This is a genomic window from Thalassolituus hydrocarboniclasticus (genome assembly GCF_025345565.1).
GTDB classification, from domain to species: Bacteria; Pseudomonadota; Gammaproteobacteria; order Pseudomonadales; family Oceanobacteraceae; genus Venatoribacter; species Venatoribacter hydrocarboniclasticus.
The window spans coordinates 635,172-692,072 of sequence record NZ_CP054475.1 but is presented as its reverse complement, the minus strand read 5'-3'; the positions used below and the strand labels follow the sequence as shown (position 1 = coordinate 692,072).

The following is a 56,901-nucleotide window of genomic DNA, read 5'->3' as shown; positions in this document are numbered from 1 at the left end:
GCCGCCAGCATTCAACTGACTGCCGCAGCCAACAGCACCCCCTCCCGGCCGCAGCAGCTGTTCACGCCGGACTCAGGTCTGATCACCGTCAGCGCAACGTTCTCAGACTCCGGCAGCAGTCACACGCTGGAGTGGGATAGCGGTGTGATTCGCGGTGAAGTATCCGCCAACCGTTTTCAGTTCGATGCCGCGCAACTGAGCCCCGGCAGCTATGCCATTCAGGTTGAAGTGCTGGACGATAGTGCCGCACCACAATACCGCAGCGCTGCGTTAATACTGACGCTGGTTGAGCAACTGCCTGTTCTGAACGCCGGCACAGACAGTGACGGCGATGGCATTGATGACGCCAGTGAAGGGGCCGGCGACAGCGATGGCGATGGCATTCCCGACTTCGCCGACGCCACCAGCGCCAGCAATCTGCTGGCGATGTACCCATTACACAATGCTCCGGCGGCAGGCGCCTGGTTTGTTGAGACCGAACCCGGCCTGCATATTGCGCTGAATGTCTACGGCGCAGACAGCGGCGAATACAGCCCGCTGTTAGATCCGGCCCGCCCGGAGCTGACAGACAACGGCTATCAGTATGCTTCCGGGGTGTTTGATTTTGTCGTTTCCAACATGCCGCTGGCCGGAGAAGCCGTCAGCATCGTAATGCCTCAGCTGGCCCCTCTGCCGGAACGTGCCAGCTATCGCAAATACCTCAACGGCCGCTGGTACAACTACAGCGAAGACAGCAACAACCGCCTGCAATCGGCGCCGGGCGAAGCGGGTTTGTGTCCCCCTCCGGGAGATAGCCGTTATCAGGACGGTTTAAACGCAGGACACCATTGCGTGCAGCTGACCATCGAAGACGGCGGCCCGAATGATGCCGACGGTGAAATCAATGGCCGGATTGTTGATCCGGGCGGCATCACCACCAGCCGCACCAGCGTCCATACCCGCGCGGCAGCAGGCTCACTGGCCTGGCCATGGGCCGTTTTGCTGAGTTTTATCGGCCTGCTTCGTCACCGCAAAGCACAGGCAAGCGCAGTGCTGGCACTGCTTCTGGTCAGTGGCGTCAGCAGTGCAGACTCGCGGGCTGTACCGGCCAAGATTGCCGATAACCTTTACCTGAGCCTGAGTGGTGGTATCGCTCACTCCCCTATGCGCCGTCAGGATATCCGCCAGCAACTGGCGCAGTACAACGATGATGTACAACTCGAAAGTTCAGATGCGACGCAATCCGCAGGCAGTATTGGTCTTGGCTATCGCTTTAATGAACGCCTGTCGGCCGGGTTGTCCTATACCGATCTTGGCCAGGTCGATCTGCAACTGAGCAGCCGCGATGCGATTCGCCGCTTAACCGCAGTGCATCCGGAGGGTGGCCATGGCATCGCTCTGTCAGGCGCGTGGGATTACCCTCTGTCCGGGCTTCTGTATGTGCGCGCCAGACTGGGACTGTTCCACTGGCAGGCCAGTTACCGCAGCATTACAGCACCGGGCGACCGCACCGAAAACCTGTCCGACTCAGGCACAGACGTCTACTGGGGAATAGGAACAAAGTATCAGCTGCGTCCGGACTTCGGCTTAACCACCGAAGTGCAGCGTTTTGAATTCGATAACCAGCCACGCCACTATGCCGGCATCGGAATTGAGTGGCACTTTATGGCACCGGCCGGCCACTGACGATTCCTGCAGGCGTCTCCGTATGGTCAGTTTTCCTGACCATACGGTCATATTTTTCCTTGCTCAGATGAGCGCAGTTCACGCCGATAATGACACCTTCTCAAGTGCCAGACGGCGCAGTTTGCGCTAGAATGCCGCCCTTCTGATTTTAACCCCCTTTTCTACCACCCTGTGTGAGGAAGCTCTGATGTTTAGCCGTGATATGAACATAGCGGATTTTGACCCGGAACTGTGGTCAGCGATGAAAGCCGAAGATGCCCGTCAGGAGCATCACATTGAGCTGATCGCCTCCGAAAACTACACCAGCCCACGGGTAATGGAAGCTCAGGGCTCCCAGCTGACCAACAAGTACGCCGAAGGTTATCCGGGCAAGCGTTACTACGGTGGTTGTGAGCACGTTGACGTGATCGAACAGCTGGCCATCGACCGCGCCAAAGAACTGTTCGGTGCAGGCTACGCCAACGTACAGCCACACTCCGGTTCTCAGGCCAACGCGGCGGTTTACTTCGCCCTGTGTCAGCCTGGCGATACCATTCTGGGTATGAGCCTGGCACACGGTGGCCACCTGACTCACGGTGCATCGGTATCTTTCTCGGGCCGCGTTTATAACGCTGTTCAGTACGGTCTGAACCCGGAAACCGGCGAAATCGATTACGCCGAAGTTGAGCGTCTGGCGCGTGAACACAAGCCAAAAATGATCGTTGCCGGCTTCTCTGCTTACAGCCGTGTGGTTGACTGGGCGCGTTTCCGCACCATCGCCGACGAAGTGGGCGCTTACCTGTTCGTTGATATGGCCCACGTTGCCGGTCTGATCGCCGCTGGCGTTTACCCGTCTCCGGTTGGTATTGCTGACGTGGTAACCACCACGACTCACAAAACCCTGCGCGGTCCGCGTGGTGGTCTGATTCTGGCCAACGAAGACGAAGAGCTGAACAAGAAGCTGAACTTCGCGGTATTCCCTGAATCCCAGGGCGGCCCGCTGATGCACGTTATCGCGGCCAAAGCGGTGTGCTTCAAAGAAGCGATGTCTGACGAGTACAAAGCCTACCAGGCTCAGGTAGTGAAGAACGCTCAGGCCATGGCCAAAACCTTTATCGAACGCGGTATTAACGTGGTATCCGGTGGCACTGATGACCACCTGTTCCTGGTGGATCTGATCGGTAAAGAGTACACAGGTAAAGACGCTGACGCCGCTCTGGGTCGCGCCAACATCACTGTGAACAAAAACTCTGTACCTAACGACCCACGCTCTCCGTTCGTAACCTCTGGTCTGCGTATCGGTTCTCCGGCCATCACCAGCCGCGGCTTCAAAGAAGCTCAGGCAACTGAGCTGGCTGGCTGGATCTGTGATGTACTGAACGGTCTGGAAAACGGCAACTCCGACGCCGTTGAAGCCGAAGTAAAAGCCAAGGTTGTTGCCCTGTGCGAACAGTTCCCGGTTTACAAATAAGCCCCGACTGATACTTCCGCTGTAAAAAAACCGCCCGGTGCCTGCACCCGGCGGTTTTTTTATGCTGCCGTTATGACTCTCCAGCCCTGAGCATGGGGTGCCATATGTGACTTTTATAAAACAAAACGGCCCTTTATCGACAGCAAAAACGGCACTGCTGACAGCCTGGCCTAAGCTTAAAGCACGAACTCAGATGACGAGATACCCAAGCCATGCCACTACCGGCCCTGATTCCCTGCCTGTTGCTGCTGTTGCTGTGTGGCAATCCGGCACAGGCCCGTCCGTTAACTCTGGCAATGCCCTATTTTCCGCCCTATTCCTACCTCAATGCTGAGGGCCAGCCCGATGGAACCGGAGTAATACGCCTGCAACAGCTGCTGACCATTGCCGGGATTGAATACCGTATCGTGCCCGTCCCAAATTATGGTCGCGCTCTGGCAGAACTGGAGGCTGGCGATGTTGACGGCTTCTTTATCGCCAGCCCCAATAACAAGCGCAGCGAGTACGCACACTTTTTCGGGCCATTGATGCTCAACCGCTGGAGCTGGTTCTACTTTGTCGGGAAAAAGCCCGTGCTGTGCCAAAGCCCGACAGTAACCATTATTAATACAAACACTCAGTACTGGCTGGAGCAGCAGGGCTGCGGTCCGCTGCATACTGTCCATCAGGCCGCTGACCTGATCAGCCTGCTTACTGACGGGCGCGTCAGCGCCGCCTTTGTTGCACGTAAGGTAATGCGGGAAGAAATACGCCGACAGGGGCTGCCGGCCACGCTGTTTACCGAGCAGCCTGAACTGGTGCAGCCTTTCGGCCTGTATATCGCCCATAGCGTGCTGCAGGAGCAACCGGCACTCGCCCGGAAAATCAATGATGCCCTGCTGCAGCTACCTCCGCTGGATAGCGATTAAGCACACAACACAGTCATCTCTCTGTCACAGCTTTGTCATAGGGTGCTACATAAGCAGGCAGCACCTTGCTGTATCCGTTATCCACAAAGAGATGCCATATCATGAGCAAGCACTGGACTCCGGTAACCGAACGGCATCTGGCCGCCATGCTTCGTCATGCCGAGCAACAGCTGGACCCCGCACTGCACCAGATCTGGCGACTGATCCGGTTGCCATTGCCGGAACTCTGGCAACAGCATCCCTGGGGCGATGAAGGCTGTGGCTTCTGGGTAGTGGCGGTATTTGGCAAAACCTGTGTCTATTTCAACGACATCAGTCAGGGCTTTAACTCCAGCATATTTATGAGCTGGGGCCATATCGAAGATTACCAGACCCGCACCGACGCTCTGGACGTTCATCTGGAGCGCCTGTTTCAGAGCCATCCCGATCTGACTTCCGCCGCTAACTGATAAAATTAACGCCCATGCTGAGTGCGGGGCGTTTGTGCCGCATCTCCGTCAAAACAGCCATTGGCTGATTTGAACCCGGGAGTAATCCAGACAGCTGTACCAGAAGATGGCGGAAATGACGCGGAAAAGAGCCGTTCAGCGCCTTTCGTTCACATCCCGGACAGCTCAGGGTTATTTTCTGCCATAACAGCCGATTATCCTGTCTGACCCGCACCAGCCCCCCCCACTGAATATTGACCGATTGCTACCTTCACCCCTCCCTCCCGCAGGCGTTTAATACGCTGACATTGACTAAGGCCTGCCGACAGGCCCGAACATCCGAACAACAATAAAAGTATCAAAGGAATCAGTTATGACTCATGCAAGCACTGCCGATGCTGGCACTGTCCGTCAGACTGCCGGAGCCAAGGCTAACATCCCGCCACGTCGTATGGACTTCGAATTCGCAGATGACACCAAGCGTTACTGGTACAAAGACAGCCCGTTTCTGACCACGTTCTGGTCCACCCTGTCGACCCTGTTCCCGGAAGGCGAAACCTTCTTCGTTGACTCTGTGCGCAACTATCGCAAAGACATCACCGACCCGCTGCTGAAAGCCCAGGTATCCGGCTTTATCGGTCAGGAAGCGATGCACAGCAAAGAACACAAAGCCTTTAACGATCTGGCCGAGAAACACGGCTTCCCGGCCAACAACCTCGACCGCGATCTGGGTATTCTGCTGCGCTTTGCGCGTAAAGCCCTGCCAAAGAAAATCCAGCTGGCCATTACCGTGGCGCTGGAGCACTACACCGCGATTCTGGCTGAACAGCTGCTGCGTGACCCATCGCACCAGTCCAATATTCAGGACCCGGAAGCCCTGAAGCTGTGGATGTGGCACGCGCTGGAAGAAAACGAACACAAAATCGTAGCCTACGATGTGTACAACCTGGTCGGTGGTGGCTATTTCACCCGCGTACTGACCATGCTGATTGTTACCTTCTTCTTCTTTACCGTGGTGGGCATCGGCCATATCCGTATGCTCTGGGCCGACCGCAAGCTGTTTGATATCTGGGGCAACCTGAAAGGTTTCTGGTACCTGTGGAGCCCGAAAGGCCTGTTCCCGAAACTGCTGCCGCAGTATCTGGACTTCTTTAAGCCCGGCTTCCACCCGAATGACCACGACACCGTGCAATTACTGGACGACTGGCGTGAGAAACTGCTGGGTAAAGACGGCATGCTCGCCGATCAGATCAAAAACCCGCAACGCGCTTAAGCCCCGCCTAAACCGTTGCACCACTGACAGCCGCCCTCAGCCGCGGCTGTCAGTGTATCCGGAAAGCGCCCGGCCTCTGGCGCCGCCAGCGCAAATCCTTTAGAATCCGCCCTCTTTAAGCTCACCTGAGTCGCTCTTTACCAGTTATGTATTGCCCGTTCTGTACTCACCCGGAAACCAAAGTTATTGATTCACGCCTGGTTGCCGATGGTGAGCAAATCCGACGCCGACGGGAATGCATCAGCTGTGGCGAACGCTTTACCACCTTCGAAAGTGCCGAACTGGTGATGCCACGCATCATCAAACAAGACGGCACCCGCGAACCCTTCAACGAAGACAAACTCCGTTCCGGTATTCACCGCGCGCTGGAAAAGCGCCCGGTCAGTGTCGAAGACGTTGAAGCCGCCATTGTCCGTATCAAACAAAAACTGCGCGCCACCGGCGAACGCGAAATCCCCAGCCGTATTCTGGGCGAATGCGTGATGGCCGAACTGCGTCAGCTCGATCAGGTGGCCTATGTGCGCTTTGCCTCGGTCTATCGCAGCTTCCAGGATCTGGATGAATTCCGCGCCGAAATCGAGCGCATTTCCTCACCGTTAAGCCCTCTCGCTGACAGTAAGGAAGAAGAAGCATGAACCACGAATTCTATATGGCCCGCGCTCTGCAGCTGGCCGAGCTCGGGCGTTACTCCACCAGCCCGAATCCGCGGGTCGGCTGTGTGATTGTGAATAACGGCGAAATCGTCGGCGAAGGCTGGCATCAGAAGGCCGGCGAGCCCCATGCCGAAGTGCATGCCCTGCGCATGGCCGGCGATAACGCCCGTGGCGCCACCGCTTACGTTACCCTCGAACCCTGCAGCCACCATGGCCGCACTCCGCCCTGTGCCGAAGGCCTGATCAAGGCCGGTGTTGCACGGGTGGTTGGCGCCTGTTCCGACCCTAACCCGCTGGTTGCCGGACGTGGCTACAACCTGCTGCGCGATGCCGGTATCGAGGTGATTACTCCCTGCCTTGAAGTTCAGGCCATCGACCTGAACAAAGGCTTTATGCAGCGTATGCGCAGCGGCATGCCCTGGGTTCGCGCCAAGTTAGCGCAGAGTCTGGATGGCCGTACCGCCATGGCCAGTGGTGAAAGCCAGTGGATCACAGGCGCGGCAGCCCGTGCCGATGTCCAGCGCCTGCGCGCGCAAAGCTGCGCGGTAATTACCGGCGCCGGTTCCGTATTAACCGATAACCCGTCGATGACCGTACGCCCGGCTGAGACCGGCATCGAACAGGAACAACGTCTGTGGCGCCAGCCATTACGGGTGATTATTGACGGACAGCAACGGCTGAGCGGCAACGAACAGATATTCTCCCTGCCCGGCGATATCCTGCTGGCGGTTGCCGATGCTGCGCGCTGCAAAGTAAGCCGCGATGAGTCGCTGGGCACACTCAGCATCTGGCAGGCACCGCTGACCGTGGCGAATAAAGTCGATCTGCCGGCGCTGCTGGCGGAACTGGGCGAGCGTGGCTGCAACGAAGTACTGCTGGAAAGCGGCGCCCAGCTGGCAGGGGCCTTTGCCGCCGCCGGACTGATCAACGAGCTGGTGCTGTATTGCGCACCGACTATCCTCGGGAGTGAGGCGCGACCGCTGCTATCCTTAGGGCTTGAGCGTATGGAGCAGCAGCTGCGCTGGCGCTGGCAGGATGTACGTATGGTCGGTAATGATTTGAGGATGACTCTGGCGTCCGACGTCTGATGCTTAACGTCCGACGTCTGACGTCCGGCGCAAGAAACGAGTAATTTATGTTCACAGGAATCATTGAAGCCATCGGCACCGTTGCTTCAGTTAAAAACACTCAGGGCGACCTGACGCTGCAGATCAACAGCGGCACACTCGACCTGGCCGATGTCAAACTCGGCGACAGCATTGCCACCAACGGCGTCTGTCTGACCGTGGTTGGTCTGCCCGGTAATGGCTTTATTGCCGATGTGTCGCGCGAATCACTGGCGCACACCCACATCGAACGCTGGAGCGCGGGCACCAAAGTGAATCTGGAAAAAGCCATGCTGCCGACCACGCGCATGGGTGGCCATCTGGTTACCGGCCATGTTGACGGCGTCGGCATCGTGAAAAAACGCAGCGCCGATGCACGCTCGATCCGCTTTACCATCGAAGCGCCAGCGGCATTGCGTAAATACATCGCTGCCAAAGGCTCGGTTACGGTTGATGGCGTCAGCCTCACCGCCAATGCATTAAGCGCCGACGGCTTTGAGCTGAATATCGTGCCGCACACCGCCCAGCAGACCACCTTAATCGGTCTGCAACCCGGCAGTGAGGTACACCTGGAAGTCGATATTATTGCGCGTTATCTGGAGCAGTTACTGCGTCCGGACAACAGCGCCGAACAGGCACCGGACACTGGCATCAGCCAGGCGTTTCTGGCGCAAAACGGATTCTGGAAATAACAGGCTGAACACATGGCACTGAATAAAATCGAAGACATTATCGCCGATATCCGCCAGGGCAAAATGGTCATCCTGATGGATGATGAAGACCGCGAAAACGAAGGCGACATTATTGTTGCCGCCGAAAAAGTAACGCCGGAAATCATCAACTTTATGGCCAGCGAAGCACGCGGCTTAATCTGCCTGACCTTAACCGGTGAGCGTTGTGATTACCTCGGCCTGCCGGCCATGGTTGCCGGTAACGGCGCGAAATTTTCCACGCCTTTTACCGTCTCTATTGAAGCGGCCGAAGGTGTGACCACCGGTATTTCCGCGGCTGACCGTGCGCACACTATCCGTGTCGCTGTCGATTCCTACAGCAAGCCGGAAGACATCGTGCAGCCTGGCCATATCTTCCCGCTGCGCGCCCGTCCCGGCGGTGTATTAAGCCGTGCCGGTCATACCGAAGCCGGTTGCGATCTGGCGCGCCTGGCGGGCCTGATTCCGGCGGCTGCCATCGTCGAAGTGATGAATGCCGACGGCACCATGGCGCGCCGTCCGGATCTGGAAGTGTTTGCCGCCAAACACAACCTGAAAATCGGCACCATCGCCGATCTGATTCACTACCGCATTGCCAACGAAAAAACCGTGGAAGTGATCAGCCGCGACAGCGTGCACACCGAATTCGGTGAATTCACCCTGCACACTTTCCGCGACACGATTCAGAACGAAACGCACCTGGCACTGACCATGGGCGATATCCGCGCTGATGAGCCCACCCTGATCCGCGTGCAGACCAACAATATGCTGCGCGACGTACTGGGTCTGCGCAAACCGGAATCCGACAGCTGGTCATCGACCCAGGCACTGAGCCGTATTGCCGAAGAAGGCAAAGGTGCGCTGGTGCTGTTGTCCGCCGGTCAGAGCGAATGCGTGAGCGACAGTCTGGATGATTTCTTCGGCCGTGCGCGTCCGCTGCGCAGCCCGAATAAAGACAGTTCCGGCGCCTTTTTAACCATTGGTACCGGCTCACAGATTCTGCGTGAACTGGGCGTGCAGAAAATGCGCCTGCTCAGCTCCGAAATGAAATACAGCGGCATTTCCGGCTTCGATCTGGAAATTGTCGAGTACATCCCTTTTAACGAATGAATGGATAAAGACCATGAAACACATTAATACCATTGAGGGGAACCTGACCCCGAACGACGGCAAATACGCCATCGTAGTTGGCCGCTGGAATGCCTTTGTTGTTGAAAGCCTGCTGGAAGGTGCGGTGGATTCGCTGCTGCGTCACGGCGTGGACGAAGAAAACATCACCATCATCCGCGCGCCGGGTGCTTTCGAGATTCCACTGGTTGTGCAGAAAGCCGCAGCGACCGATAAATTCGACGCCATCATCGCACTGGGTGCGGTTATCCGTGGTGGTACACCGCATTTCGAATACGTGGCCGGCGAATGTGTGAAGGGTCTGAGCTCTGTCTCTCTGGAATTCGGTATTCCGGTTTCCTTCGGTGTTCTGACCGTCGATACCATCGAACAGGCGATCGAACGTTCCGGCACCAAAGCCGGTAACAAGGGCGAAGAAGCAGCCATATCTGCCTTCGAAATGGTTGCCCTGCTGAAAGCCATGGAGGCCTGATTTTCATGTCCCGCACTTCCGGCAATCAGAAAGCCAGCCCGGCAGCCCGTCGCAAGGCTCGCCATTACGCTGTTCAGGCTCTGTACCAGTGGCAACTGGCAGGCGCGGATCTGTCTCAGATTGAGGCTGAATTCCGCACCGATAACGACATGAGCAAGGTGGATCTGGAATATTTCCACGACATTCTGCACGGAGTGCCCCGCGAGAAAACCCTGCTCGACGAAAAAGTAGCACCGCTGCTCGACCGCCGCATGGACGAAATGACACCGGTCGAACTGGCGATTGTGCGCCTTGGCGCTTTCGAAATGCTGCGCCGCATCGACGTGCCGTATAAAGTCGTGATTAACGAAGCGATTGAGCTGGCCAAAACCTTCGGTGCTACCGACGGTCATAAGTTTATCAACGGTGTTCTGGATAAACTGGCCCAGCGTGAACGCAGCGTTGAAATCCGCGGACCACGCGCTGCCCGCGACTGATCACTAAACGGAGGCTGCCATGAGCAAAGCAACTGGCTCCGGTGAATTCGCTCTTATCCGCGAATTTTTTGCCTCCGGTTTTCCGCGCAATAAACACACCCGTCTGGGCGTGGGTGACGATGCCTCCATCGTTATGCCGCCCGCCGGTTGTGACCTGCTGCAAAGCATCGACACCCAGGTGGCCGATGTGCATTTTCCTGCGACTGCTCCTGCCCATTTAATTGCCCAGCGCGCGCTGCGTTGCGCCGCCTCCGATCTGGCTGCCATGGGCGCCGAGCCGCAGGGATTTCATCTGGCCCTCACCTTGCCCAACGCCGAATATGAATGGCTGGCTGATTTTGCCAGCGGTTTACGTGATGCTGCCCATGAGCTGGATCTCGATTTACTCGGTGGCGACACCACCTCCGGCCCCTGTCTTGTTATCAGCATTCAGGTTCAGGGCTGGGCGCCGGCAGGCTCCGCTCTGACGCGTGCCAGCGCACAGATCGGCGATGATATCTGGGTGTCCGATACCATCGGCCGCGGCGCACTGGCTCTGCCACAGGTGTTGGAAAATCCGGCGCAATTCAGCGGCCTGGCACGGCATTATTATTTTCCGCAGGTGCAGACGCCGCTGGGCATTCAATTGCGTGATCTGGCGACCAGCTGCATGGATATTTCCGACGGTTTATTACAGGATGCCGGCCATATTGCCCGCGCTTCCGGCGTCACCCTGGAATTAAACGCCACGGCCATTCCGACCATTGCCGAACGTACCGACAGCCGCTGGCTGCAGTGCATTACCGGTGGCGATGATTATCAGCTGTTATTCACCGTACCGGCGGCGCGACGCAAGGAAGCAGAAGCGTTACGTGATGAGTTTTCCGGTATTGCCCGTATAGGTAAAGTCATTGCCCATAACGGCGAGGATGTACTGCTGCAGGAAGAAGGCCGTCCTCTGGAATTGCCACAGCATAATGGCTACCAGCATTTCTGATTTTTGGGGTGCGGTTAAATAATAAAAAGCCCGGAAAAATCCGGGCTTTTTATTATGATCAAACCATTACTGATCCGGACGTTTCTGCCGTTTACGCTCATTAATTATGCGTTTATGCAGCTTACCGATTTCCCGCTCACCGGCACGGCGTTGTGCCAGAGTTGCGCTGTTCAGCTGCTGCTCACGCTGCAGTTTTTCATAATGACGTAAACGCCGTTCATCCAGAGTGCCATTTTGCAGCGCCTGACGTACCGCACAACCGGGTTCATTGCTGTGTCCACAATCGGCAAAACGGCATTGTCCGGCCAGTTCTTCGATATCGGCGAAGGTCTGTGCCAGACCATCGGCGCAGTCAGCCAGCTGCAGCTCACGCATGCCCGGTGTATCCAGAATCATCGCGCCACCCGCCATACTCAGTAATGAGCGCCGGGTCGTGGTATGACGGCCCTTACTGTCGTCCTCGCGGATAGCCGCAGTAGCCTGCACCTCCTGCCCCAGTAAATAATTACTGAGGGTCGATTTACCGGCACCGGATGAGCCCAGCAAGGCAACGGTTTTACCACAGCCACACCAGGGCATTAATTGCTGAATGCTGTCCTGCGCAAACGCACTGACACTGACCACCGCCAGCAGAGGATCAAGCTTCTGTACCTGCTGACGATAGTCTTCTGCCTGCTCACACAGGTCCGCCTTACTGAGCACCACCACGGCTTCGGCACCACTTTCGTGAACAATGCTGAGGTAACGTTCAATACGGTTCAGATTAAAATCGTCATTTAATGAGCAGACGATAAACGCCGTATCCACATTGGCGGCAATTAATTGCATACCGACTTTACTGCCTGCTGCGCGGCGCTGAAAACAGCTGAGCCGTTCAAGCCGGCGCATAATCTGTGGCTGCTCACTGTTATCCAGCAGCAACCAGTCACCAACACACACCGTACCATGCTGACTGAACGCCGCTGGCGTATAAGGCAGACGAATAATGCCCTGCCCGCCGCCCACTTCCAGCACTGTTTTATGCTGTTCCAGCACCCGTACCGGATAGCTGTTTTGCCATTCGTCGAGACTGAGTTGTTGTTGAAAAAATGCCTGCCAGCCAAGACCAGCAAGAGAAGGTTGAGATGTCATATAAACCCCTGACGCCAGGCGTCATCATGCTCTGCAGGTCTGCGCCGGATAACAGGCAGCATAAAGCCTTGCAGAGAAGCATGTAAAAAATACAGGGGGCATTTTTGCCCCGGTTTAAAAGTTCAGTAAACCGGGCGGGAAAACAGAAGCAGCAATGATGCAGGCATCAGAGCTGTGCAGAGTTAAACTGCGTTACAGGCCCGGTCAGAAGTTACGACAATCATCAAATATTCTCCTGACGGTTAAAAAAAGGTGATCCACTATATTACGTAATAAACAACGCAACAAGCCTGCGACATCGTTTACACTGATTGCTTTGCCATCGTTATGGAGACATTTATGACACCAGATCAGCAAACCGCCATTGAAGCCGCCGTACTGCGCCGCCTGCTTAAGCATCTGGACGAGCGTAAGGACGTACAGAATATCGACTTAATGAACCTTGCCGGTTTTTGCCGTAACTGTCTCGCCAAGTGGACCGTCAGCGCTGCAGCCGAACAGGGTGTCGAAATAGACTATGACGCTGCCCGGGAAAAAATTTATGGCATGCCTTACAGTGAGTGGAAAGAAAAATACCAGCAGGAAGCGACTGCGGAACAACTGGCAGCCTTTAATGCCACTCAGGAAAACAAAGCCTGAGCCTTAATTGTCCTGCGGCGGCGTAAAGATCAGGCAAAGACAGGCACGCCGCCGAACTGTCGGCCTGCTCTGCTATCCAATGCGCTTACTGACCGACTTAACAAAGAGTGACCAAGGAATAACCATGAAACTGAACACCGCTTCCGCCGCTTTACTGTTTTCTGTTTGCGCTTTATTCAGCGCTCAGCCGGCTCTGGCTGATGACGACCGCTATATCGATGTTACCGGTCAGGGCGAAGTCGAAGCCTACCCGGATTACCTGCAGCTGAACCTGACCGTCAGCGATACTCAGCCAACCGCCAAGGCCGCGAAAGCCAAAGTCGATAGCGCCATCAATAATGTCCTCACCATCAGCAAAAAGCTGGGCATTAAAGAAGACGATATCGATGCTGCACATATCAGCAATCAGCCGGTATATGAGTACGACTACAGCGCTGGCCGTAATAAGCGCGAATACAAAGGCGAGCAGGTCAGCCGTAATGTCAGCCTGACGCTGCGTGATATGGAACAATACAGCGCTCTGGTGCACGAACTGCTGCAGAATTCACTGGTGAAAATCCATAACACCGAACTGCTTTTTAATGACCGTGCCGCTCTGGAACAACAGGCGATGACGCTGGCGCTGACCAACGCCCGCAATAAGGCCCGCAATATGGCCAAAGCACTGGATAATAAACTGGGTAAAGTTCTGCGCATTGAAGAGCGGGGCAACGGCGCCCAGCCAATGTATGAAATGCGTGCCATGAGCATGGCGAAATCGGATTCTGCGCCTGCCCCGATGCTGATCCAGAAGCAAAGCATTAACGCCAGTGCCGGCGTACGCTTTGAACTGAAGTAATACGTTTTAAAAGGAAAACCAATGAGCGCACAAGCCGCAGTCCCACAGATTACTCCGGGAATTTACCGTCACTACAAAGGTAATGACTATCAGGTGCTGGGGCTGGTGCGCCACAGTGAAAATGAAGAATGGCTGGTGCTGTACAAAACGCTGTACGGCGATTTTTCCAGCTGGGTGCGGCCGTATGCGATGTTTGTTGAAGACATAGAGCACAACGGTATTCGTCAGCCGCGCTTCCAGCTGATCAGCCCGGAGGCCTGCTGATGACTCCAGCCATCAACAGCGCGAAAAAATCCGGTATCGCTTTCAAAGTACATGAATACCAGCACGATCCGGCGGCGGAGTCCTACGGCGAAGAAGCCGCCGAAGCACTGGGGCTCGATCCGGCACTGGTGTTCAAAACCCTGCTGGTCAGCTTAACCGGCCATAAAAGCACACTGGCCGTCGCCGTGCTGCCGGTAACCCATATGCTCAGCCTGAAAGCCATTGCCAAAGCACTGGGCGCCAAAAAAGCCGAAATGGCCGATCCTAAACTGGCCGAACGCACCACCGGCTACATAGTCGGCGGTATCAGTCCTATCGGTCAGAAGAAAGCCCTGCCAACGGTGATAGACAGCAGCGCCGAAGCCTTAACAACCCTCAACGTCAGCGCCGGCCGTCGCGGCCTGGAAATTGAACTGTCCCCTGCCGATCTGGCAAAACTCACGCGCGCAATCTTTGCGCCTGTTACCAGCGAATAAACTGCCCACCTCTGCCGGTCACTGTCAGCGCTGCGCAACAGACAGTGATCTCTCCCGGCCATTCAGCCGCCACAACAACCATTCTGTCGACTGCAACACAGCTTTGCACTTTTATGGCAGAACTTTTGCTCCCGGTGGCTGGACGTGAGCAGTAAGGCTGTGCAGAATTCATCCCCTTACGGCCAACAGGCCGGTTTACGCCATACTAAAGCACCCTGACCACCAACTACCGATCAGCCAATCACAGACCAGCCAGCATGAACGAGCCGAACCACTCTGTTTTACATCCAGCCACTGCCCTGCGCTCAGTCATCGCCTTAAGCCTGACCGCACTGCTGGCAGCCTGCAGTCCTGTCGCTTATAAGCCGGTACTGAATGATGGCGTAGAACAACAGAACGGTTATCTGGATAAGGAAATCGCACCAGGCGTTTATGTGATCGAAGTGCGTCAGATTGGCGGCTATCAGTTTATTCTGAATTACGACGACACCATCAGCACCTTCAAACAGCACTGGCGCCGCCGTGCGACCGAACTGTGCAGTGCAGGTTACATTGGCGAGCCGGAAGTGCTGCTGCCGGCAGAAGCCCGTCTCGAAGAGTTTCACTGCAGCCTGCGTTACTGCCAGGACTACCCCATCGTCTCCGGCATCGCCTATTGCCACCAGCGTTACAGCCTCTGATCTGAGCCATATGTGTTCAGCGGGTTGCGGTTCTACGCAGAATAAATAACCCGAAATTCAACCACTGAACCGTACGAGCCAACGGCGCCAGAACGGTTGCTCCGTCCGCGTTTCTTTTTCCTCCCCGGCGCTGGCATCGCGAATATTCACCTGCAGCTCATGAAAATACTGCACCAACAGATCAAGATCATCCTGACTTAATTCAAACGGATTGAAGTAGTCGTAGCCACGGGAGCGCAGGAAAGTGCGTACACTTTTTTCAGCCGGAATATATTTCATCGACCAGTTGCGGAATAAGCGCTTTTCAATAGTGCTGCGGCTGAGGATGACCTGATTATGATGACGGCTGTCTTCACAAATACGCTGATACAAAGCATCAACAGCAGCCGCCTCACCTTCCAGACACTGAAGAAAATAACCATCGCCAAGGTACAGAACGCCTCCGATCTCGCGCCGTGCATTATTACTGCGCGATTGCGTCAGAATCCGCCCCAGACGAGGATCAATCCGGTCATTACCAACGGAAAAAGAGGCGTGGCTGGCATATACAAGTCGGATCAACATAAAACGGCCTCACAAACAAATGTGAGGCCATTTTCTTCATCCCCCCCGATCGGCACCAATAACAATTACCGATACAGGCTATAGGCGAAATTAATCAGCCCAGAATCTGGCGCGGCTAAGCCGGCAGCTGTTCATTAACAGCCTCCTGCAAGGCCATCACCAGAGTATCAATCTGCTCACGCGAGATGGTTAATGGCGGCGAGATCGCCAGGGTTGCCACACTGGGCAGTGGCCGCACAATCACGCCCCGTTCGCGCACCGCATTACTGACCTTAAGCGGCCATTTTGCACCGGCATCCGGCAATTTTTTCTGCGTTTTATCGGCCACCAGCTGTACCCCGGCGAGTAATCCTCGACCGCGTATTTCACCGACATAAGGATTACTGTCTAACACCGCATGCAAACGCTGATGCAGATAAGCACCGTTTTCCCGCGCTTTTTCCACCAGCCCTTCGCGTTCCAGCAACTCAATATTGGCCAGCGCGACCGCCGCGCCGACCGGATGACCGGAATAGGTATAGCCGTGAGAAAAAGCACCCAGTTTTTCCGAACCCTGTTTCAGCACCTGCCAGATATCATTGGTAATAAAGGCCGCCGACATCGGAAAATAACCACTGGTCAGACCTTTGGCCGTGGCCATCATATCCAGCTCCAGCCCCAGCTGGGGTGATCCGAACCAGCTGCCCAGCCGGCCATAACCGCACACCACTTCATCGGCAACCAGTAAAATATCGTGCTCAGCCAGCAGCGCTTTAAGCTTTTGGTAATAACCGGCGGGCGGCTCGATAATGCCACCGGCGGCATGAATGGGCTCGGCAAAAAAGGCAGCAATATTTTCAGCCCCGGTAGTGTTAATTAACTGCCGTACTTCATCGATTAAACGCTCACAAAATTGCGCTTCGTCTTCACCGGGCAAAGCGCGGGTGTAAAAATGCGGACACTCCACCCGCAGCACAAAATCCAGCGGCAGCGGAAATTCTTTATGAAATCCACCCAGCCCGGTCAGACTGGCGGTGCTGACCGAGGTACCGTGATACGCCTGCTGGCGGGCGATGACTTTAATTTTTTTATGCTGGCCGCGCAGCGCATGATAATGCCAGGCAATTTTAATCAGCGTGTCGTTGGCATCGCTGCCACCACTGCCAAAAAATACTTTGCCCAGGCCGGCCGGCGCGATACTCAGCAGTTTTTCCGCCAGTTGCACCTGCCACGGGTTCGAGGCATTGCTGAAGGTGTGGTAATAGCTGAGTTTTTCTGCGGCCTCTTTCATCGCCTGCGCCAGCTCGGCACGGCCATAACCGGCATTCACACACCAGAGTCCGCCGACCGCATCCAGATATCGCCGCCCCTGCGCGTCTTCGATCATGCAGCCATCGGCGGCGCAGATCATCTGCGGGCCATTACTGAGCAGTGCGCTGATGGATGATGCCGGGTGTAATATGACGTCCGCATCGTCAGCGATCAGCTTTTTCAGGTCAGAATCGTCCATAAGGCACTCCTTTAATTTTTAAAGCGCATAAAAACAGACAAACCGGTCAGGCTGTATTTTCAGTGTAATCCGCTTCTGAGAAAGTAAACGGATTGCGGTAATGGTCATTGCCGATGCGTTAATGCTATACCTGTCACAGGACGAATGAAGGAGGCGTATATGCCCCTCACAGGCAATGCTGAGCGGCAGGCGCTGCTGGCCGCACTGGAAGCCCGCACCGGCAGTATGATCGATACTCTGCGGGCGTTATGTGAAATCAACTCCGGCAGCCGCCACCTGAGCGGCATCCGTCAGGTACAGGCTGGCCTGCATCAGCTGTTCGCGCCGCTATCCGATGCAGTGGAATACCGTGAGCTGGCGCCCCTCAGCCAGATTGCCGATAACGGCAGCCTGCTCGAATCCCCCTGCGCACCGATGCAGATCTTCCGCGCCCGCCCCGACGCCGCGCTGCAGATTCTGTTTACCGGCCACAGCGACACCGTCTTTCCGGCCAACAGCGCATTTAACCAATGCGAAATCCGCGCTAACCGCCTGCACGGCCCCGGCACCGCCGATATGAAAGGCGGACTGGTGATGCTGGCCGAAGCCCTGCGCTGGCTGCAGCAGTCACCATTAAAAGATCACTTTGGTTTTACCCTCGCCATCTCCCCCGACGAAGAAATCGGCTCGCCATCGTCTGCACCAGTATTGGCCGAACTGGCCACTCAGGCCCATGTCGGCATGACCTACGAGCCAGCGCTGGAAGACGGCACGCTGGCCGGAGCGCGCAAAGGCAGCGGCAACTTTACCCTCAGCGCCCGTGGTCACAGCACCCATGCCGGACGCGATTTCTTTTCCGGCCGCAATGCCGTGCTGGCCATTGCCGATGCCGCACGGCTACTGGCACAGCTCAGCGATCAGCAACAGGGCATTACCGTCAACATTGGCCAGATCAGCGGTGGCGGCGCGGTGAATGTGGTGCCGGATCAGTGCATCTGCCGGTTTAATGTCCGCATGGATGAAGCCTCACAGATGGCCGTGCTTGAACAACAGATGCAGCAGATCGTTCAAAAAGTGCAGGCCAGCAGTGGCTGCGAGCTGACCCTGCACGGCCACTTTAACCGCCCGCCCAAGCCGATGAACGAGCGCCAGCAGGCGCTGTTCAGCCTGCTGCATGAATGCGGTGCTGAGCTGGGTCTGGATATCCGCTGGGTTGCCACCGGCGGCTGCTGCGAGGGCAATAATCTGGCCGCCGCAGGTCTTGCCAATATAGACACCCTCGGGGTGCGCGGTGCCAATATTCATACCGAACAGGAATACGCCTGCACCGACAGTTTTGCCGAACGCGCGGCGCTGACGGTGGTCTTTATCGAAAAGCTGATTCAACAAACTCTGATTGAACGGAAGCTGTCTAACCCTGACAAGGAGAACCCTGCCTTATGCTGATTGTCCGGCCGGCCATCGCCGCTGATGTACACGACCTGCTGGAGCTGGCAGAAAAAGCCGGTGAAGGTATGACCTCACTGCCGCAGGACGAAGGCGCCCTGCTCGACCGGATTCAGCTGTCCTGTGACAGCTTCGAACGTCAGGACAAACACCGCGACGACTTCTTTTTTCTGGTAATGGAAGACAGCCGCCACAACAAGGTGGTCGGCACCGCCGGCGTACACGCCATGACCGGTGCGCGTCAGGCGTTCTATGCCTACCGTCTGATGAGCCTGACCCACCATTCCCACTCGCTGAATAAGCAGGTCCGCAGCCAGCTGCTGCACCTGACCAACGACTACACCGACTGCTCCGAAGTCGGCGCGCTGTTTCTTGACCCCGCCTACCGTGGCAACGGCCACTGGCTGGCACGCTCGCGTTATCTGCTGATGGGGCTGTTTGCCGGACGCTTTGCCGAGTCGGTTATCGCCGAGCTGCGCGGCTGGACCGACGAACAGGGCAACAGCCCGTTCTGGGATGCCATTGGCCGCCACTTTTTTCAGATGGAATTCGATGAGGCCGACACCCTGTGCGGCATCGGCTCCAATCAGTTTATTACCGAGCTGATGCCCAAATACCCGATCTATACCAGCCTGCTGCCGGAAGCAGCACAGGCCGTTATCGGCAAGCCCGCCGACGCCGGCCGGCGCGCCAAACAGCTGCTGGAGCTGGAAGGTTTCAGCTACGACCGGGTGGTGGATATCTTCGACGCCGGGCCATTGATGCGCGCCGAGCTGAGCAATATCCGCAGCGTACGCGCTATCCGCCAGCTGAGCAGTGCGCTCTGCGCCGACACCAGCGACGATGAAGACGCCGATGACAGTCAGTCACTGATCATCGCCAACCCCAGCTGGCAGCAGTTCCGCGTGATCTGTACCGAAGCGCAACTGATAGCGCAAAACGGCCAGCAGCGGCTGGCTCTGAGCGCCAGTGCTCTGGGTCATCTGGGCGTACAACCCGGCCAGCCACTGGCCTTTATCCCGGAACAGCTGGGGGCATGATGAGCCTGTTAATCAATGGCCAGTGGCTTGCGGGCGAAGGCCCGGAGTTTGAATCCTTAAACCCGGCCGACGCCACACCGCTCTGGCGTAAAGCCAGCGCCAGCGCCGCTCAGGTTGTTGCTGCCGTTGCCGCCGCCCGCACCGCCCAACCGGCCTGGGCCGCTCTGGGTTTTGAGCCGCGCCTGCAGATACTGCAGGCCTTTGCCGCACAGCTACAGCAGCAACAGGACGCTTTGGCCGGCACCATCAGCCTGGAAACCGGCAAGCCACACTGGGAAGCTCTTACCGAAGTCAGCGCCATGATCAACAAGGTTGATATCAGCATCCGCGCCTATCAGCAGCGCACCGGCAACGACAAGCCCGGTCTGCAGCATCATGCCCACGGCGTGATGGCCGTATTCGGCCCTTATAATTTTCCCGGCCACCTGCCCAATGGCCATATTGTGCCGGCGCTGCTGGCCGGTAACACCCTGGTCTTTAAACCCAGCGAAGAGACGCCGTTATGCGCCGAAAAAACCGCAGAACTGTGGCAGGCCGCCGGTCTCCCGACCGGCGTACTGAATCTGCTGCAGGGCGGGCGTGCGGTTGGCGAAGCTCTGGCGCAGCAGCCGATTGATGGCCTGCTGTTTACCGGTTCCTCAAATACCGGGCGCCTGCTGCATCAGCAGTTTGGCGGCCGTCCGGAAGTCTTACTGGCGCTGGAGATGGGTGGCAACAATCCGTTAATTGTCGATGGCAATGTGCATGCGCAACACGCCGCCGAGCTGATTGTGCGCAGCGCTTTTATCAGCGCCGGACAACGCTGCACCTGCGCCCGGCGCCTGATTCTGACGGGGACAGAAGCACAAACTGACGCCATAGTTCAGGCACTGCTGGCACTCTGTGCGCGGCTGATTCTGCAACCCCAAGGTGATGAGCAGGCGTTTTACGGGCCGGTAATCAGCGCCCGCGCGCAGCAGCAATTACTGGCCGCGCAACAACAGTTAATCAGCCTCGGCGGTAAAGCATTACTGAGTATGAGCGCCATTGGCAGCGCCGGTTTTTTACTGTCGCCAGGGCTGATCGATATGACCGGTGCGCAGCCCGCGCCGGATGAAGAATGGTTCGGCCCGCTGCTGCAGCTGTACCGCACGACCCGCTTTGACGACGCTATGCAGCTGGCCAACAACAGCCGCTTTGGTCTGGCCGCCGGTTTAATCAGCGATGATCCACAACAGCAGGAGCTGTTCCGCGCGCAGATCCGCGCCGGGGTTATCAGCATCAACGCACCGACCGCCGGAGCCTCCAGCGCGCTGCCGTTCGGCGGTATCGGTGCCAGCGGCAACCACCGCCCCAGCGCCTTCTATGCCGCCGATTACTGCGCCTGGCCACAGGCCATCAGCACAGGTCCGTTAACCCGCGATTACGTTTCCCCTTCAGGTACAGGTTTCCGTCCATGAACACCCAGACTGCCCAGACTGCCCAGACTGCTCAGGAACAACAGGAACAGGAACAACAGGCTCAACAGACCGTGCAGGAAGTTAACTTTGACGGGCTGATCGGCCCGACTCACCATTACGGCGGCCTTGCCAGCGGTAACCTGGCCTCCAGCCGTAATGCCCTGAGCCGTTCCAGTCCGAAACAGGCGGCATTACAGGGGCTGGAGAAAATGCGCACGCTGCTGAACATGGGTTATCCACAGGGCTTTATGCCACCGCAGATGCGCCCCGATCTGAGCGTGCTGCGCCGCCTGGGCTTCAGCGGCAGCGATCACCAGCTGCTGAACCGCGCTGCGAAAGAAGCTCCGGCGCTGTTGTCGATGGTGTATTCCGCCTCCTCCATGTGGGCCGCCAATGCCGCTACCGTCACACCATCCGCCGACAGCAACGACGGCCGGGTGCACTTTACCCCGGCCAACCTGCTCACCACCGCCCACCGCGCCATCGAACATGAACAGACCTTCGTTACTTTAAATGCCATGTTCCCTGATAAAGAACGCTTTGCTGTGCATCCGGCGTTACCGGCGATTCACCGCTTTGCCGACGAAGGTGCGGCCAACCACACCCGCCTGAGTGCTGATTATCAGAGCCCGGGGGTGGGCTTATTTGTGTATGGCCGTGATACCAATACCGACCTCGCCGCCCTGACCTTTCCGGCACGCCAGAGCCGTGAAGCCTGCGAAGCCATCGCCCGCCAGCACGGTCTGCGCCATGCCGTTTTTTTACAGCAGAGCCGCCATGCGATTAATGCCGGTGCGTTTCATAACGATGTAGTGGCTGTGGGGAATGGGCCGCTGATGTTTTTTCATGAGCAGGCTTACGAAGACAAAGCACGCGACCGCGCCTTCGGTGAATTAAATCAGTGGCTGCCACTGCAAAGTCTGTGCGTACCGGCCAGCAAAGTCAGCCTCAGTGACGCCATCAGCAGTTATTTATTTAACAGCCAGTTGCTGGCCGCCATGAACGCTGACGGCAGCGCCGATATGAATAACATGTGTTTAATTGCCCCTTCAGAATGCGCCGATAATCAGGCCGTAAAAACCTATCTGAATGAACTGCTGACCGATCACAGCCAGCCTATCCGTCAGGTGCAGTTTGTCGATGTACGCCAGAGTATGAGTAACGGCGGCGGCCCGGCCTGCTTACGTTTGCGGGTGATATTAACGGCCCGCGAACGGGCGGCGGTAAATCCGGCCTTTATGCTCAGCGACGAAAAAATCAATAGCTTACAGGATTGGGTAAAACGCCATTACCGCGACGAATTAGTGCCTGCGGATCTGGCCGACCCGGCCCTGTTTGATGAATCACGGAATGCTCTGGATGAGCTGACGCAGATGCTCGGACTGGGAAGTTTTTATGGTTTTCAGCAAGCATAAAAAACGCTGAAAATAACTGGCGCGGCTATGAATATGCCGCGCAGATTTAAACGCTCACTTACCTGTTAACAGCTTCGGGTCGAGCAGACGCTCCAGCTCTTCCCGGCTTAAATCGGTATGTTCCAGTGCTACATCAATCACCGGGCGGTTTTCTTTATACGCCTGTTTGGCGATTTCGGCGGCTTTTAAATAACCGATTACCGGATTTAATGCGGTTACCAGAATCGGGTTACGTGCCAGCGCTTTATTCAGATTATCTTCGTTTACCTTAAAACCGCTGATGGCGTTATCGGCCAGTAAACGACTGACATTGGCCAGCAGGCTCAGACTTTCACACAAATTACGCGCCACCAGCGGCAGCATAACATTTAACTCGAAATTACCGGACTGACCGGCAATGGTAATCGCGCTGTCGTTACCGATCACCTGCGCACAGACCATCGCCACAGCTTCCGGAATTACCGGATTTACTTTGCCCGGCATAATAGACGAGCCGGGTTGCAGTGCCGGTAATTCAATTTCGCCCAATCCGGCTAACGGCCCGGAATTCATCCAGCGTAAATCATTGGCGACTTTCATTAATGAAACCGCACAGGTTTTTAACTGGCCCGACAAGGCCACGGCAATATCCTGGGTCGCGATATGAGTAAAGGGATTGTCTGCCGGGGTAAAAATCATGCCGGTTAATACCGATAATTCGGCACAGAACGCACCGGCAAACTGTGCATGGGCATTCACCCCGGTACCGATGGCGGTACCGCCCTGTGCCAGTGACTGAATCGCCGGCTGCTGCATTTTTAAGGCGTGAATATTCTGCGCAATCTGTGTAGCCCAGCTGTTCAGACTCTGATCCATACGCAACGGCATGGCATCCATTAAATGGGTGCGACCGGTTTTAACAATATGCGCAAGGCTCACGGCTTTGCGTTCGATACTTTGCTGCAGATGCTCCAGCGCCGGTAATAATTGCTGCTGCAACAATAAAGCGGCACTGATATGAATCGCCGAGGGAATACTGTCGTTACTGCTCTGTCCGGCATTAACGTGATCGTTCGGGCTGACCGTTTTCTGCAATGCGCGGGCGGCCAGCGTGGCCAGCACTTCGTTGGCATTCATATTGGAGCTGGTGCCGGAACCGGTCTGAAATACGTCCAGCGGAAAGTGCTGCATCATGTCAGGACTCTGCAGCAGCGACTGCACCGCCTGCTCAATGGCGACGGCGATATCCTGATCCAGCTCACCCAGCTTACTGTTGGCGCGCGCTGCGGCAGCTTTTACCAGCAACAGTGCACGGATAAATGGCTCGGGCAGAGTCTGACCACTGACCGGAAAATTATTGATCGCCCGCTGGGTCTGGGCACCGTAGAGAGCATCAGCCGGTACCTGTAACTCGCCCATGCTGTCGCGTTCGCTGCGGAAGTCACTCATGCTGTATTCCTCTGTCATTAATACGGTCTGTATCCTTTGACCATAAAGAAGCAGAGCCTGTTCGGCCAATACTGATTGGTTATCAGCCCGATAAGAATAACGCTGAGCCGCGTTGCCATACCTACAGAACAATCAGTCCCACAGAACAATCAGGGCCGTAACACATCCTGCCGCCAGTGCTCCGCGGTAAAGTTGCTCCGCGGTAAAATGACGGCGACGGGTGTGGAAAAACGCAGCCCCGACCTGACAGCCGGCTGTCAGCGCCAGCATCGGTGGCCGTGACACCGGCAATCATGAGATTGTTGCAGCATCTGTCCAGCGAATTTTCAGCCAGTTATTTCTCGTTCCTACGCTCTGCGTGGGAATGTAACTGTGCCAGCAAGGGCTACCACGCAGAGCGTGGGAGCCAGGTGAATCCGTAAAAAACACCTCATAACCCGCTTTAATTTGCATTTATTTTCGCTGGCCTTTATCAACAACTTTGCGTAACCACAGGTTGTGCCCGGTAACCTCCGGTAACGGCTGCGATAAAAAAACAGGAAACTTGTTACGCCTTTGTAGCCACACTGCCGATTGTCATAAAACCTTCATATTTCCCGCCTAAAAGCTGCACCTGTAACTTCTATTCTTTCCTCGGACTTTCTGAACTCTTTTAAATACGGGTACCTACATGCGAATCCGCCACCGTTTGATTCTGATGGCTGCACTGCCGGCATTGCTGGCCAGTATTATGTTTTTTTATGTCTGGATGCAGATGCCTGTGGTGGTGAATAACGCCACCCGTTTATTTGAGCAACGCATGCAGCCGGTGTGGCTGCTGAGTGGCATCAGCCGCGCTTATGCCGCTAATGTGGTGGATGTTGCTCATCAGAGCCGCGCGCAGATGCTGTTATGGGATGACGCAGGCCAGCGGCTGCAGCAGGCACGTGAGCAGATCGAAAACAACTGGCAGCAATATCTGAACAGCGGCCTGACCAATACCGAACAGGAAGCCATCAGCCGGCAAGCCGGTGCTTACGACAAAGCACTGGCGGTAATTACCCGGCTGCAGCAGTTTGTTGCCGAACGCGAGTCGTACAGCATGGGCGGTTATATCGATATGGATATGTACCCACAACTGGCGCCCATGCTACAGCTGACCGATCAACTGATCAGCCTGCAAAGTGAACTGGCCGCTGCCGGACAACAACAGGCGCTGAGCGACACCCGCGCCACCATCCGCACCATCGCGCTGATGGCGGTGGTAACCATCAGCGCAATGCTGGCGCTGGGCTGGTTTGGTTACCGTCGTATTCTTAACCCGTTACGGACCATCCGTAACCATGTGATTGCCATCGAACAGAGTAAAGACCTGAGCCGCCGTACCGGCATAAGCAGTAAAGACGAGCTGGGCGAACTGGCCGCGGCCTTCGATAAAATGCTGAGCACTATGGCATCAACCCTGGGCGGTATGCACAGCAACGGTCAGCATCTCAGCCGTGCTGCCGGAACCTTGCTGCAGCTGGCACAGGAAACCGGCGAGGTTGCACAGCAGCAGGTGCAGGAAGCCACTACCAACGGTCAGCAGATGGAACAGGTGGCAGCCGCCGCCGAAGAGGTCCGCAATGTCGCGCAAAGCGCAGAGCAGGCCACGCTTGAGGCAGCATCCAGAGTTGATGACGGCAGTAATACGGTACAGCAGCTGGTCAGCACCATTGCCCGCTCCAGCGAACAAATCCGGCAGGCCGCTGATAACGCCGAGTCACTGCGTCGTCATTCGGAAAATATCGGCAGCGTGCTGGATGTGATCAACAGCATTGCTGAGCAGACCAACCTGCTGGCGCTGAACGCCGCAATTGAGGCGGCCCGTGCCGGTGAACAGGGGCGTGGTTTTGCCGTGGTCGCCGATGAAGTACGCACACTGGCCAGCCGTACCTCGGCCTCTACCCGTGAGATTCAGCAACTGGTGGACGACCTGCAACAGGGCGCTAACCACACCGCCAGCGGGCTGAATACCGTAAACCGCTTAAGTGAGGAGATGGTGAATCATGCGCAGCATGCCGGGACGGCCCTGAACGCGATTCAGCAATCGGTCGAGGCTATGCGCCAGACCAGCGAGAGCGTATCGCGCCTCAGTGGCGAACAATTGCAGTTGAGTCAGAGTATTCAGAGCCGCGGCGAACTGGCCACAGAACAATCACGCCACACAGAAGAAAAAGCCAGCGAGACCAAGCAGCTCAGTCATGAACTGGCGGGGCTGGCCGAGCAACAGCGTCAGGCGTTGCTGGTTTTTAATGTCGGATTCGATATGGAATACGAATCCTGCTGCAACGACGGCAGTTCAGCCTAATTGCTGATTGTTCTGCTGCAACCAGTTCTATAGTCTTAGGACTCCACTCTTTGGCAAAGGCGTTGTGCGGCCCGGCTGACAGCGTCTTTGTTCTGTTTTTTTCGGTACCTTTCCCGTTTCGTTATCAAGCATTTCTGCGTTAATTGCCCGCCGGTAACCAGTTATCTTCCGGCTTAAAAGAGTCCTGCATAATGTCCGGATGTTCCTGCTGCAGCTTGAGGGCCATTTCTTCAATTTTGCGGATTTTTTCCCGCGCAAAGGCGACCTCTTCTTCACTGATACCGCCGGCTTCGGCCTGATCAATATACTGCTGAATCAAAGCAGTTTTCTGTTTGCTGGCCTCGACAAAGGCGCGGAACATACGTTTTTCCTGACGCTGCTCGTAAGCCAGATACTGTTCTTCATCGGCCAGCTCTTCAGCCGTCGGCATTTCCCGCGGACGCGAAGGTGACAGTTTCGGCGCACGCGGGTCACCGTTAATTCGCGCCGCCTGCATACTGGCAATGGCATCGCTGTTCAGGCGTGGCAGCCAGGCATCCAGCTCGCTGTTATCCAGATCATGGATGGCGTTGTCTGCATTTTTTGCACTGGCAGAATCCGGTGCAGCCGGTACCTGCAATGGCGGCACAACGGTTGGCGTGTAAGCTGGCTCCTCTGTCTGCGGCGCAGCATTGTTTTCACCCACCAGCACATCCACCTGACGCAGCGACAATAAAGCCGCGAGCAGACCAGCGGCTACCAGCAGCGATAGGATTATGATTTTGGCCTTCATCGGTGTTTTCAGCTCTGTGGTTGCAGACGACGATTAAGGTGAATATCGGCATCGTTGCGCAATTTTTTCTGCAGCGCCTGCATCTCCTGCTGCAAAGCTGCCCGTGCCAGTTCATGCGAAAGCTCATACCGCACGCCTTCATCACTCAGCGGTAAATAGCCATCCACCCGCTCATCCACCCAGAGAATTTCGTACACAACATCGCCTTCGTTCTGCGGACTGCGGAATGCAGGCGACACCTGCCCGGCGGGCTGCACAAAAGCTACCGAGTGCAGCCAGGTGCGGTCTTTTTCACCACGTTTAAGCCAGCCCAGCTCACCGCCTTTATCTTTATCAGCGGCAATGGAATAGCGCTTTACTGCATCGGCAAAGGACAGGCCGCCGCGGATTTCGGCGACGATGGCATCGGCCTGCGCCTGATCAGCGACGCGGATATGCCGCACTTTGGCACGCTCGACCACGCGAAAATCGTCTTTATGTTCGTTATAGCCGGCCTGTAATTCGGCGTCGGTAATTCTGGCCGCCCGTGCACGCAGGGCCGGATTATCATCATGAATATCCATATTAATCCCCATGCTGGCCTGCAGGCGTGAACGTTGTTCCTGATTAAGGATTACCTGTTGCAGTGCCTGCCAGTCTGCCTTACTGAGCTGCTTTTTCGCCCAGTTCAGAACATACAGACCACCGACGTATAACCGTGTCTGCTGCTGTAAATAATCAAGATTGCCGCTCTGCAACGCCAGGCGGCCCTGCACATTCTGACGCTGATAAATATCCAGCAGACTGACTTTACCGCCTTCCGCCAGTTCCGTGTTCAGCACGGCAAAACCGGCAGCTGCGGTTTTCTGTTCCGGGGTCAGATCAATGGTCAGCCCTGGCTGTAATTTAATCAGCGCATTCAGGCGTTCCACATTCAGTTCAGGATTCCACTGCACCAGACTGGAAAAGTTTTTTCCCGGTAAGGCATTTACGCTGGCAACAATCTGCTCATTGAAATAACCGCGCAATAAAGCGACCAACCGGTTATGACGTTCAACGCTGGCGGCAAAAGCCACGCGGTTTTCCGGATTCAGCTGCCCGGCTGTCAGGTGCGTGCGGGCGTATTCCGCCATTAAGGCGTCATCGAGTAACTGTTGCAGAATGGTTTGCAGGGTCAGGGTTTTACCGCTGGCCTGCGCGGCTTTCTGCTGTTTATGCAGAAAAATATCCAGCAGGGTTCGGCTCAGGGTCAGATCTCCAACACGGGCAATCTGCTCTTCATCTTCCAGACTGTACTGAATACCTGCCGATGTCTGGGCAGGCAACAGAAAAGACAGCATAACGGCAAAGAATACGGCGTAGTTTTTCATGGCTTCGTTACAGATCCGGTGGCGGTGTTAACTGGAATAATGACCGGTATGAATGACAAAGTCTTTTCCGGGCAAAAAAAAGCAGGATGATCCTCACGCAAATCATCCTGCAAACACCTGAAATAAATTTCAGAGTGGGGCCTTCACAACGGCGCTCTGATAATCCATGCCTGAGCAGCCTTTGTGACCTTGGACAGCAACACCCTGATCAGGCGTCGCTGCCGCTATCCTTTAAAAACGATTCGCAGCGTGGTTCAGTACATGTACCGTCATAGCGATGGCGTGTGGAATCACAACCTTGGCAACCTGAGTACGATCAGCAGAAGAAGTACTGCTCAGTACAATACCGCCCTGGCTGTAAGAGATCGCACCACCCTGAGTCAGCAGAGGACGAATATCTTTCTGGTTAGCCGGAACCGGAGTGAAAGTATTCAGGGCTGAAGTCACCAGCGTATCGTTATTCAGATCCAGTGCGGTGTAGTTGTCTTCTACCCAGCCTTCCCAACCTGAGTGGTTCAGGTCAGAGGTCGTCCAGGTGTGATGCGGCTGCAGCAGGTCTGTGGTGTGCAGGGTAAAGCCCAGCATCTGTGCCGTTGGGTTTTTCCAGAATTCGTTGTACCAGTGCTGGCCGAGGTTATCGATCGGCTGGAACGGGATTTTTTCGAAGTCGGCATACATGCCTTTATTGGAACTGCTGCCCTGACGGTAGTTGGCTTCGGTAATACCGTAGCTGTTGTATTCAGAATCTTCAGAGCAGGACCAGAAGAAGCACCAGCCGGTCATACCGCCTTTGCCGTCATCCAGGTGATCGCCCACCAGCCAGGTAGCGGCCAGATTATCCACAGCACCCCAGACGGTCAGCAGATCGTAGTTATAACCACCCAGGTCATTACCATGAGCATCACCACCGCGGGTGTGGTTCTGGAAGTGCCAGTAAGAGGTGTATTTCACGATGGAAGCACCTGCGCCCCATACCGGTGCTTCAACACAGTCACCGGTTACCGCACCACAGATAAAGGTGTCAGCAAAATCATCCACATCGTAGGCACCCTGCCCCAGAACTTCAGCAAACTGTTCCATGCTGTAACCGGCAGCCTGTGCTGCGGCAGCCAGCTTGTTGTATTCGGTGGTATCCGGATGCGCGGCCATATAGCTGATAGCATCTTTTACAATGCGCTTATGGGTTGGCTGGGTAAATGCTTCGGCATTCATTGCGCCGATGGTCAGGGCTGCGCTTACAGAGAGGGCCAGAGTGTGTTTCATAGTGATTCGCCTGTGTGTTTTTGGTCTTACTAAACTCGCACAGCATTGTGAATACCGCGTTGCGCTGCGGTGACGACTCTGGGTCAGAACAATGAATAACGAGCGTATTTTTTTATTTTTTAAAACCGTCACGACGACCGTGATGCAGCTAAGACTAATAACTGAGAATGGCCGCCGACAATACGTCGGCTGGCACTTGGCCTGAATGGGCACAGATTAATTTCAAACTGTCCCGAACGGTGAATACGGCGACTTTTTTGGACCATCAATAATATTAGATATATTAATTACTATAATATTTTACTGATTGGTCTGACCATATTTAAAGGAACAAAAATCCGGATTATCAAAGGATTACCAGAATTCAGGAAATAATTAAAAACTCAGAAAGACTGGAACCTGTGGTTGAAAACATGCGCTGTTCTGACAATCGCATACAGGACAATCCGACCTGCTAACAAGCACATCAGCACAGCGGTCTGACACAACATGGCACTGCACCGAACAACACCGCCGCACAACACAGCTCCGACGCTATTAAGAAGATCTTTAATTAAAATAATGATGCAACCACTGAGACAGTATTTTTATCATTGTCAGCGACTGATACCATATCGGACAGACAGACGCCCGGCGTTATAAACATCAGACCGGCCATTACCGGACTTTTTCTGCAGGATGCCACTATGAAATTACCCCTGAGTTTTATCGTTCTGACCACGCTGAGTTCATTCAGCAATGCCTTTGAAGTTGGCCGCGATACCTGGACCAACGCCATGACCACAGCCCTGCCTGATGCGTTTTGTCAGCCGCAACAGTTCTTCCGTCAGTGTTTTGATATCAGCGAAGCGCAGTGTGTGGAGACAGCAACCAAAGTCACCGGTCAGTGTCTGCAGCAGTTTTCAGCGCAGTTTCCACAGGTATTTAAGCAACCGGATGACGGTACTTACTGGGGAACCAAAGTTGGTGAGTGTGCCGGCGAGGCCTATCAGACAACGCTGAGCAAAGAGTTTAAAAATACCGCTAAATGCAATGACGTAAACCAGTGGATGTGATCTGGACTACGAAGGTAAATACTCAGCCTAGCAAAGCGCTAGTCGGGAACGACGCTTAACGCGCTGCCGCGCGGCCCGAAGGGTGGCCGCCACGGACGGAGGACATAAAAAAACCCGCTTGCGCGGGTTTTTTATTGGGCTGGTAAATAAACGCCAGGCGCTTAGTTTACCTTGGCGTTCAGTTCGCCACTGGCGTAACGCTGGAACATGTTGTCCAGAGAGATCGGTTTGATCTTAGAGGCGTTACCGGCAGTACCGAAGGCTTCGTAACGGGCGATACAGATATCGCGCATTGCAGTCACGGTTTGGGCGAAGAATTTACGCGGATCGAACTCGCTTGGGTGCTCAGCCATCATGCGACGCATCGCACCGGTAGAGGCCAGACGCAGGTCGGTATCGATGTTTACTTTACGCACACCGTACTTGATGCCTTCGACGATTTCTTCAACCGGTACACCGTAGGTTTCTTTAATGTCGCCGCCGTACTGGTTAATGATTGCCAGCCACTCCTGTGGCACAGAAGAAGAACCGTGCATAACCAGGTGAGTGTTCGGAATGCGCTTGTGGATTTCCTTGATGCGGTCAATCGCCAGGATATCCCCTGTTGGTGGCTTGGTGAACTTGTAGGCGCCGTGGCTGGTGCCGATGGCAATCGCCAGAGCATCCACCTGAGTACGCTTCACAAAGTCAGCGGCTTCTTCCGGATCGGTCAGCATCTGGCTGTGATCCAGTACGCCTTCGGCACCGATGCCGTCTTCTTCACCGGCCATACCGGTTTCCAGAGAACCCAGACACCCCAGCTCGCCTTCTACCGATACACCACAGGCGTGCGCCATATCGACGGTGCGCTTGGTCACGTCAACGTTGTATTCGTAAGAAGTCGGGGTCTTGCCGTCTTCACCCAGAGAACCGTCCATCATCACTGAGCTGAAGCCCAGCTGGATAGAACGCTGACACACATCCGGCGAGGTACCGTGATCCTGGTGCATACACACAGGAATATGCGGAAACTCTTCGATCGCGGCCAGAATCAGGTGACGCAGGAAAGGCGCGCCTGCGTATTTGCGGGCACCGGCAGACGCCTGAACAATCACCGGAGAGTCGGTCTTGTCGGCGGCTTCCATAATGGCGCGCATCTGTTCCAGGTTGTTCACATTAAATGCCGGTACGCCGTAGCCGAATTCGGCGGCGTGATCCAGCATCTGACGCATGCTGATTAATGCCATGTCAAAATACCTTAACTGTGGAAATTGGCTGGCCGCTATTCTAGCGGCTTAGGCAGCAGATAGAAACGGCTATCGGCCGCTGTCTGCATCCTCGCCCGTCATCCTGCGGATCATGGCCTGTTCACGCTCAGCCTGAGCTGCGGCAAACTGCTCCAGCGCCGCCGCCAGTGGTTGCCAGCGCTCTGCTGGCCAGAGTTGCTGCAGAAAAACGGCTTCGTTGCAGGCGGAAAATTCCCGCGCGGTGACAAAGAAATCCTCTGTGGTCTGCAGCAGCGAAGAAGAGAGAAGAGAATCCTGCAGACGGCGGCACAGGTTGAGATAGAAAGCGACGATAAGCTGATCGGCCTGTTCGTAATCCAGCTCCTCGATTTGGGCATTGATACGGTCAAACAACGCATCATGCTCACCATGCAGGCGGATGCCGTCAAAATCATCCTCGGTAAAGAGTTCGCAATCCGGAGCATTCAGCCATAACAGCGGATAGTCATCCTCTTCCTGCGTGATTTCATGCGGCTGAATCAGCGCGATGGTGGGCGGTAACGGCCCCTGGTCTGAGTATTCGAACAGGAAACAGCCAACGGTATTGGCAACCGGTGCCGCCTGCAGATCCGCCAGAATCTTATCGTGCAGAACTGAACTGGCCTGCTCCAGCATGTCCGTCAATGACAGCGTTTCGTGCGAACGGTCATAGACAATGCTGTTCTGCGTCAGATTGCGGATGATCTCAACCTCGCCCGTGCTGCTGAACTCAACCAGGCTTTCCATATAAGGCGTCAGCTCCGGTGCAACACCGAGCTCTGGCATGCGGGCAGAACGCTCAACAATGCGCACACCGGCCTCACTCCACTCATAATCACCGACCTTTAAACCGTATTCACGGGCGGTAATAAACGTGACAGGGTAGCCCTCGGCATCTTTTTTCAGAAACTCAATAACAATGGGTTTTACTTCGGCGCCATTGCGATAAATCTGCTGGCGGCAGGACCAGTCACCGAGCTGATAAAACGCCGTGTCATAACTGACGTCGTCGCCAATCAGATATTTGGTCGCATGCAACTGCCGGCCCTGCAGTGCAACAACAATGATGCCATCGGCCGTGGTATCCATCTCATCGACCGACGGATAAATCGTACAGCGCTCAGGCGGCATATGCTGCAGATACTGCACAAAGGGCTCTAAGGAAAAGAAGTCCAGACTGGCAAAGCCCACCTGATACTCACCGGACATCAGTTCATCCAGCGATAAATCAGCAAAATGTTCCGGCGCTACCGTGCTGAATAATTCAGCAATCTGCTTGAGAGGATTCATCCCTGGACTCCGTTAGTTACTCGCCGGTATCGGCGCTGTTATAACCACTGCTGCGATCCAGATTACGCAGCATATTTTTTTCTTCCGCCGATAACGCCTGCGACCAGGAACCCGGCTGGCCACCACTGCCACGTACAGTGCGCAGATATTCCAGATGGCGGGCCATCAGACGGCGCTGCACGAAGACATCATCCACCCGGTCATTGCGGTAATAACGGCAGGGCTCATAAGCACCTTCATGTAAGCAGATACCATCACCATGGCGCAGACCTTCAGCAAAGCCACCATCGTAAACAATGCGGTTATTTTCCAGCCATTTTCCCTGTACCAAACGACCATCCGTTACACGTCCGCGAAATTCATTACCCTCTGTGTTCCGGGCAATACCCTCCCCCTGTGCCACACCCTGCGGACACTCACCGCTGATCCAGAACCAGTCCGGCTCCTGCAGTGCACACTGGCTGCTGGCCTGTAACTCTGCCCGTATCTGTTGCAGGCGACCGGCCAGCGCCTGCTGTGCTTTATTGCGGAATATATTGTCCGGCTCGGCAGCCAGAAACGCCTGATAATCAGCGGGCTCATTGGCACGGTGTACGGCCTGCCAGCTCAGAACATCCCGGTCGTAAACCGCGAAGGCTTCCAGGGCATCGTTCAGCCCACAGATTTTTGCCAGATCACGGGCAGTGATACCGGCAGACGCACGATCCCGGCCATTTGGACAAGCCACCGGCCGACGGCTGAGACGGGTTTCATCAGCACCATCGATTAAGGCTGAGAAAATGGCTTTTGAATCAGACAAAACCGCCTGATGAAGGTTGTTACCAGCCTCGCTGGTTACTTTTTTGGCAGGTTGCTGGGCACAGCCGGCCACAACACCAGCTCCCATAACCAATAAGAGGCATAAAAGAATGCTGCGCATACTCTTCCCTGAATATATGAATGTGAAAATGAAACAGGGCTGCCCATGGCAGCCCTGATCTGACTTACTTGGCGCGTTCTTCCAGAATCGCAACCGCAGGCAGTACTTTGCCTTCTACGAACTCCAGGAAAGCGCCGCCACCGGTCGAGATGTAAGACACTTTATCGGCAATTTCATATTTATCAACAGCGGCCAGAGTGTCACCACCGCCGGCAATAGAGAAGGCATCAGATTCGGCAATCGCCAGTGACAGGGCTTTGGTGCCTTCACCGAACTGGTCGAATTCGAACACGCCCACCGGGCCGTTCCAGATAATGGTTTTGGCGCTCTTCAGTTGTTCGGCCAGTGCTTTGGCGGAATCCGGACCGATATCGAAGATCATATCGTCGGCTTCTACCGCATCGGCGCTTTTCAGTGTCGCGGCTGCTGATTCGGAGAATTCTTTACCGCACACCACGTCGGTTGGCAGCGGAATAGAGACTTTTTCCATCAGCTTTTTCGCTGCCGGAATCAGGTCTTCTTCACACAGGGATTTGCCCACCGGCTTGCCCGCTGCGGCCAGGAAAGTATTGGCGATACCACCACCAACGATGATCTGATCACAGATATCGGACAGGCTTTCCAGCACTTCCAGTTTGGTCGACACTTTTGAACCACCAACGATGGCCACCAGCGGACGCGCCGGAGTCGCCAGGGCTTTGCCCAGTGCGTCCAGTTCAGCCGCCAGCAACGGGCCGGCACAGGCAACCGGCGCAAACTTGGCCACACCGTGAGTAGACGCCTGAGCGCGGTGAGCGGTACCAAAGGCATCCATCACGAACACATCACACAGCGCTGCATACGCCTGCGCCAGTTCGTCGGCGTCTTTTTTCTCGCCTTTGTTAAAGCGCACGTTTTCCAGCAGCACCACTTCGCCAGCGGCGACTTCAACGCCTTCGCGGAAATCTTTAATGACGTTAACATCACGGCCAAGCAGGCCAGCCAGGTGGGCAGCAACCGGCTTGATGGACGATTCTTCGTCGTACACGCCTTCTTCCGGACGACCCAGGTGGGACATAACAATCACCTTGGCACCGGCATCCAAAGCCAGCTGAATGGTTGGCAGCGACGCACGGATACGCGCATCGGATGTGACCTTGCCATTCTTAACCGGAACGTTCAGGTCTTCACGGATCAGAACGCGCTTACCGCTCAGATCCAGATCGGCCATTTTCAATACAGTCATGATAACCCCACTCACAATATCCAGTAGCTGATGCGCCCGCAGAGCCGGCTCAGCGTGTAAGGCTTACGCGCTGAACCGGCTCTGCGGGCGATAAAAAAATTTGGGGCGCGATTATAGCAGCAAGCAACCGCCGGCCCTAGTCCTGCGCGCGCAGCATCTGGTTCTTCCCGCTGCGGGAGCGATGGGTACAAAGTCCTCTGAGACAGGAGCATGGTGACTACTGGCCTGCCCTGAAAACTGACGTTCAGCAAGCCGGATTCAGATAGTGTGAACGGGTCCTTATCGCCAAGGTAGTTATTGATAGAGGTTGCAGCTAGAATCTGCGGTCTTCATTCGGCTCAACCCGGAGCGAGCCGAAGTGACAATTCCAGGACTGTTAATAAAGGAAGACCCCATGTTCAAATCCTGCTTACGCCTCAGCAGCCTGCTGCTGGCAACCTCACTGGCTTTGCCTGCTGCTGCACTGGAAATCAAAGTGCTGAGCGCCGTGGTTAAAGACGAAAAAATCGCCGATGCCAAAATCACCTGGCAGCGCAACGGTGAAAGCTCGGTACGCACCACATCGACGGCCAACGGTATCGCCAGCGCCAGCAGCACTCTGGCCGACGATAACGATACCACCATGATTATTGACAAGGCCGGTTACTCCACACTGGTTGTGAAGTGCCCGTGTGATGGCTTTACCTACGCCCTGTCACCGGTAATGCAGAACCTCGATGGTCTGCGCGTGGTACTGACCTGGGGTAGCACACCATCCGATCTGGACTCTCACCTGACCTACCCGGCGAATCACGTGTACTACGTGAAGAAACAGGGCCGTGATGCCAATCTGGATGTGGATGACACCGACAGCTACGGTCCGGAAACCATCACCATCGAACAGAAGCACGACGGCGAACGCTACGTTTACGCCGTGCACGATTACACCAACCGCAACAGCAAAACCTCCGCCGCACTGGGTAACAGCAGCGCCCGCGTGCAGGTTTATGTTGGCCAGACGCTGATCCGTACCTATAACGTAAAACCACAGCAGACCGCCTCCAGCTGGGTGGTGTTCGGCATCGATGAAAACGGCGCCTTCCACGATATTGATCAGTACCTGAGCCTGAACCGTGAAGGTCTGGCCTCGCACCTGAACAGCCTGATCAGCGCGGAATCCTTCGAGAGCCACTCACTGATCACCGACGCCATCAAAAAAGAAGCCAAGCGGATTAATACCCGTGGCGAAAAACTCTATGGCGAGAAGAAACTGGAAGAAGCTATGTACGCCTTCCAGGATGCCGTTAACCTTTACCCAAGCTTTGGCCAGGCCTACAGCAACCTGGGTCTGACCTATCAGAAGCTGGACCGTACCGCCGAAGCACTGTGGGCTAACCGCAAAGCGATTGAACTGGCATCCGGTAAAAATAAAGATCGGGTACAGGCCAGCAGTTACTACAACATTGCCCGTATTTATGAAGCCAGTGGCCGCTGGCAGGATGCGCTGGACAACTTCCGCAAAGCCAAGTCGCTGCGTGAGCACAGCGCTTACGACAGTGGCATCACACGGATGCAGGAAAAACTGAACCAGCAATAAGCAGTACGATTAAAAATACCCCGCGTCAGCGGGGTTTTTTATTCCCTTTATCCAAAGTTACTCCGCATCGTCAAAGGATATTCCATGCGTTTCATTTTCCCGCTGTTACTGGGCCTGATCATCAGCCCGCTCACTCAGGCCGCAGGCCCCGCTAAAGTCGCCACGCTGGAGCGCAGCCTGTGGCCACAACCGTTAACCAGCGCCGTGGCGTTTGACCGTGCCTCCGCCGCCGAAATTCTGACCTTCGCCCGCTTGCTGGAAGCCACGCCGCTGAACAACGAAGCCGACATCAAAGCCTTCACCGCCGTCGATAAGCCCGATGCCGCCAGCGTGCAGCGCTGGCTGGAGAAAACCCGGCAGCGGCTGCAGGCTAACTACGCACAGGCCTGTGGTCAGTGTGCCGCGTCCGCCAGCTGGGCGGCATTAACCGCCGTCAGCCAACGGCCCGTTACCGGGAAGTATCAGAATTGGGCCAAAGCCAGTGAAGCATTTCACTTACGTTACCTGTATGAGCAGGTGCGTCTGGCGGCACTGTTCCCGCGTATTACCAGTGAAATTCACACCTTTAATCAGCACGAAGTGGATGGTTTTGAATTACCCGACCGGCAGTTTCTGCTGAGCTATGATGATGGCCCGGCACCCGACCGCTTAAAGGATGGCGTTAAAGTAAACGGTACTGAGCAGCTGGTTAAAGCACTGGAAAATGCCGGTATGCATGCACAGTTTTTCGCCCTGGGCGAACGCATTAAACAGCAGAAAGCACCTGAAGATTTTTACGCCAGCCAGTGTCTGGGCTCCCACGGCGAAGTCCATAAAAGCCACCAGAAATGGGACGGCTGGGCCGACTCCATCAGCACCACGCGCAGCCGTCTGAATGATTACCAGCCGGGCCCTTACTGGTTCCGTCCGCCTTACGGCCAGCGCAGCGAAGCTCTGACCGCGGCACTAAAGCAGGCAGGTGAAGGCGTGATGCTGTGGAATATCGACAGCCAGGACTGGAACCGTAAACTAAGCGATAAAGACGTTGAAGACCGGGTAATAACCCTGATGTTATTGTGGCGTCGCGGTATTATTCTGTACCACGATATTCACCCGCGGGCGCTGGCGAATTTAGCCGCACTGCAGACCCTACAGCAACAGGCCGGACTGAACTGGCGCGACTGCCGCAGCCTGCAGCCAACCGCCATAAACCTCTGACAATGCAATAACCGGCAGGAATACAATTTTGGACAGCGGACTCTACCTGATTTTTCTGGCAACCACGGTTATGTTAATCATGGTGCCCGGCCCTTCTGCCATCACCGCAGCCAGTCAGGGTGCCAGCCACCCGCAAGGCAAAGCCTTTTTTGGCGTGCTGGGCATCGCCTGCGCTGATGTGTTGTATTTTTCGCTGTCCGCCACCGGTATTGCCTCGTTAATTATTGCCTCGGCCACACTGTTCGCCCTGATTAAATGGGTTGGCGTTGCCTACCTGTTCTATCTGGGGCTGAGTGCCATATTCAGCGACGCCGGGCCCATTAATCTCAGCCGTGAGCAAAAGACGAGCAGACCCGGCAAGCTGTTTTATCAGGGATTAATCGTACAGCTCGCCAACCCCAAGGCACTGCTCTATTTTTCTGCGCTGCTGCCGCAGTTTATTGATCCGGCAGAACCTGTGCTGCTGCAGCTATTGATTATGGGGGCTTCCTGCCTGCTCGCCGACCTGCTGGTGTACAGCGCATTCAGCTATATGGGCAATCATCTGGCACGCAAGCAGCTCAAAGCCTGGGTGGTTAATGCGATTAATAAAACCGCAGGTTTAACCCTGATTGCGACCGGAGTCAGAATCGCGATGATGGAGGCTAAGAATTAATCGCTCCCGGATAGCGAAGATAAAAAAACCTGCCAAAACACACTGCTGTCCCATAGTTTTTAATCAGCACCATAGCTGGCAAAAACAGCATTTTTTAACATCAAGGCCTGCTGCCTCCCAGGGGAACTTATCCCCTTGCCGGCGGGCCGACCCCAGCTTCGCGCTTTCTGGGCCGTCACCCTTGAAACCTTGATACTTACTGGCCGCGCGTCTCATCGGCCATCCATGGCCGGAGCCGCTTGTCCGTATCCCTGCGGACAGACCAGACATATCAGCGGTTTCTGCGGCGGCCCCAGAGGCGCAGAAAACCGTCACCTCGCTGCTGCGTTTCAGAGCAAGCAGTTTGTATGCAATTTCATGTCGCAAACGCTGTTCAGTTGAAATACGGCTGAGCGGGTTACTGTAATCGGCGATCGTGCGGCGCCAGACAACCAGATGATTCTGCGGCCTTCAGAGCAAAACCCTGCCCCGGAACGATACAAATTATTGGTATTTTAAAACGTCGTTCCGGGGCGAATTGTTTTGCGTGCCGCATAATCATTGCAGTTGGCTGGATGAAGCCGGACGCGCCGAAAAGAGAGGATCGTAAGGAGATACCTCTCCTTACAGGGGGCCAGGGGCTTGCCCCGGAAAGGCGTTTCAGATTGAAAAACAGTAGTCGATGAATGCTGCGGTTTGGAGTGACATGAAGTCACTCCAAACTGTGGGACCGCAGTTGCTAAAGCAGACTTTTATGGGTATTTATCAGCCTTCTCTGCTGATGTATTTATGCCGGTTAACCCTTAATTCCATCAAGCGGAATAAGCCGATCAACACAGCGGACATAATCAGGTACATCATGCCGGCGGCGAAGAAAATTTCCAGCGGCGTATAGGTACGGGCAATAATCGTGCGCGCCATACCGGTAATATCCAGCAGGGTAATGGTCGAGGCCAGCGCACTGCTTTTCAGCATTAACAGAAATTCGTTGCTGTAAGCCGGCAGTACAATACCCAGCGCTCTTGGCAGAATAATACGGCGGATTTTGGTCAGCCGGTTCATGCCCAGCGCGTCGGCGACTTCAATTTCGCCATGGGGAATTGCCTGAATGGCACCACGGATTAATTCTGCGCTGTAAGCCGAGGTATTCATGGTGAAAGCAATAATGGCGCACCAGTAAGGTTCTTTCAGAATCGGCCAGAGGAACGAGTCTTTCACCGCATCAAACTGTGAAGCACCGTAATAAATCAGGAATATCTGTACCAGCAGTGGCGTGCCACGGAAGAAAAAGATATAGCCATAGGCCAGACCTTTAAGCAGCGGCTGTGTTGACGCGCGCATTAACGCCAGAGGCACCGCCATCAGAATACCGAACAGGCCGGATAAACCGACCAGCTCTAATGTCAGCCAGGCGCCTTCCAGCAGGCGTGGGAAATACTCCCAGATTACAGACCAGTCCCAGTTCATGCCCGTCGCCCACGCAGTTCAGGTTTACTCAGACGCTCAAGAATTTCGGTCACCAGCGTCGCCAACAGGGTCAGCGCCAGATACAGAATGGCGGCTGCCAGATAAAAATCAAAAGGATGTTTGGTTGCCGCAGAACCCACACTGGCCTGACGCATTAATTCATTCAGACCAATCACCGATACCAGTGCGGTATCTTTCAGCAGTACCTGAAATAAATTGCCCAGTCCGGGAATGGCCAGACGCCACACCTGTGGAAAAATAATGCGGAAGAAGGTTTGCCCGCGGCTCATGCCCATCGACTGTGCCGACTCCCACTGCCCCTTGGGTACTTCCAGCATCGCCATACGAAATACTTCCGTGGCGTAAGCACCAAAGGCAATAGCCAGAGCTGCAACACCGGCAGCAAAAGCGCCTACTTCGATGTATTCGTCATAACCAAAAAAGCTGGCGCCCCACATCAGCAGCTGAGCGCCGCCGTAATACAGGGTTAATACCAGCAATAATTCCGGCACGCCGCGCACCAGCGTGGTGTACAGCGTGGCCGGAATACGCAGAAACGGTGAAGGCGACAGCTTGGCGGCCGCCCCGAGTAAGCCGATCACCAGTCCGATGGCTAAGCTGGCCAGTGCCAGCTGAATGGTCATCAGCGCTCCGCTGAGTAACAGATGGCCAAAGCCCTGTAAATCCATCAGCATGCAGCGTCGTCCTGGTGTGTCATATCGTTCATCGGCTTACCTCTGAGCAGCGTTCGCTCAGTAAATATCAAACGGGAAATATTTAGCGTTAATTTCTTTGTAGGTGCCGTTGGCAACAATGGCATCCAGCGCTTTATTCAGACGTTCCTGCAGTTTGTCGCCTTTACGCACCGCGATACCGATTTTGTCATCGATATCCAGATCGGCACCTTTAAATTCGAAATTCGCGCCGTCTTTGCTTTGCAGCCAGTCATAGGCCGGGAATTTATCTGAAAGGATGGCATCGATACGGCCAGCAGCCAGATCGAGGTAAGCGTTATCCTGAGTGTCGTACAGTTTTACATTCACCACGTCGCTGTATTTATCTTCCAGCGTCTGGCCGGAAATCGTCGCGCGCTGCGCTCCAACGCTGAGGCCTTTCAGTCCGTCCATGCTGGTGTCCAGAGCTTTGCCCTTGGCAGCCACAAACGCCAGGCTGTTGGTGTAGTACTTATTGGTAAAATTCACCACGCGCAGACGTTCTTTGGTGATCGACATGGAGGCAATAATGGCGTCGTACTTACGTGCCATCAGACCCGGAATAATGCCATCCCAGTCCTGCGCCACGATTTCGCACTCGGCTTTCATTTCGGCACACAGGGCTTTGGCGATATCGATATCAAAACCGACCAGGTTGCCATTGGCATCGATCATATTGAACGGTGCGTAAGCCCCTTCAGATGCGATGCGGATTTTTTCAGCAGAAGCGAATGGCGACAGCATAACGCTGGCTGCCAGGCACAGGGTGGCAACGAATTTTTGCATGGTGTTAATCCTCAGCAATAGATAATAAAGCAGACCAATCAGGCCTGATGACTCGCCATAAAATCGCGTACGCGCTGGGATTCGGGGTTATCGAATACCTTTTCCGGCGAGCCTGTTTCTTCAATCTGTCCCTGATGCAGGAAAACCACAGAGCTGGACACTTCACGCGCAAAGCGCATTTCGTGAGTTACGATCAGCATAGTCCGGCCTTCTTCGGCCAGTTCGCGCATCACCGCCAGCACCTCGTTGACCAGCTCAGGGTCCAGGGCAGATGTCGGCTCATCAAACAGCAATACCTGCGGATCCATTGCCAGTGTACGGGCAATGGCCACACGCTGTTGCTGCCCACCGGAAAGATGTCCCGGATAGGCGTCCTGTTTGTCAGCCAGACCGACCTTGCGCAGCAATTCCTGTGCCCGTGCAACGGCAACATCACGCGGCACTTTTAATACGTGCACCGGTGCTTCGATCAGGTTCTGCAGGATGGTCATATGTGGCCAGAGGTTGAACTGCTGGAAGACAAAGCCCAGACGTGAACGCAGGCGTTCGAGCTGGCGCTTGTCCTGCGCTTTCAGTTCACCGTTTTTGTCCGGAATCAGTGCCAGCTGTTCATTGCCAATAATGATCTCGCCCTGATTCGGGCGTTCCAGCAGGTTAATGCAGCGCAGCAGCGTGCTTTTACCGGAGCCACTGGAGCCGAGAATCGAGATAACGTCACCCTTCTGCGCGGTCAGGCTGACGCCTTTCAGCACTTCAAGATTACCGTAGCATTTGTGGATGTTGATCAGCTCAAGAGCAGCGTTGGAGTTCTTCATATACAGGGCTTGGCGCGCACAAACGGACAAGGGCGCGAACATTACACATTGGCAGGATGAAGACAACCTTCACGCAAGCTTAGCGCCAATTTCTGACCGGAAAGTCCACTTTGAGTCACGAATTGGTGCAAAAAAGTGTGACAACAACGCTGCAGGTATGAAATCCAGCGGATGGGCGCATTGTCTTACGGTAAGACCAATTGGCGGCAAACGACGCTGCAGACCGGATGGAAATAAGACTCCCGACGCACCAATTCAGGGCGCGCACGGCTATAGTCCTGCCTTGTAACAAGGCAAAAAAAGCGCCGCCCGGAAACCGGGCGGCGCTTTGTGTTTGAACAGCAGGGCTTATTCGGGAGCCTTATTCGGCAGCAATCTGAGCTGGCACCAGCTGCAGGAAGTCACGGTACAGATCGGCAGCTTCTGACGCGACTTCCACCATCGGCATATGACCGATGCCGTTAAAGATATGGGTCTTCAGCTGCGGAACGCCCGCTTCCCACACCGATACCGAGCTCACATGCAGTAAGCGGTCTTTATCACCCCACCAGAGCATGGCCGGTGCTTTCAGGTCAGCCAGTTTTTCTTCGAGGTAATCGCTGGAGTGGAAATCGGCGAAGATTTTTTCCAGCTCGCTGCGGCGCTCAATGTATTTATCCGACATGGCTTCCAGCACCATTCCCGGCAGGAATGGCGGCTGCGCCATGGTCATCGCATAGAAGCTGTCGAACTCTGCACGGTTATGAATCAGGAAAGGGTTATGGCCCTGATTCAGCATTTTGAACATATCGCTCGGCTCCGGCGACATCACCCCGGCCGGGTCAACCATAGTGGCCGACAGCGTACGCTGCGGATAAGCAATGGCGAAGGTGGCGGTTAAAAAACCACCCATCGAATTACCAATAACGTGTGCCTGAGCGATATCCAGTTTATCCAGCAACGCCGCCAGACGTTTGGCCTGAGCCGGCATACTGTAATCCCAGCTGGCATCAAAACCGGTATCACCATGACCGGCCATATCCGGAATAATCACCTGATAGTCGTCGACAAAATGCCTGGCGAAGCGTGGCCATACATCTTTATCGGCGCTGTAACCATGCAGCATCACAATGGCGGGCTTGCCCGGATTATTATTGCTGTACAACGCCAGTTCCATATCGCCGATATCCACCGCGCTTTGCTCAAAGCCGTACAGTGACGCTTCAAGATCGGTGACGTTTGCATACAGCCAATGGCCGACACGACCATAAGCGCCGTTAAGCATGCCAACCACCAGAGCCAGCACCAGCGGCAGAATTAACAGACTGATTTTTTTCATAACCTTACCTTGTCTATTTTATTGTTATCGCGTTTTTATACCTGCACTACCCGGTTGTTAACAGGTTCGATCAGGCAAAGTCGTGATCTTTGACGCGGAAGTTTTTAGTCCAGCGACGGAAGGTAAAACTGAAGCCCGGAAACATCGCAATTACCTTACCGCTTTTGCTCTTATACCAGCTGTTACAGCCCCCCTGCTGCCAGACGGTTTTGGCCATTTCATCATGAATATGACGGGTGTAGCTGTCTTCGGCACTGGCCTTTACTTCAATCAGGTTTTTCTGCCGGCGGCCGACTTCTTCGATCGCCTTCATGATGTAATTCATCTGCGCTTCGATAATAAAAATCGCCGAAGTATGACCAATACCGGTATTCGGGCCGGTAACAATAAACAGATTCGGGAAACCCGGCGCCGACGTACCTAAATAGGCACGGGGGAAATCCGCCCAGACATCCGCCAGCGTCTGCTGATTTCGACCGATAACCGGATAAGAGATTACGCCATCGGTGGCGTCATAGCCGGTGGAATAAATAATCAGATCCAGATCCAGCTGATCGCCATGGCTGGTTTTAATGCCGCTCTCATTAATTTCACCAATGCCATCAGTTTTATCGTGCAGGGTAACGTTGTCGCGGCAATAAGCCGGGTACAGGGTGTCGGATAAAATGACGCGCTTACAGCCGATGGTAAAGTCCGGCGTGACTTTCTGCTGCAGAACCGGGTCTTTAATCTGCTTTTTAATATGCGCACGGGCTTTACGGCCTGCCAGCAATTCCAGCATGGTGGATGAATATTTAAAACCAATTACGCGGCTTTCCAGCCCCCAATAAATCGCTTCGCGCAGCGCACGGTAAATACCACGGTTACGCAGCAACTTACGCTGCCAGCCTTTAAATACATAATCCGGGCGCGGCAACACCCAGTGTGGTGTGCGCTGGAAAATATGCAGATGACCAACATCGGCCGCGATGGCCGGAATAATCTGTGCGGCGCTGGCACCGCTGCCGATAATCGCGACCCGTTTACCTTTATAGTCGTAATCGTGATCCCAGTTATTGGTGTGGAAGGCTTTTCCCTTAAAGCTGTCGCGGCCTTTAAACTGCGGAATCACCGGGGTGCTTAATGGCCCGGAGGCATTGATAACAAAACGCGCCTGCAGCACGCCTTTACCATCGACATGCACGTGCCAGCGCTGATCAGCGTCGTGCCATTCGATTTTTTCAACATTGGCGTGGGTCAGGGTCTTTTCCCGCAGGCTGTGTTTATCAATCACATGATTCGTGTACTGCTGCAGTTCATGCTGTTCGGCAAACATCTGCGACCAGTCATACGGCTCGGATTCGATCGAATACAGCGGCGACTGCACATCCACCGCAGCACCAGGATAGGTATTCTGTGCCCAGGTACCGCCCATAAATTCACGCCGCTCGAGAATAACAAAATCGTCGATACCACGTTTTTTAAGATTGATGGCGGCACACTGACCACCAAAGCCACTGCCGATAATGATCACACCATAACTGGACATACAGACCTCTTCGCCCGGCACCGGCCGGAAATTTTATTGTTATATTGCACTCGCCAGTAAATCTGACGACAGATGTCCTCACTTTACTTCTGAGGACACTTGTCGTCAAATTGCTGTACGAGTCATTTCCGGACAATTTTTCCGATGGGAAAACCCACCGCCAGCAACGGCGAACACACCACAAGCGATGCTCCGGCAGCCAGAACAGGCGGACGCACCTATGGCGGCCAAAGCCAGCAGCAGCGCAAAGCCCAGCGGCGCCAGCAGTTTCTGCAGGCCGGGCTTGAAGTGTTCGGCACCGAAGGCTTCCGCAATGCCACCGTGCGTGGCCTGTGCCGTCAGGCGCAGCTGACCGACCGCTACTTTTACAGCGAATTCGGTAATCTCGAAGGCCTGCTGCAGGCGGTATACGGCCAGTGCATGGACAGCATCAGACAGCAGCTGTTTAACGCTTTCTCTCAGGCGCAGCCCGGCGGGCAGATTGAAGTGTTGGCACAACAAGGACTGGCGGCCTTTTTCAGTGCCATGCAGGACGCCCGTGTCGCACGGGTCTGTATGCTGGAACTGGAAGGCGTCAGTGCAGAAACCGACCGTTTCTATCACGGTTACATGCAGGATTTTGCCAATATGGTGATGACGCTGGCGCGCACCGTACACCCACACTGGCAACTCAGTGATGAGGAATCCGCGCTGCTGGGAATGGGCTTTATCGGCGCCATGCGTCAGGTAACGACCTACTGGCTGCAGAGCGGTTGCAGTGCCTCGCAGCAGACACTGGTCAGCACCGGTATGCGCATGATTATGGGACTGGTGCGACAAATAGAAAGTGAACAATAAGCTCATCCCGCGCCGGATAAAACCTGCGCACATCGTGTGTTGCATAACAGCCCGCCGGTATATGGTGGGCCGGGTAATAAACAGCGACTGAACTCACTGTAAAAACTTACACAACCCTGCTGCTTTTCAGCCATGCTTCTGTTCTTTCCATTCCCTCCGCAAGAGACACCACGGGTGTGTAGCCGAGTAAATCTCTGGCTTTATCAATGGAATAAGAGGCTTTTCTCGACAGCATAGCCAGCGAACTCCGGTCTATTTCAGTATTGGCATTTAATACCGTATTAAAAATAAACGAGCCGATGCTGGTTATACCTTCGGCGACACGGGTGGGTAAGCATACTGGCTCTGTGGTTTTTCCAAGCCATTTATAATGATTATTAAAAAACTCTCTGCATTCTATGCCTGTGCCATCGGTTATATTAAAAGTCTGGCCCTTCCCACTTTCTTTTTCAGCAGCCAGAACAATACCATCCACCAGGTTATCGATATAAACCGGGCTGAATATCCCTCTGCCCATGGCTGGTAAAACAAATTGTTTTTTACGGATCATCGCCAGAGGAATAAGAACCCAGGGTCTGGACCCCGGACCATAGACATCTCCCGGACGAATAATCGTTGTGCAGATATCTCCTGCGGCATGAGCCGCCAGAAAGCCGTGTTCGCTCGCTGCTTTGGCATCACAATATGAAGATCCACTCAGAACCGAGATACTGCAGCTTTCGTCCTGATCAGCATCAAAGTTCAGCCCATAGGCTGCGATTGAGGAAAGATGAACAACGCGTGCAATCTGATGCTTTTTGGCAGCAGCAACCACCTGCTTCACACTGCCAACACTTACCTTCTGATACATGTCCGCTGATGCCGTATTTGAAACGACAGCGGCTGTATGAAAAATGATGTCGCACCCTTTTGCATGTTCCTGCCATTCTCCGGCATTGGCAACATCACCGCGCACAACGTTGCGGGAAGGATCGGCTGTAATATCGACGCCACAGATATCAATGCCTTGCTGTCTGTAACGCTCCATAATTGCCCGGCCGATAAAGCCATTAGCTCCGGTTACAAATATTTTTTTTATTTTATGCACGCCTGAACCCTTACTGAGATTTACGGATAATCAGATAAATACGGCCCCATCTGACAGATAAGGTTTCGCAACGAGACCATCACCGTTTTCTCTGCCTGCACAGCGGTTCAATACAAGCGGAGAGGTATTCATTATTTTTATCATCTTGCCATGCCTGCTGATGGTTTATCCCAGCCAGCGGAAGAGAGTAAACTGACAACATTGGTAGTCAGATTAATTCTGACTACAAGCGTTGTCAAATGTAAAAAGGGAGCCAAGTGAGTAGTTCATCATCCCCAATGCCGGGTAAGAAATATGCAGGATGTTCTTCAGAAGAGCGTCAGAAGCTGAGACAAGAGCAGATCATCGCGGCCGGCATCCGTTTATTTGGCAGCCTGGGCTTCCATAACACCAGTGTCAGGGCAATCTGCGGTGAAGCAGGCCTGACCAGCCGTTACTTCTATGAATCTTTCGAAAGCACTGAGGCACTGCTGATTACCTGCTATCAGCAGCTGATGTCAGACTTCCAGCAAAAACTTCTGCTGACGCTGAAAGAAAGCGCAGACATTAACGACTTTATAAATAAGGGACTGTACTGCTTTTACCGGGAAGTCAGTAACCCGGCCTTTGCGCAGATTACAATGCTGGAGGTGCTGGGCATCAGTGACAGTGTGGATGTCATTCATATGGGCCAGACCCGGTCTTTCGGCCTGCTGATGATAGACACTCTGGCGACGTCCCGCTTCGCGGTTAATGTCCCCAGAGCCAGACTGGAAGCTCTGGGATACTCTGTTTGCGGTGCCTTGGCATTCAGCGCTATCGACTGGATGAAAAGCGGGTATAGGCTATCTATCGACGATGTTGTGGCAAACAGCAGGATGATTTTATCCGGAGTGGTCGGACAACTGGGAGCTGAGTAAAATTTTCCTGCGCACCGGTAACGGGCAGCGATTAGCCGCCCTCCCCGGCGTTCTGCAGTCTCATACCGGATTGTCGATATCGACAAACTCCACATTCAGACCAAATTCATCGGCCAGATATTCACCCAGCGCTTTGGCGCCGTAACGCTCGGTTGCGTGATGGCCGGCACTGAAAAAGTGGGTGCCGGTTTCTCGCGCCAGGTGCACCGCCGGTTCATTGATTTCACCGGTTAAATAGGCATCGACGCCGGCATTAACGGCCACCTGTAAATAGCCCTGAGCGCCACCGGTACACCAGCCAATGGTTTCGATGGTGTCGGTTTCTTCGCCGATGTGCAGCGGCTCGCGCTGCAGGCATTCGCCCAGCCAGGCGCTGAATTCTTTGCCGCTCATGGGGCGTGGCAAACGCCCGATATGACCCGGAATGCTGGGGTCGTCTTCACTCAGCGGGCCATCAATCTGCAGCCCAAGCACATCGGCCAGCTGCACGTTATTGCCATACACCGGGTGACCGTCGAGGGGCAGATGATAGGCAATCAGGTTGATGTCATTAACCAGCAAGGCTTTCAGACGCTCACGCTTAATGCCGGTAATACGCTCATCTTCCCCTTTCCAGAAATAGCCATGGTGTACCAGAATCGTGTCGGCTCCACGCTCAATAGCGACGTCGATTAATGCCTGACTGGCGGTAACACCGGTCACGATATGGCTGATATGTTCACGCCCTGCCACCTGCAGCCCATTAGGGCAATAATCGCGGAAGCGCTCTGTTTGTAAGAGTGAGTCAAGGTGCTTCAGTAATTGGCGGCGCTCAACCATGATATGGCCCTCATTTATATTCTGATAAAATGCCGGTTTATATTTTCAGATGGCCCAGTTTATGGGTTACGGGGGATTCACAGCAAATGCGTTCTGCTCAGTTCATTGTGAATACACTGGTGATACCGGTTCTGGTTGGTCTGGTCGTCGCCTTTGCCGTGCTGCTCTGGGCGCCGCAGCTGGTCACCCCCACAGCACCTCAGGCTCCGGCGGTAACCTATGCGCCAATCGCCGGCATAGGTCCGATGCCCGAGCAGACAACGGCCGCGCCCGGCAGCAGCATGGCGCATATGGGGCCGGTCAGCTATGCCGATGCCGTTGATCGCGCGGCACCGGCGGTGGTGAATATTTTTACCCGCAAAGTGGTGCGGCGCAAAACCCATCCGCTGTTTGATGATCCGTTTTTCCAGCGTTTTTTCCGCACCAACCCTGAACCCAACGAGCGCATGCAATCCAGCCTCGGCTCGGGTGTGATTATGTCACCGGATGGCTATGTGCTGACCAATAACCACGTGATTCACGGCGCCGACCAGATTGTGGTCGCCCTGCACGATGGCCGTGAGGTGAATGCCACCGTGGTCGGCACTGATCCCGAAGCCGACCTCGCCGTACTGAAAATTGAGCTGGAAAACCTGCCACAGATTCAGGTCGCCCACGACAGTCAGCTGCGTATCGGCGATGTGGTACTCGCCATCGGCAACCCCTTTGGTGTTGGCCAGACGGTAACCCTCGGCATCGTTTCCGCCACCGGCCGTAACCAGCTGGGATTAAACACCTACGAAGACTATATCCAGACCGACGCGGCGATTAACCCCGGTAATTCCGGCGGTGCTCTTATTAATGCCTACGGTGAACTGGTTGGTTTAAATACTGCCATTTTCTCCAAATCCGGCGGCAGTCAGGGCATTGGCTTTGCCATTCCTGCTGAGGTTGCCAGCCGCACCCTGACCGATATCGCCACCCACGGCACCACAATTCGTGGCTGGCTCGGTATTGAGGTGCAGGAATCGACACCACAATTGCTGACCGCCCTCAGTCTGCCGCAGGCATTAACCGGCCTGATCGTTACCGGAATTTATCCCGATGGGCCTGCCGATCAGGCGAAACTCGCCATCGGCGATATTCTGGTGCGGATCAATAATCAGGATGCGGCCAACGCGCGCAGTGCTATGAACCAGATTGCCGCCTTGCGCCCGGGCGATGGCATTGATCTGGAATTTATCCGCGCCGGACAAAAAATGCAGACCCACGCCATTGCCGGCCAGCGTAAAGCGCATCAGCAGTAATTTCTGTGAAAAAAGCCGCTCATGGTCACAATGACACATAGGCAGCATCAGGCTTAGCCGCTAAACTGGCGCAGCCATTCAACGATAAAAGGAACTTATCATGCGAGCCATCGCACCCGGTTTACGCCGATCCTCTGCTCTGCTGTTGGGCTGTACTCTATTCACCCTCAGTGCCTGCACCAAAACCCCGGATCTGCCTTTAGGCCAGGAACTGCCGGTTAAAGGCGAAGAAGTGCTGTTTAAAGACATCAGCACCCTGCTGACCGATCACCTGAAAGAACAGTACGCCAACGACAATATTCTGCGCGATACCCACCCCAAAGATAACGGCTGTATCCGCGGCAATTTTGTGGTTAACGAACAGATTGATGAGCGTTACCGTCATGGTATTTTTCAGCCGACGGCCAGCTACCCGCTATGGATGCGCTTTTCCAACTCGGTCGAAGAAATCACCAGCGATAAAGAAAAAGATTTCCGTGGACTGGCGATAAAACTGACTCAGGTTGAAGGCAACCGTCTGCCGTTACCGGGCGACGAACAACACACTCAGGATTTTTTATTCCTGGGGCACGATGCCTTTTTTGCCGCTAACCCGCAGCAGTTTTTCGACTTCTTTGATGCCAATTTTAATGGCAAGCGCCTGAGCTTTTTGCTGACCCATCCGCGTGGCGCCTGGAATATTCTGCGCGGCGCCAAGGTCTACAATAATCCGCTGAATGTAAAATGGAACAGCGTAACGCCCTATGCTCTGGGCCTGCCACTGGAAGGCAGCGATGGCGTACAGACTTACCCAACTGTCGTGCGCTATGCACTGCGTACCTGCTCCGATAATCCGGGCCAGATGACCGACTCCGACGATTACCTTGCAGAAAACCTTGCCGAGCAACTGAGCAAAGGCAGTGCCTGCCTCGACTTTTTAATTCAGCTGCAAAAAGACCCTAAGGATAATCCGACTGAAAACGCCCTGATCAGCTGGGACGAAGAAGACTCACCCTTTATTCCGCTGGCGCGGATTAATATTCCACCACAGAGTTTTACCTCTGAGGCGCAAAAACAATTCTGCGAAAATATCTCCTTTAACCCGTGGCACAGCCTGGAAGAACACCGCCCTATTGGCGGCATTAACCGCGCCCGCCAGGTCGTGATGAAAGATATTTCCGACTTCCGTTTACAGGCCAATGGCGTTGAACGTTTTGAGCCGACCGGGCATGAGGTGTTTGAATAACATCTGTAAATGCGGAGCATAAAAAAACGGGCTTTAAAGCCCGTTTTTTTTATGTCTGTTTTTTATGCCGTTCTTTCTAAGTTCAGCCGGCTTAAATTACAGTGCTTTCAGCGCATCCAGCAGAATCCGGTTCTGCTCATCCGTGCCAATGGTAATACGCAGGAACTGGGCAATACGTGGTGTTTTAAAATGGCGCACGATAATGCCCTGCTCACGCAGCAACGCGGCCAGTTCTCCGGCATCTTTTTGCGGATGACGGGCAAACACAAAGTTCGCGGCTGATGGCAGTACGTCAAAACCCAGCTGCTCAAGACCGGCAACAACGGTATCGCGGCTGTTGATCACACGCTGACAGGTATCGTCGAAATACTCACGGTCATCGAAGGCTGCGGCCGCACCGGCAATCGCCATACGATCCAGCGGATAGGAGTTAAAGCTGTTTTTAATACGCTCTAACGCTTCGATTAAATCCGGGTGACCAACGGCAATACCCACACGCAGACCGGCCAGCGAACGTGACTTGGACAGCGTTTGTGTGACCAGCAGGTTCGGATACTGGTTGACCAGCGCAATAGCCGTTTCACCACCGAAGTCGATATAGGCTTCGTCGACCAGCACCACAGTATCGGTATTTTGCTTAAGCAGCTGTTCAATCGCGGCTAATGGCAGCAGACATCCTGTGGGCGCATTCGGATTTGGGAAAATAATGCCGCTGTTTTCTCCGGCTTTGTCACGGGTGTAATCAGCAATATTAATCTGAAAGTTTTCATCCAGCGGAATCTGTTTTGGCTCAATGCCGTACAGACCGCAGTACACAGGATAAAAGCTGTAGGTAATATCCGGAAATAACAGCGGCTTGCCGTGCTGGAATAAACCATGAAAGGCATGGGCCAGCACTTCATCAGAACCGTTACCAACAAATACCTGCGCCGTGCTGAGGCCGTAATAATCAGCGACCGACTGTTTAAGACGGTCACCGTTCGGGTCCGGGTACAGACGCAGATCGTCGTTCACTTCCGCCTGCATCGCCGCAATCGCCTTAGGCGACGGGCCGTATGGGTTTTCGTTGGTATTGAGCTTTACCAGCCGCGTCATTTTCGGCTGTTCACCCGGTACATAAGGCACCAGGTCTTTTACAAACGGGCTCCAGAACTGACTCATTGATATCAGTCCTTAATACGGTATTCGGCGCTGCGGGCGTGGGCGGTGAGGAATTCACCACGGGCCAGCACAGAAGCGGTTTTACCCAGTTCAGAGGCGCCATCGGCCGAGCACATAATCAGCGACGAACGCTTCTGGAAGTCGTACACACCCAGAGGTGATGAGAAACGCGCAGTGCCGGAGGTCGGCAATACGTGGTTCGGCCCGGCACAGTAATCGCCCAGCGCTTCTGCGGTGTAACGGCCCATAAAGATGGCGCCGGCATGGCGGATGGCTGGCAGCCAGGCTTGCGGATCTTCTACCGATAATTCCAGGTGCTCCGGTGCAATGCGGTTGATGATGGCAATCGCATCGGCATCGCTTTGCGCGTGAATCAGGGCGCCACGTTCGGTCAGCGAGGTACGGATAATTTCGGCGCGCTCCATGGTTGGCAACAGCTTGTCGATGGAGGCTTTAACGGCATCAAGGAAATCAGCATCGGTCGACACCAGAATCGATTGCGCATCTTCATCGTGTTCCGCCTGAGAAAACAGATCCATCGCAATCCAGTCCGGATCGGTCTTACCATCGCAGACCACCAGAATTTCGGACGGACCGGCGATCATATCGATACCAACCTGGCCAAACACCATACGCTTGGCAGTCGCCACATAGATGTTGCCCGGGCCAACGATTTTATCCACACCCGGAACGGTTTCGGTACCGTACGCCAGCGCGGCAACCGCCTGCGCACCACCCACGGTAAATACGCGGCTGACGCCGGCAGCGGCTGCAGCAGCCAGTACCAGCTGGTTCAGTTCGCCATCGGGGGTTGGCACCACCATGATGATTTCCTGCACACCGGCAACGTGAGCCGGAATCGCATTCATCAGCACAGACGACGGATACGCCGCTTTACCACCGGGAACGTAAATACCGACGCGATCCATCGGCGTTACTTTCTGGCCTAAAAGAGTACCGTCAGCTTCGGTATAGTCCCAGGAATCCTGTTTTTGCTTTTCGTGATAAGCACGCACACGCTCAGCAGCCAGCAATAATGCGGTGCGGCGTTCGGCCGGTAATTCGTCGAGGGCTTTCTGCAGCTGCTCCTGATTCAGTTCCAGCTGCGCCATCGAGGACACATTCATACGGTCGAATTTATTGGTGTATTCAATCAGTGCCGCATCGCCGCGGGTACGGATATCGAACACGATGTCAGATACGGTTTTCTGCACCTGAGCATCAGACACAGCTTCCCATGCCAGCAGAGTATCCATCTGCTGCGCATAGTCCGGCTGAGCAGAACTGAAACGGCGGATTTCGATCGTCATGGTATTACTCCGGAAAATTAAGCCTTGGCCTGGCGCTGGCGTTCTACTGCCGCCGCCATCTGATCAATGATGGGCTGAATCTGCGCATGCTTTACTTTCATGGCCGCGCGTCCGGCCACTAAACGTGAGCTGATCGGGGCAATTAAGTCGCGCGCTTCCAGACCATTGGCCTTCAGGGTATTTCCGGTATCGACGATATCCACAATCATATCGGCCAGGCCCATGATCGGCGCCAGCTCCATACCACCGTACAGTTTGATGATGTCTACCTGACGACCCTGCTCGGCAAAGTAACGCTTGGCGGTATTCACAAACTTGGTGGCCACTTTCAGACGGCCCTGTGGCATCACGGCATCTTTAATTGCCGCCGTCATCAGACGGCAGGTGGCAATGTTCAGATCCAGCGGCTCGCACAGGTTGTTGCTGTCGTATTCCATCAGCACATCTTTACCGGCCACACCCAGATCGGCGGCGCCGTATTCCACGTAAGTGGGTACGTCGGTGGCACGGATCACCACCAGCTTGATATGGTCATGGTTGGTATCAAAAATCAGCTTGCGACTCTTATGAATGTCTTCTGCCGGATGGATACCGGCTTCCGCCAGCAGGGGCAAAGTGTCATCCAGAATGCGCCCTTTCGACAGGGCAATGGTTAACGGCTGAGTCATCGTGTTGCTGATCCTCTCTTGTCTGTCAGCGATCCGGCAGGGCGTGCGTATCAGGCTGATACGCGACGGATATTAGCGCCCAGTTGCTGGAATTTTTCTTCAATACATTCGTAACCGCGGTCAATGTGATAGATGCGGTTTACATCGGTCGTACCACTGGCCACCAGTGCGGCAATCACCAGCGAGGCGGATGCGCGCAGGTCGGTTGCCATCACCGGTGCACCCTGTAGGGTTGCACGGCCGGTGACAATGGCGGTGTTACCTTCAACATGAATATCCGCGCCCATACGCACCAGTTCCTGAGCGTGCATAAAGCGGTTTTCAAAGACGGTTTCAATCACGGTACCTGTACCTTCGGCAACCGCATTCAGCACCATAAACTGGGCCTGCATATCGGTTGGGAATGCCGGGTGCGGCGCGGTGCGGATATTTACCGCTTTCGGCCGTTTGCCATGCATGTTCAGCTCAATCCAGTCCGGGCCGGTGGTGATTTCTGCTCCGGCTTCTTCAAGCTTATGCAGTACCGCTTCCATAATTAACGGGTCGGTGTCTTTGGTGCGTACCCGGCCACCGGTTACGGCGGCAGCGACCAGATAGGTACCGGTTTCGATACGGTCCGGCAGCACATCGAATGAGCAGCCGTAGAGTTTCTCAACGCCTTCAATCACCAGAGTGTCGGAACCGGCACCACTGATTTTCGCGCCCATGGCGTTCAGACAGTTCGCCAGGTCAACCACCTCGGGTTCACGCGCAGCGTTTTCGATGGTAACGGTGCCGTCAGCCAGAACCGCCGCCATCATAATGTTTTCCGTTCCGGTTACGGTCACGGTATCGAGGAAGATATTGGCGCCATGCAGACGGCCGCCCGGAACGTGGGCTTTGATGTAACCGTCCAGCACTTCCACTTCTGCGCCCATGGCTTCCATACCACGCAGGTGCAGATCCACCGGACGTGAGCCGATGGCACAACCGCCAGGCAGCGACACTTCCGCTTCGCCGTAACGTGCCAGCAGCGGGCCCAGCACCAGAATGGAGGCACGCATGGTGCGCACCAGGTCGTATGGAGCAACACAGCTCTTCACGCCGGCGCAGTCGGTTTCCACCGACATGTCTTCATTAATAGCGACTCCCACGCCCATGCAGCCTAACAGCTCCAGCATGGTGGTGATGTCGTGCAGGTGCGGCAGGTTACCCACCCGCATCACACCTTCGGCCAATAAAGTGGCCGCAAGAATAGGTAACGCTGAGTTTTTAGCGCCGGAGATACGGACATCACCGTCCAGACGCTTTCCACCCACAATTCGTAATTTATCCATAAGGGGTCTTATTATTCGGCTTTTTCAGCAGGCGTATAGGTACGGATGGTGACCGCATGAATACGACCATCCGCAATGTAAGGATTAAGCACACGATAAACGAACTGTTGGCGTTTAACGGCATTGAGGCCATCAAACACATCGCCAACGGCTTCTACTTCGTATTTATAGCCGTCACCATCAACGTGCCAGCTCACTTCAGGGGATTCTGTTTGCAGAATTTGCAGAATTTCCGCCGGGGACATACCGCTTCACCACTCAGCTTGGGGAAAACGCCCAATCATAGCGGATTTATGTGTCAGGGCGAAGTAAATGGCGGCGGCAATGTGTAATGAAAGGATGAAAGCGGGTAACAGATCACAGGCATGCGTCGGGACTCAGGCCAGCAGGGGCTCAAACAGTGAGTCCAGATCGCTGATGCTGATAATAGGCTTCATATGTTCAGGCAGATTCTCAATATGCAGATCAACACCGGCCGCTGTCGCGCAGCGCAGCCACTCCAGCAATAAAGCAACACCGGCACTGGATACTTCACTCACTGCGGCCATGTTCAGCGTCCATTGCCCCTTTGCGGCACGGATCAGCTTTTCCCCGGCGGGCAGAACACTGACCACAGTGGTTGCCAGCAGGCTGCCAGCCAGCTCGGCACGGTTATCATCAATACGGGTCAGCGCTACGTTCATGGTCTGTCCTCAGTCTGCTTATCGCGGGCATCAGAAGCCCGGGCTTGTTTGCGTAAT

Annotated in this window: 56 protein-coding genes (2 of these 56 running past the window's edge); 30 read left to right on the top strand and 26 right to left on the bottom strand. The window is 54.8% G+C overall.

Going from position 1 to position 56,901, the window contains the following annotated elements:
* The 12 genes from HUF19_RS02965 to thiL all read left to right on the top strand — a co-directional run.
* Positions 1 to 1,665, top strand: the 3' portion of a protein-coding gene (locus HUF19_RS02965; RefSeq protein WP_260998423.1) for a ubiquitin-like protein. 852 nt of this gene lie to the left of the window's left edge; only the last 1,665 of its 2,517 coding nucleotides appear in the window; its start codon lies off the left edge, out of view; it ends in the stop codon at positions 1,663 to 1,665.
* Between the two features lie 187 nt (positions 1,666 to 1,852).
* Positions 1,853 to 3,115: a serine hydroxymethyltransferase gene (glyA, locus tag HUF19_RS02960; RefSeq protein WP_145469903.1), complete on the top strand. Its 1,263-nt coding sequence runs from the start codon at positions 1,853 to 1,855 to the stop codon at positions 3,113 to 3,115.
* A 212-nt stretch (positions 3,116 to 3,327) separates the two neighbouring features.
* Entirely contained in the window at positions 3,328 to 4,023 is a 696-nt protein-coding gene (locus HUF19_RS02955; RefSeq protein ID WP_260998422.1) for a substrate-binding periplasmic protein, read from the top strand.
* A 101-nt stretch (positions 4,024 to 4,124) separates the two neighbouring features.
* A complete protein-coding gene (locus HUF19_RS02950; RefSeq protein WP_260998421.1) occupies positions 4,125 to 4,472 on the top strand; it encodes a hypothetical protein in 348 nt (115 codons plus the stop codon).
* 352 nt (positions 4,473 to 4,824) lie between these two features.
* Entirely contained in the window at positions 4,825 to 5,724 is a 900-nt protein-coding gene (locus HUF19_RS02945; protein ID WP_260998420.1) for a metal-dependent hydrolase, read from the top strand.
* A gap of 146 nt (positions 5,725 to 5,870) precedes the next feature.
* Complete coding sequence (nrdR, locus tag HUF19_RS02940; RefSeq protein WP_260998419.1) at positions 5,871 to 6,359, top strand: transcriptional regulator NrdR; 489 nt, start codon at positions 5,871 to 5,873, stop codon at positions 6,357 to 6,359.
* Entirely contained in the window at positions 6,356 to 7,465 is a 1,110-nt protein-coding gene (ribD, locus tag HUF19_RS02935; RefSeq protein WP_260998418.1) for a bifunctional diaminohydroxyphosphoribosylaminopyrimidine deaminase/5-amino-6-(5-phosphoribosylamino)uracil reductase RibD, read from the top strand. The genes nrdR and ribD overlap by 4 nt, the downstream gene beginning before the upstream one ends.
* A 47-nt stretch (positions 7,466 to 7,512) precedes the next feature.
* The gene (locus HUF19_RS02930) at positions 7,513 to 8,175 is read left to right on the top strand and encodes a riboflavin synthase (protein WP_260998417.1); all 663 of its coding nucleotides are present in this window, start codon (positions 7,513 to 7,515) and stop codon (positions 8,173 to 8,175) included.
* A 12-nt stretch (positions 8,176 to 8,187) separates the two neighbouring features.
* On the top strand, positions 8,188 to 9,303 hold the full coding sequence (ribBA, locus tag HUF19_RS02925) for a bifunctional 3,4-dihydroxy-2-butanone-4-phosphate synthase/GTP cyclohydrolase II (RefSeq protein WP_260998416.1): 1,116 nt from the start codon (positions 8,188 to 8,190) through the stop codon (positions 9,301 to 9,303).
* Positions 9,304 to 9,316: 13 nt separating this feature from the next.
* Positions 9,317 to 9,793, top strand: a complete 477-nt coding sequence (ribH, locus tag HUF19_RS02920; RefSeq protein ID WP_260998415.1) for a 6,7-dimethyl-8-ribityllumazine synthase — start codon at positions 9,317 to 9,319, stop codon at positions 9,791 to 9,793.
* Positions 9,794 to 9,798: 5 nt separating this feature from the next.
* A complete protein-coding gene (gene nusB / locus HUF19_RS02915; RefSeq protein ID WP_145469913.1) occupies positions 9,799 to 10,269 on the top strand; it encodes a transcription antitermination factor NusB in 471 nt (156 codons plus the stop codon).
* Positions 10,270 to 10,288: 19 nt separating this feature from the next.
* A complete protein-coding gene (gene thiL / locus HUF19_RS02910; protein ID WP_260998414.1) occupies positions 10,289 to 11,245 on the top strand; it encodes a thiamine-phosphate kinase in 957 nt (318 codons plus the stop codon).
* A 66-nt stretch (positions 11,246 to 11,311) separates the two neighbouring features.
* Here the strand turns inward: thiL and rsgA are convergent, their stop codons facing one another.
* Positions 11,312 to 12,376 carry a ribosome small subunit-dependent GTPase A gene (gene rsgA / locus HUF19_RS02905; RefSeq protein WP_260998413.1) on the bottom strand — a complete coding sequence of 355 codons (1,065 nt, stop codon included), beginning with the start codon at positions 12,374 to 12,376 and terminating at the stop codon, positions 11,312 to 11,314.
* A 339-nt stretch (positions 12,377 to 12,715) separates the two neighbouring features.
* Here rsgA and HUF19_RS02900 point away from each other — a divergent pair, with 339 nt between their 5' ends.
* The 5 genes from HUF19_RS02900 to HUF19_RS02880 all read left to right on the top strand — a co-directional run bounded on the left by HUF19_RS02900 (position 12,716) and on the right by HUF19_RS02880 (position 15,273).
* On the top strand, positions 12,716 to 13,015 hold the full coding sequence (locus HUF19_RS02900) for a DUF1244 domain-containing protein (RefSeq protein WP_260998412.1): 300 nt from the start codon (positions 12,716 to 12,718) through the stop codon (positions 13,013 to 13,015).
* 124 nt (positions 13,016 to 13,139) lie between these two features.
* Positions 13,140 to 13,853, top strand: a complete 714-nt coding sequence (locus HUF19_RS02895; RefSeq protein WP_260998411.1) for an SIMPL domain-containing protein — start codon at positions 13,140 to 13,142, stop codon at positions 13,851 to 13,853.
* Between the two features lie 21 nt (positions 13,854 to 13,874).
* Positions 13,875 to 14,117, top strand: a complete 243-nt coding sequence (locus tag HUF19_RS02890; protein WP_260998410.1) for a DUF1653 domain-containing protein — start codon at positions 13,875 to 13,877, stop codon at positions 14,115 to 14,117.
* Positions 14,117 to 14,593 carry a Cys-tRNA(Pro) deacylase gene (gene ybaK, locus HUF19_RS02885; RefSeq protein ID WP_260998409.1) on the top strand — a complete coding sequence of 159 codons (477 nt, stop codon included), beginning with the start codon at positions 14,117 to 14,119 and terminating at the stop codon, positions 14,591 to 14,593. The genes HUF19_RS02890 and ybaK overlap by 1 nt, the downstream gene beginning before the upstream one ends.
* 257 nt (positions 14,594 to 14,850) lie before the next feature.
* Positions 14,851 to 15,273, top strand: coding sequence for a hypothetical protein (locus tag HUF19_RS02880; protein ID WP_260998408.1), 423 nt, complete (start codon positions 14,851 to 14,853; stop codon positions 15,271 to 15,273).
* Positions 15,274 to 15,330: 57 nt separating this feature from the next.
* On the opposite strand, the gene HUF19_RS02875 is transcribed toward HUF19_RS02880, so the two are convergent.
* Both HUF19_RS02875 and HUF19_RS02870 read right to left on the bottom strand, forming a co-directional pair.
* Positions 15,331 to 15,837 (bottom strand): BLUF domain-containing protein, encoded by a 507-nt coding sequence (locus HUF19_RS02875; protein ID WP_260998407.1) that lies wholly within the window; start codon positions 15,835 to 15,837, stop codon positions 15,331 to 15,333.
* A 115-nt stretch (positions 15,838 to 15,952) separates the two neighbouring features.
* Positions 15,953 to 17,326, bottom strand: coding sequence for an aminotransferase family protein (locus HUF19_RS02870; protein ID WP_260998406.1), 1,374 nt, complete (start codon positions 17,324 to 17,326; stop codon positions 15,953 to 15,955).
* A 159-nt stretch (positions 17,327 to 17,485) separates the two neighbouring features.
* Between HUF19_RS02870 and HUF19_RS02865 the strand changes: the two genes are divergently transcribed.
* From HUF19_RS02865 to astB, 4 genes are read left to right on the top strand one after another with little or no spacing between them, the layout of a single operon-like run.
* Entirely contained in the window at positions 17,486 to 18,751 is a 1,266-nt protein-coding gene (locus HUF19_RS02865) for a hydrolase (protein WP_260998405.1), read from the top strand.
* Positions 18,745 to 19,791, top strand: coding sequence for an arginine N-succinyltransferase (locus HUF19_RS02860; protein WP_260998404.1), 1,047 nt, complete (start codon positions 18,745 to 18,747; stop codon positions 19,789 to 19,791). The genes HUF19_RS02865 and HUF19_RS02860 overlap by 7 nt, the downstream gene beginning before the upstream one ends.
* Complete coding sequence (gene astD / locus HUF19_RS02855; RefSeq protein ID WP_260998403.1) at positions 19,788 to 21,230, top strand: succinylglutamate-semialdehyde dehydrogenase; 1,443 nt, start codon at positions 19,788 to 19,790, stop codon at positions 21,228 to 21,230. Before HUF19_RS02860 ends, astD begins: the two co-directional genes overlap by 4 nt.
* Positions 21,227 to 22,645, top strand: a complete 1,419-nt coding sequence (astB, locus tag HUF19_RS02850; protein ID WP_260998402.1) for an N-succinylarginine dihydrolase — start codon at positions 21,227 to 21,229, stop codon at positions 22,643 to 22,645. The genes astD and astB overlap by 4 nt, the downstream gene beginning before the upstream one ends.
* 54 nt (positions 22,646 to 22,699) lie before the next feature.
* Here the strand turns inward: astB and HUF19_RS02845 are convergent, their stop codons facing one another.
* Positions 22,700 to 24,073, bottom strand: coding sequence for a class II fumarate hydratase (locus HUF19_RS02845; protein WP_260998401.1), 1,374 nt, complete (start codon positions 24,071 to 24,073; stop codon positions 22,700 to 22,702).
* A gap of 670 nt (positions 24,074 to 24,743) precedes the next feature.
* Between HUF19_RS02845 and HUF19_RS02840 the strand changes: the two genes are divergently transcribed.
* The gene (locus HUF19_RS02840) at positions 24,744 to 26,402 is read left to right on the top strand and encodes a methyl-accepting chemotaxis protein (protein WP_260998400.1); all 1,659 of its coding nucleotides are present in this window, start codon (positions 24,744 to 24,746) and stop codon (positions 26,400 to 26,402) included.
* A 139-nt stretch (positions 26,403 to 26,541) separates the two neighbouring features.
* Here HUF19_RS02840 and HUF19_RS02835 read toward each other — a convergent pair whose 3' ends face one another.
* The 3 genes from HUF19_RS02835 to HUF19_RS02825 form a co-directional block, all read right to left on the bottom strand.
* Positions 26,542 to 27,174, bottom strand: coding sequence for a hypothetical protein (locus HUF19_RS02835; protein ID WP_260998399.1), 633 nt, complete (start codon positions 27,172 to 27,174; stop codon positions 26,542 to 26,544).
* A gap of 8 nt (positions 27,175 to 27,182) precedes the next feature.
* Positions 27,183 to 28,523 carry a peptidylprolyl isomerase gene (locus tag HUF19_RS02830; RefSeq protein ID WP_260998398.1) on the bottom strand — a complete coding sequence of 447 codons (1,341 nt, stop codon included), beginning with the start codon at positions 28,521 to 28,523 and terminating at the stop codon, positions 27,183 to 27,185.
* 231 nt (positions 28,524 to 28,754) lie between these two features.
* Complete coding sequence (locus HUF19_RS02825) at positions 28,755 to 29,786, bottom strand: phospholipase C/P1 nuclease family protein (RefSeq protein WP_260998397.1); 1,032 nt, start codon at positions 29,784 to 29,786, stop codon at positions 28,755 to 28,757.
* A gap of 686 nt (positions 29,787 to 30,472) precedes the next feature.
* On the opposite strand from HUF19_RS02825, the gene HUF19_RS02820 reads away from it, so the two are divergent.
* Complete coding sequence (locus HUF19_RS02820) at positions 30,473 to 30,841, top strand: hypothetical protein (RefSeq protein WP_260998396.1); 369 nt, start codon at positions 30,473 to 30,475, stop codon at positions 30,839 to 30,841.
* A 161-nt stretch (positions 30,842 to 31,002) separates the two neighbouring features.
* On the opposite strand, the gene fba is transcribed toward HUF19_RS02820, so the two are convergent.
* From fba to HUF19_RS02800, 4 genes are all read right to left on the bottom strand, one after another.
* Positions 31,003 to 32,067 carry a class II fructose-bisphosphate aldolase gene (gene fba, locus HUF19_RS02815; protein ID WP_145469937.1) on the bottom strand — a complete coding sequence of 355 codons (1,065 nt, stop codon included), beginning with the start codon at positions 32,065 to 32,067 and terminating at the stop codon, positions 31,003 to 31,005.
* A gap of 69 nt (positions 32,068 to 32,136) precedes the next feature.
* Positions 32,137 to 33,375: a hypothetical protein gene (locus HUF19_RS02810; protein WP_260998395.1), complete on the bottom strand. Its 1,239-nt coding sequence runs from the start codon at positions 33,373 to 33,375 to the stop codon at positions 32,137 to 32,139.
* A 16-nt stretch (positions 33,376 to 33,391) separates the two neighbouring features.
* Entirely contained in the window at positions 33,392 to 34,294 is a 903-nt protein-coding gene (locus HUF19_RS02805; protein WP_260998394.1) for an MORN repeat-containing protein, read from the bottom strand.
* A 64-nt stretch (positions 34,295 to 34,358) separates the two neighbouring features.
* A complete protein-coding gene (locus HUF19_RS02800; protein ID WP_230332580.1) occupies positions 34,359 to 35,519 on the bottom strand; it encodes a phosphoglycerate kinase in 1,161 nt (386 codons plus the stop codon).
* 394 nt (positions 35,520 to 35,913) lie between these two features.
* On the opposite strand from HUF19_RS02800, the gene HUF19_RS02795 reads away from it, so the two are divergent.
* The 3 genes from HUF19_RS02795 to HUF19_RS02785 all read left to right on the top strand — a co-directional run bounded on the left by HUF19_RS02795 (position 35,914) and on the right by HUF19_RS02785 (position 38,947).
* Complete coding sequence (locus HUF19_RS02795; protein ID WP_260998393.1) at positions 35,914 to 37,095, top strand: YfaP family protein; 1,182 nt, start codon at positions 35,914 to 35,916, stop codon at positions 37,093 to 37,095.
* A gap of 84 nt (positions 37,096 to 37,179) precedes the next feature.
* Positions 37,180 to 38,292, top strand: coding sequence for a polysaccharide deacetylase family protein (locus HUF19_RS02790; RefSeq protein ID WP_260998392.1), 1,113 nt, complete (start codon positions 37,180 to 37,182; stop codon positions 38,290 to 38,292).
* A gap of 28 nt (positions 38,293 to 38,320) precedes the next feature.
* Positions 38,321 to 38,947: a LysE family translocator gene (locus HUF19_RS02785; RefSeq protein WP_260998391.1), complete on the top strand. Its 627-nt coding sequence runs from the start codon at positions 38,321 to 38,323 to the stop codon at positions 38,945 to 38,947.
* 744 nt (positions 38,948 to 39,691) lie between these two features.
* Here the strand turns inward: HUF19_RS02785 and HUF19_RS02780 are convergent.
* The 6 genes from HUF19_RS02780 to HUF19_RS02755 form a co-directional block, all read right to left on the bottom strand.
* Entirely contained in the window at positions 39,692 to 40,393 is a 702-nt protein-coding gene (locus HUF19_RS02780; RefSeq protein ID WP_260998390.1) for an ABC transporter permease, read from the bottom strand.
* Complete coding sequence (locus HUF19_RS02775) at positions 40,390 to 41,088, bottom strand: ABC transporter permease (protein WP_225692059.1); 699 nt, start codon at positions 41,086 to 41,088, stop codon at positions 40,390 to 40,392. The genes HUF19_RS02780 and HUF19_RS02775 overlap by 4 nt, the downstream gene beginning before the upstream one ends.
* A gap of 57 nt (positions 41,089 to 41,145) precedes the next feature.
* On the bottom strand, positions 41,146 to 41,892 hold the full coding sequence (locus HUF19_RS02770; RefSeq protein WP_145469945.1) for an ABC transporter substrate-binding protein: 747 nt from the start codon (positions 41,890 to 41,892) through the stop codon (positions 41,146 to 41,148).
* 38 nt (positions 41,893 to 41,930) lie between these two features.
* Positions 41,931 to 42,707: an ABC transporter ATP-binding protein gene (locus HUF19_RS02765; protein ID WP_145469946.1), complete on the bottom strand. Its 777-nt coding sequence runs from the start codon at positions 42,705 to 42,707 to the stop codon at positions 41,931 to 41,933.
* Between the two features lie 361 nt (positions 42,708 to 43,068).
* Positions 43,069 to 44,025, bottom strand: a complete 957-nt coding sequence (locus HUF19_RS02760; RefSeq protein WP_260998389.1) for an alpha/beta fold hydrolase — start codon at positions 44,023 to 44,025, stop codon at positions 43,069 to 43,071.
* A 70-nt stretch (positions 44,026 to 44,095) separates the two neighbouring features.
* Entirely contained in the window at positions 44,096 to 45,553 is a 1,458-nt protein-coding gene (locus HUF19_RS02755) for a flavin-containing monooxygenase (protein WP_260998388.1), read from the bottom strand.
* A 144-nt stretch (positions 45,554 to 45,697) separates the two neighbouring features.
* Here HUF19_RS02755 and HUF19_RS02750 point away from each other — a divergent pair, with 144 nt between their 5' ends.
* Positions 45,698 to 46,390, top strand: a complete 693-nt coding sequence (locus HUF19_RS02750) for a TetR/AcrR family transcriptional regulator (protein WP_260998387.1) — start codon at positions 45,698 to 45,700, stop codon at positions 46,388 to 46,390.
* Positions 46,391 to 46,496: 106 nt separating this feature from the next.
* Here the strand turns inward: HUF19_RS02750 and HUF19_RS02745 are convergent, their stop codons facing one another.
* Positions 46,497 to 47,477 (bottom strand): NAD-dependent epimerase/dehydratase family protein, encoded by a 981-nt coding sequence (locus HUF19_RS02745; RefSeq protein WP_260998386.1) that lies wholly within the window; start codon positions 47,475 to 47,477, stop codon positions 46,497 to 46,499.
* Between the two features lie 257 nt (positions 47,478 to 47,734).
* Between HUF19_RS02745 and HUF19_RS02740 the strand changes: the two genes are divergently transcribed.
* Entirely contained in the window at positions 47,735 to 48,376 is a 642-nt protein-coding gene (locus tag HUF19_RS02740; protein ID WP_260998385.1) for a TetR/AcrR family transcriptional regulator, read from the top strand.
* Between the two features lie 60 nt (positions 48,377 to 48,436).
* Here the strand turns inward: HUF19_RS02740 and HUF19_RS02735 are convergent, their stop codons facing one another.
* Complete coding sequence (locus HUF19_RS02735; protein WP_260998384.1) at positions 48,437 to 49,195, bottom strand: Nif3-like dinuclear metal center hexameric protein; 759 nt, start codon at positions 49,193 to 49,195, stop codon at positions 48,437 to 48,439.
* 86 nt (positions 49,196 to 49,281) lie between these two features.
* Here HUF19_RS02735 and HUF19_RS02730 point away from each other — a divergent pair, with 86 nt between their 5' ends.
* Both HUF19_RS02730 and HUF19_RS02725 read left to right on the top strand, forming a co-directional pair.
* Positions 49,282 to 50,481, top strand: a complete 1,200-nt coding sequence (locus tag HUF19_RS02730) for a trypsin-like peptidase domain-containing protein (RefSeq protein ID WP_260998383.1) — start codon at positions 49,282 to 49,284, stop codon at positions 50,479 to 50,481.
* A 100-nt stretch (positions 50,482 to 50,581) separates the two neighbouring features.
* Positions 50,582 to 51,706, top strand: a complete 1,125-nt coding sequence (locus HUF19_RS02725; protein WP_260998382.1) for a catalase family protein — start codon at positions 50,582 to 50,584, stop codon at positions 51,704 to 51,706.
* 96 nt (positions 51,707 to 51,802) lie between these two features.
* Here HUF19_RS02725 and hisC read toward each other — a convergent pair whose 3' ends face one another.
* From hisC to HUF19_RS02690, 7 genes are all read right to left on the bottom strand, one after another.
* Positions 51,803 to 52,867, bottom strand: coding sequence for a histidinol-phosphate transaminase (gene hisC / locus HUF19_RS02720; protein ID WP_260998381.1), 1,065 nt, complete (start codon positions 52,865 to 52,867; stop codon positions 51,803 to 51,805).
* A gap of 5 nt (positions 52,868 to 52,872) precedes the next feature.
* On the bottom strand, positions 52,873 to 54,177 hold the full coding sequence (gene hisD, locus HUF19_RS02715; protein WP_260998380.1) for a histidinol dehydrogenase: 1,305 nt from the start codon (positions 54,175 to 54,177) through the stop codon (positions 52,873 to 52,875).
* Between the two features lie 17 nt (positions 54,178 to 54,194).
* Positions 54,195 to 54,845, bottom strand: a complete 651-nt coding sequence (gene hisG / locus HUF19_RS02710; RefSeq protein WP_145471023.1) for an ATP phosphoribosyltransferase — start codon at positions 54,843 to 54,845, stop codon at positions 54,195 to 54,197.
* A 50-nt stretch (positions 54,846 to 54,895) separates the two neighbouring features.
* Entirely contained in the window at positions 54,896 to 56,161 is a 1,266-nt protein-coding gene (murA, locus tag HUF19_RS02705; RefSeq protein ID WP_260998379.1) for a UDP-N-acetylglucosamine 1-carboxyvinyltransferase, read from the bottom strand.
* Positions 56,162 to 56,172: 11 nt separating this feature from the next.
* Complete coding sequence (locus HUF19_RS02700; protein ID WP_145471025.1) at positions 56,173 to 56,406, bottom strand: BolA family protein; 234 nt, start codon at positions 56,404 to 56,406, stop codon at positions 56,173 to 56,175.
* 132 nt (positions 56,407 to 56,538) lie between these two features.
* Positions 56,539 to 56,844 carry an STAS domain-containing protein gene (locus HUF19_RS02695; protein ID WP_260998378.1) on the bottom strand — a complete coding sequence of 102 codons (306 nt, stop codon included), beginning with the start codon at positions 56,842 to 56,844 and terminating at the stop codon, positions 56,539 to 56,541.
* A protein-coding gene (locus HUF19_RS02690) for an MlaC/ttg2D family ABC transporter substrate-binding protein (protein ID WP_260998377.1) crosses the window boundary here: on the bottom strand, positions 56,841 to 56,901 show its final stretch. 638 nt of this gene lie beyond the right edge of the window; the window shows 61 of its 699 coding nt (coding positions 639–699); the start codon falls outside the window, past its right edge; the stop codon is at positions 56,841 to 56,843. Before HUF19_RS02690 ends, HUF19_RS02695 begins: the two co-directional genes overlap by 4 nt.

Excerpts from the sequence above, each read along its gene's own strand:
- HUF19_RS02900 (WP_260998412.1), top strand. The coding sequence starts at position 12,716 with ATGACACCAGATCAGCAAACCGCCATTGAAGCCGCCGTACTGCGCCGC.
- ybaK (WP_260998409.1), top strand. The coding sequence starts at position 14,117 with ATGACTCCAGCCATCAACAGCGCGAAAAAATCCGGTATCGCTTTCAAA.
- hisG (WP_145471023.1), bottom strand. The coding sequence starts at position 54,845 with ATGACTCAGCCGTTAACCATTGCCCTGTCGAAAGGGCGCATTCTGGAT.
- HUF19_RS02890 (WP_260998410.1), top strand. The coding sequence starts at position 13,875 with ATGAGCGCACAAGCCGCAGTCCCACAGATTACTCCGGGAATTTACCGT.
- hisD (WP_260998380.1), bottom strand. The coding sequence starts at position 54,177 with ATGACGATCGAAATCCGCCGTTTCAGTTCTGCTCAGCCGGACTATGCG.
- HUF19_RS02875 (WP_260998407.1), bottom strand. The coding sequence starts at position 15,837 with ATGTTGATCCGACTTGTATATGCCAGCCACGCCTCTTTTTCCGTTGGT.
- HUF19_RS02950 (WP_260998421.1), top strand. The coding sequence starts at position 4,125 with ATGAGCAAGCACTGGACTCCGGTAACCGAACGGCATCTGGCCGCCATG.
- HUF19_RS02700 (WP_145471025.1), bottom strand. The coding sequence starts at position 56,406 with ATGTCCCCGGCGGAAATTCTGCAAATTCTGCAAACAGAATCCCCTGAA.
- HUF19_RS02955 (WP_260998422.1), top strand. The coding sequence starts at position 3,328 with ATGCCACTACCGGCCCTGATTCCCTGCCTGTTGCTGCTGTTGCTGTGT.
- HUF19_RS02860 (WP_260998404.1), top strand. The coding sequence starts at position 18,745 with ATGCTGATTGTCCGGCCGGCCATCGCCGCTGATGTACACGACCTGCTG.
- HUF19_RS02825 (WP_260998397.1), bottom strand. The coding sequence starts at position 29,786 with ATGAAACACACTCTGGCCCTCTCTGTAAGCGCAGCCCTGACCATCGGC.
- ribH (WP_260998415.1), top strand. The coding sequence starts at position 9,317 with ATGAAACACATTAATACCATTGAGGGGAACCTGACCCCGAACGACGGC.
- HUF19_RS02830 (WP_260998398.1), bottom strand. The coding sequence starts at position 28,523 with ATGAAAAACTACGCCGTATTCTTTGCCGTTATGCTGTCTTTTCTGTTG.
- HUF19_RS02780 (WP_260998390.1), bottom strand. The coding sequence starts at position 40,393 with ATGAACTGGGACTGGTCTGTAATCTGGGAGTATTTCCCACGCCTGCTG.
- HUF19_RS02765 (WP_145469946.1), bottom strand. The coding sequence starts at position 42,707 with ATGAAGAACTCCAACGCTGCTCTTGAGCTGATCAACATCCACAAATGC.
- HUF19_RS02725 (WP_260998382.1), top strand. The coding sequence starts at position 50,582 with ATGCGAGCCATCGCACCCGGTTTACGCCGATCCTCTGCTCTGCTGTTG.
- HUF19_RS02820 (WP_260998396.1), top strand. The coding sequence starts at position 30,473 with ATGAAATTACCCCTGAGTTTTATCGTTCTGACCACGCTGAGTTCATTC.
- HUF19_RS02790 (WP_260998392.1), top strand. The coding sequence starts at position 37,180 with ATGCGTTTCATTTTCCCGCTGTTACTGGGCCTGATCATCAGCCCGCTC.
- rsgA (WP_260998413.1), bottom strand. The coding sequence starts at position 12,376 with ATGACATCTCAACCTTCTCTTGCTGGTCTTGGCTGGCAGGCATTTTTT.
- HUF19_RS02760 (WP_260998389.1), bottom strand. The coding sequence starts at position 44,025 with ATGAAAAAAATCAGTCTGTTAATTCTGCCGCTGGTGCTGGCTCTGGTG.
- ribBA (WP_260998416.1), top strand. The coding sequence starts at position 8,188 with ATGGCACTGAATAAAATCGAAGACATTATCGCCGATATCCGCCAGGGC.
- HUF19_RS02795 (WP_260998393.1), top strand. The coding sequence starts at position 35,914 with ATGTTCAAATCCTGCTTACGCCTCAGCAGCCTGCTGCTGGCAACCTCA.
- HUF19_RS02880 (WP_260998408.1), top strand. The coding sequence starts at position 14,851 with ATGAACGAGCCGAACCACTCTGTTTTACATCCAGCCACTGCCCTGCGC.
- HUF19_RS02770 (WP_145469945.1), bottom strand. The coding sequence starts at position 41,892 with ATGCAAAAATTCGTTGCCACCCTGTGCCTGGCAGCCAGCGTTATGCTG.
- nrdR (WP_260998419.1), top strand. The coding sequence starts at position 5,871 with ATGTATTGCCCGTTCTGTACTCACCCGGAAACCAAAGTTATTGATTCA.
- nusB (WP_145469913.1), top strand. The coding sequence starts at position 9,799 with ATGTCCCGCACTTCCGGCAATCAGAAAGCCAGCCCGGCAGCCCGTCGC.
- glyA (WP_145469903.1), top strand. The coding sequence starts at position 1,853 with ATGTTTAGCCGTGATATGAACATAGCGGATTTTGACCCGGAACTGTGG.
- HUF19_RS02775 (WP_225692059.1), bottom strand. The coding sequence starts at position 41,088 with ATGCTGATGGATTTACAGGGCTTTGGCCATCTGTTACTCAGCGGAGCG.
- HUF19_RS02750 (WP_260998387.1), top strand. The coding sequence starts at position 45,698 with ATGGGAAAACCCACCGCCAGCAACGGCGAACACACCACAAGCGATGCT.
- murA (WP_260998379.1), bottom strand. The coding sequence starts at position 56,161 with ATGGATAAATTACGAATTGTGGGTGGAAAGCGTCTGGACGGTGATGTC.
- hisC (WP_260998381.1), bottom strand. The coding sequence starts at position 52,867 with ATGAGTCAGTTCTGGAGCCCGTTTGTAAAAGACCTGGTGCCTTATGTA.
- HUF19_RS02930 (WP_260998417.1), top strand. The coding sequence starts at position 7,513 with ATGTTCACAGGAATCATTGAAGCCATCGGCACCGTTGCTTCAGTTAAA.
- fba (WP_145469937.1), bottom strand. The coding sequence starts at position 32,067 with ATGGCATTAATCAGCATGCGTCAGATGCTGGATCACGCCGCCGAATTC.
- astD (WP_260998403.1), top strand. The coding sequence starts at position 19,788 with ATGATGAGCCTGTTAATCAATGGCCAGTGGCTTGCGGGCGAAGGCCCG.
- HUF19_RS02810 (WP_260998395.1), bottom strand. The coding sequence starts at position 33,375 with ATGAATCCTCTCAAGCAGATTGCTGAATTATTCAGCACGGTAGCGCCG.
- HUF19_RS02735 (WP_260998384.1), bottom strand. The coding sequence starts at position 49,195 with ATGGTTGAGCGCCGCCAATTACTGAAGCACCTTGACTCACTCTTACAA.
- HUF19_RS02805 (WP_260998394.1), bottom strand. The coding sequence starts at position 34,294 with ATGCGCAGCATTCTTTTATGCCTCTTATTGGTTATGGGAGCTGGTGTT.
- HUF19_RS02755 (WP_260998388.1), bottom strand. The coding sequence starts at position 45,553 with ATGTCCAGTTATGGTGTGATCATTATCGGCAGTGGCTTTGGTGGTCAG.
- HUF19_RS02840 (WP_260998400.1), top strand. The coding sequence starts at position 24,744 with ATGCGAATCCGCCACCGTTTGATTCTGATGGCTGCACTGCCGGCATTG.
- HUF19_RS02845 (WP_260998401.1), bottom strand. The coding sequence starts at position 24,073 with ATGAGTGACTTCCGCAGCGAACGCGACAGCATGGGCGAGTTACAGGTA.
- HUF19_RS02865 (WP_260998405.1), top strand. The coding sequence starts at position 17,486 with ATGCCCCTCACAGGCAATGCTGAGCGGCAGGCGCTGCTGGCCGCACTG.
- HUF19_RS02800 (WP_230332580.1), bottom strand. The coding sequence starts at position 35,519 with ATGACTGTATTGAAAATGGCCGATCTGGATCTGAGCGGTAAGCGCGTT.
- HUF19_RS02835 (WP_260998399.1), bottom strand. The coding sequence starts at position 27,174 with ATGAAGGCCAAAATCATAATCCTATCGCTGCTGGTAGCCGCTGGTCTG.
- HUF19_RS02695 (WP_260998378.1), bottom strand. The coding sequence starts at position 56,844 with ATGAACGTAGCGCTGACCCGTATTGATGATAACCGTGCCGAGCTGGCT.
- thiL (WP_260998414.1), top strand. The coding sequence starts at position 10,289 with ATGAGCAAAGCAACTGGCTCCGGTGAATTCGCTCTTATCCGCGAATTT.
- HUF19_RS02730 (WP_260998383.1), top strand. The coding sequence starts at position 49,282 with ATGCGTTCTGCTCAGTTCATTGTGAATACACTGGTGATACCGGTTCTG.
- HUF19_RS02895 (WP_260998411.1), top strand. The coding sequence starts at position 13,140 with ATGAAACTGAACACCGCTTCCGCCGCTTTACTGTTTTCTGTTTGCGCT.
- astB (WP_260998402.1), top strand. The coding sequence starts at position 21,227 with ATGAACACCCAGACTGCCCAGACTGCCCAGACTGCTCAGGAACAACAG.
- HUF19_RS02945 (WP_260998420.1), top strand. The coding sequence starts at position 4,825 with ATGACTCATGCAAGCACTGCCGATGCTGGCACTGTCCGTCAGACTGCC.
- ribD (WP_260998418.1), top strand. The coding sequence starts at position 6,356 with ATGAACCACGAATTCTATATGGCCCGCGCTCTGCAGCTGGCCGAGCTC.
- HUF19_RS02870 (WP_260998406.1), bottom strand. The coding sequence starts at position 17,326 with ATGGACGATTCTGACCTGAAAAAGCTGATCGCTGACGATGCGGACGTC.